43 protein-coding genes are annotated in these 57,671 nt (G+C 60.4%); 10 read left to right on the top strand and 33 right to left on the bottom strand.

Translation table 11 applies throughout. The features are described 5' to 3' along the window. The first annotated feature begins 81 nt into the window (after positions 1–81). Both GN300_RS17630 and GN300_RS17625 read left to right on the top strand, forming a co-directional pair. Positions 82–1,422 (top strand): S1 family peptidase, encoded by a 1,341-nt coding sequence (locus GN300_RS17630; protein WP_042452237.1) that lies wholly within the window; start codon positions 82–84, stop codon positions 1,420–1,422. A 225-nt stretch (positions 1,423–1,647) separates the two neighbouring features. Further along, positions 1,648–2,958, top strand: a complete 1,311-nt coding sequence (locus GN300_RS17625; protein WP_054187117.1) for a S1 family peptidase — start codon at positions 1,648–1,650, stop codon at positions 2,956–2,958. A 79-nt stretch (positions 2,959–3,037) separates the two neighbouring features. Here GN300_RS17625 and GN300_RS17620 read toward each other — a convergent pair whose 3' ends face one another. After that, positions 3,038–3,688 carry a glycine zipper family protein gene (locus GN300_RS17620; RefSeq protein WP_003943407.1) on the bottom strand — a complete coding sequence of 217 codons (651 nt, stop codon included), beginning with the start codon at positions 3,686–3,688 and terminating at the stop codon, positions 3,038–3,040. A gap of 359 nt (positions 3,689–4,047) precedes the next feature. Between GN300_RS17620 and GN300_RS17615 the strand changes: the two genes are divergently transcribed. Continuing rightward, positions 4,048–7,203, top strand: coding sequence for a (Fe-S)-binding protein (locus GN300_RS17615; RefSeq protein ID WP_063314856.1), 3,156 nt, complete (start codon positions 4,048–4,050; stop codon positions 7,201–7,203). A gap of 173 nt (positions 7,204–7,376) precedes the next feature. Here the strand turns inward: GN300_RS17615 and GN300_RS17610 are convergent, their stop codons facing one another. Both GN300_RS17610 and GN300_RS17605 read right to left on the bottom strand, forming a co-directional pair. Beyond that, the gene (locus tag GN300_RS17610; protein ID WP_003943690.1) at positions 7,377–7,832 is read right to left on the bottom strand and encodes a hypothetical protein; all 456 of its coding nucleotides are present in this window, start codon (positions 7,830–7,832) and stop codon (positions 7,377–7,379) included. A 45-nt stretch (positions 7,833–7,877) separates the two neighbouring features. Next, positions 7,878–9,056, bottom strand: coding sequence for a DUF6745 domain-containing protein (locus GN300_RS17605; RefSeq protein WP_063314857.1), 1,179 nt, complete (start codon positions 9,054–9,056; stop codon positions 7,878–7,880). A gap of 245 nt (positions 9,057–9,301) precedes the next feature. On the opposite strand from GN300_RS17605, the gene GN300_RS17600 reads away from it, so the two are divergent. Then, positions 9,302–10,234: a hypothetical protein gene (locus GN300_RS17600; RefSeq protein WP_063314858.1), complete on the top strand. Its 933-nt coding sequence runs from the start codon at positions 9,302–9,304 to the stop codon at positions 10,232–10,234. Here the strand turns inward: GN300_RS17600 and GN300_RS17595 are convergent. After that, complete coding sequence (locus GN300_RS17595) at positions 10,224–12,164, bottom strand: prolyl oligopeptidase family serine peptidase (protein ID WP_063314859.1); 1,941 nt, start codon at positions 12,162–12,164, stop codon at positions 10,224–10,226. The genes GN300_RS17600 and GN300_RS17595 overlap by 11 nt on opposite strands. Positions 12,165–12,240: 76 nt before the next feature. Between GN300_RS17595 and GN300_RS17590 the strand changes: the two genes are divergently transcribed. The 3 genes from GN300_RS17590 (at position 12,241) to GN300_RS17580 (ending at position 16,958) form a co-directional block, all read left to right on the top strand. Continuing rightward, on the top strand, positions 12,241–13,494 hold the full coding sequence (locus GN300_RS17590; RefSeq protein WP_003943683.1) for a pyridoxal phosphate-dependent aminotransferase: 1,254 nt from the start codon (positions 12,241–12,243) through the stop codon (positions 13,492–13,494). 509 nt (positions 13,495–14,003) lie between these two features. Next, entirely contained in the window at positions 14,004–15,266 is a 1,263-nt protein-coding gene (locus GN300_RS17585; protein WP_003943628.1) for a YibE/F family protein, read from the top strand. Between the two features lie 384 nt (positions 15,267–15,650). Continuing rightward, positions 15,651–16,958: a lipopolysaccharide biosynthesis protein gene (locus GN300_RS17580; protein ID WP_230691577.1), complete on the top strand. Its 1,308-nt coding sequence runs from the start codon at positions 15,651–15,653 to the stop codon at positions 16,956–16,958. Here the strand turns inward: GN300_RS17580 and GN300_RS17575 are convergent. The 6 genes from GN300_RS17575 to GN300_RS17555 all read right to left on the bottom strand — a co-directional run bounded on the left by GN300_RS17575 (position 16,940) and on the right by GN300_RS17555 (position 24,455). Next, complete coding sequence (locus tag GN300_RS17575) at positions 16,940–17,788, bottom strand: glycoside hydrolase family 16 protein (protein WP_233405665.1); 849 nt, start codon at positions 17,786–17,788, stop codon at positions 16,940–16,942. The two genes, GN300_RS17580 and GN300_RS17575, sit on opposite strands and share 19 nt — an antisense overlap. 103 nt (positions 17,789–17,891) lie before the next feature. Beyond that, a complete protein-coding gene (locus tag GN300_RS30005; RefSeq protein ID WP_082893210.1) occupies positions 17,892–18,575 on the bottom strand; it encodes a glycoside hydrolase family 16 protein in 684 nt (227 codons plus the stop codon). Positions 18,576–18,782: 207 nt separating this feature from the next. Further along, positions 18,783–19,001 (bottom strand): hypothetical protein, encoded by a 219-nt coding sequence (locus GN300_RS17570; RefSeq protein ID WP_007726658.1) that lies wholly within the window; start codon positions 18,999–19,001, stop codon positions 18,783–18,785. Further along, a complete protein-coding gene (locus tag GN300_RS17565) occupies positions 18,998–21,250 on the bottom strand; it encodes a hypothetical protein (protein ID WP_063314861.1) in 2,253 nt (750 codons plus the stop codon). The genes GN300_RS17570 and GN300_RS17565 overlap by 4 nt, the downstream gene beginning before the upstream one ends. Next, complete coding sequence (locus GN300_RS17560; protein WP_047269050.1) at positions 21,247–23,262, bottom strand: glycosyltransferase family 2 protein; 2,016 nt, start codon at positions 23,260–23,262, stop codon at positions 21,247–21,249. Before GN300_RS17560 ends, GN300_RS17565 begins: the two co-directional genes overlap by 4 nt. 2 nt (positions 23,263–23,264) lie before the next feature. Then, on the bottom strand, positions 23,265–24,455 hold the full coding sequence (locus tag GN300_RS17555; RefSeq protein WP_063314862.1) for a glycosyltransferase family 4 protein: 1,191 nt from the start codon (positions 24,453–24,455) through the stop codon (positions 23,265–23,267). Between the two features lie 234 nt (positions 24,456–24,689). Here GN300_RS17555 and GN300_RS17550 point away from each other — a divergent pair, with 234 nt between their 5' ends. Together GN300_RS17550 and GN300_RS17545 are read left to right on the top strand one after the other, a co-directional pair. Next, positions 24,690–25,850, top strand: a complete 1,161-nt coding sequence (locus GN300_RS17550) for a hypothetical protein (protein WP_007726654.1) — start codon at positions 24,690–24,692, stop codon at positions 25,848–25,850. Further along, on the top strand, positions 25,847–26,533 hold the full coding sequence (locus GN300_RS17545) for a DUF998 domain-containing protein (RefSeq protein ID WP_058038970.1): 687 nt from the start codon (positions 25,847–25,849) through the stop codon (positions 26,531–26,533). Before GN300_RS17550 ends, GN300_RS17545 begins: the two co-directional genes overlap by 4 nt. 18 nt (positions 26,534–26,551) lie before the next feature. On the opposite strand, the gene GN300_RS17540 is transcribed toward GN300_RS17545, so the two are convergent. From GN300_RS17540 to GN300_RS17530, 3 genes are all read right to left on the bottom strand, one after another. Next, the gene (locus tag GN300_RS17540; protein WP_054826884.1) at positions 26,552–27,385 is read right to left on the bottom strand and encodes a glycosyltransferase family 2 protein; all 834 of its coding nucleotides are present in this window, start codon (positions 27,383–27,385) and stop codon (positions 26,552–26,554) included. Positions 27,386–27,827: 442 nt separating this feature from the next. Further along, on the bottom strand, positions 27,828–29,504 hold the full coding sequence (locus GN300_RS17535; protein ID WP_233405664.1) for an Hsp70 family protein: 1,677 nt from the start codon (positions 29,502–29,504) through the stop codon (positions 27,828–27,830). A gap of 149 nt (positions 29,505–29,653) precedes the next feature. Then, positions 29,654–30,973, bottom strand: coding sequence for a UDP-glucose/GDP-mannose dehydrogenase family protein (locus tag GN300_RS17530; protein WP_063314864.1), 1,320 nt, complete (start codon positions 30,971–30,973; stop codon positions 29,654–29,656). 108 nt (positions 30,974–31,081) lie between these two features. Between GN300_RS17530 and GN300_RS17525 the strand changes: the two genes are divergently transcribed. Continuing rightward, positions 31,082–31,606 carry a protein tyrosine phosphatase gene (locus GN300_RS17525; RefSeq protein WP_063315138.1) on the top strand — a complete coding sequence of 175 codons (525 nt, stop codon included), beginning with the start codon at positions 31,082–31,084 and terminating at the stop codon, positions 31,604–31,606. Here the strand turns inward: GN300_RS17525 and GN300_RS17520 are convergent. The 20 genes from GN300_RS17520 to GN300_RS17425 all read right to left on the bottom strand — a co-directional run bounded on the left by GN300_RS17520 (position 31,578) and on the right by GN300_RS17425 (position 57,288). Next, on the bottom strand, positions 31,578–33,002 hold the full coding sequence (locus tag GN300_RS17520; protein WP_054187547.1) for a polysaccharide biosynthesis tyrosine autokinase: 1,425 nt from the start codon (positions 33,000–33,002) through the stop codon (positions 31,578–31,580). The genes GN300_RS17525 and GN300_RS17520 overlap by 29 nt on opposite strands. A gap of 129 nt (positions 33,003–33,131) precedes the next feature. Beyond that, positions 33,132–34,457: a UDP-glucose/GDP-mannose dehydrogenase family protein gene (locus GN300_RS17515; protein ID WP_063314865.1), complete on the bottom strand. Its 1,326-nt coding sequence runs from the start codon at positions 34,455–34,457 to the stop codon at positions 33,132–33,134. 55 nt (positions 34,458–34,512) lie between these two features. Next, on the bottom strand, positions 34,513–35,481 hold the full coding sequence (locus tag GN300_RS17510) for a GDP-L-fucose synthase (RefSeq protein ID WP_063315139.1): 969 nt from the start codon (positions 35,479–35,481) through the stop codon (positions 34,513–34,515). Beyond that, entirely contained in the window at positions 35,478–36,509 is a 1,032-nt protein-coding gene (gmd, locus tag GN300_RS17505) for a GDP-mannose 4,6-dehydratase (RefSeq protein ID WP_003943655.1), read from the bottom strand. Before gmd ends, GN300_RS17510 begins: the two co-directional genes overlap by 4 nt. 97 nt (positions 36,510–36,606) lie before the next feature. Beyond that, positions 36,607–37,401 carry a WecB/TagA/CpsF family glycosyltransferase gene (locus GN300_RS17500; RefSeq protein ID WP_063314866.1) on the bottom strand — a complete coding sequence of 265 codons (795 nt, stop codon included), beginning with the start codon at positions 37,399–37,401 and terminating at the stop codon, positions 36,607–36,609. Positions 37,402–37,406: 5 nt separating this feature from the next. Continuing rightward, a complete protein-coding gene (locus GN300_RS17495) occupies positions 37,407–38,573 on the bottom strand; it encodes a glycosyltransferase family 4 protein (protein ID WP_054187550.1) in 1,167 nt (388 codons plus the stop codon). Continuing rightward, positions 38,570–39,466, bottom strand: a complete 897-nt coding sequence (locus tag GN300_RS17490; RefSeq protein ID WP_063314867.1) for a glycosyltransferase family 2 protein — start codon at positions 39,464–39,466, stop codon at positions 38,570–38,572. Before GN300_RS17490 ends, GN300_RS17495 begins: the two co-directional genes overlap by 4 nt. Beyond that, positions 39,463–40,674, bottom strand: coding sequence for a hypothetical protein (locus GN300_RS17485; RefSeq protein WP_063314868.1), 1,212 nt, complete (start codon positions 40,672–40,674; stop codon positions 39,463–39,465). Before GN300_RS17485 ends, GN300_RS17490 begins: the two co-directional genes overlap by 4 nt. Next, positions 40,671–41,882, bottom strand: a complete 1,212-nt coding sequence (locus GN300_RS17480) for a glycosyltransferase family 4 protein (RefSeq protein ID WP_058038962.1) — start codon at positions 41,880–41,882, stop codon at positions 40,671–40,673. The genes GN300_RS17485 and GN300_RS17480 overlap by 4 nt, the downstream gene beginning before the upstream one ends. A 1-nt stretch (position 41,883) precedes the next feature. Beyond that, entirely contained in the window at positions 41,884–43,209 is a 1,326-nt protein-coding gene (locus GN300_RS17475; RefSeq protein ID WP_063314869.1) for an O-antigen ligase, read from the bottom strand. Beyond that, positions 43,196–44,719, bottom strand: a complete 1,524-nt coding sequence (locus tag GN300_RS17470) for a sugar transferase (RefSeq protein WP_047269061.1) — start codon at positions 44,717–44,719, stop codon at positions 43,196–43,198. Before GN300_RS17470 ends, GN300_RS17475 begins: the two co-directional genes overlap by 14 nt. Before the next feature lie 1,087 nt (positions 44,720–45,806). Then, positions 45,807–47,252, bottom strand: a complete 1,446-nt coding sequence (locus GN300_RS17465) for a polysaccharide biosynthesis tyrosine autokinase (RefSeq protein ID WP_063314870.1) — start codon at positions 47,250–47,252, stop codon at positions 45,807–45,809. 712 nt (positions 47,253–47,964) lie between these two features. Beyond that, positions 47,965–49,317: a UDP-glucose/GDP-mannose dehydrogenase family protein gene (locus GN300_RS17460; RefSeq protein ID WP_063314872.1), complete on the bottom strand. Its 1,353-nt coding sequence runs from the start codon at positions 49,315–49,317 to the stop codon at positions 47,965–47,967. Between the two features lie 99 nt (positions 49,318–49,416). Then, complete coding sequence (locus GN300_RS17455; RefSeq protein ID WP_063314873.1) at positions 49,417–50,859, bottom strand: lipopolysaccharide biosynthesis protein; 1,443 nt, start codon at positions 50,857–50,859, stop codon at positions 49,417–49,419. Between the two features lie 9 nt (positions 50,860–50,868). Further along, positions 50,869–51,612 (bottom strand): polysaccharide pyruvyl transferase family protein, encoded by a 744-nt coding sequence (locus tag GN300_RS17450; protein WP_197487693.1) that lies wholly within the window; start codon positions 51,610–51,612, stop codon positions 50,869–50,871. Positions 51,613–51,649: 37 nt separating this feature from the next. Beyond that, complete coding sequence (locus GN300_RS17445) at positions 51,650–52,741, bottom strand: glycosyltransferase (protein WP_064689393.1); 1,092 nt, start codon at positions 52,739–52,741, stop codon at positions 51,650–51,652. Then, entirely contained in the window at positions 52,738–53,634 is an 897-nt protein-coding gene (locus GN300_RS17440) for a glycosyltransferase family 2 protein (RefSeq protein ID WP_063314876.1), read from the bottom strand. The genes GN300_RS17445 and GN300_RS17440 overlap by 4 nt, the downstream gene beginning before the upstream one ends. Then, positions 53,631–54,386, bottom strand: coding sequence for a WecB/TagA/CpsF family glycosyltransferase (locus GN300_RS17435; protein WP_063314877.1), 756 nt, complete (start codon positions 54,384–54,386; stop codon positions 53,631–53,633). Before GN300_RS17435 ends, GN300_RS17440 begins: the two co-directional genes overlap by 4 nt. Continuing rightward, the gene (locus tag GN300_RS17430; protein WP_156511689.1) at positions 54,387–55,784 is read right to left on the bottom strand and encodes an O-antigen ligase; all 1,398 of its coding nucleotides are present in this window, start codon (positions 55,782–55,784) and stop codon (positions 54,387–54,389) included. Beyond that, on the bottom strand, positions 55,768–57,288 hold the full coding sequence (locus tag GN300_RS17425) for a sugar transferase (protein ID WP_007726602.1): 1,521 nt from the start codon (positions 57,286–57,288) through the stop codon (positions 55,768–55,770). Before GN300_RS17425 ends, GN300_RS17430 begins: the two co-directional genes overlap by 17 nt. Between the last annotated feature and the right edge of the window lie 383 nt (positions 57,289–57,671).

Genomic DNA, 57,671 nt, shown 5'->3' with positions numbered 1-57,671 from the left:
GCACATATTCCTCGTCGAAACTTTTCCCCTATGGTGGGTGCGGTACCTACCGGCTCGGTGCCGGGGACTTGAAGGGATTTCATGCGTAACTCGTTGGCGATCCGCACCGCTGTGGTCGGCGCCTCGGCACTACTGCTCGCAGCTCCATTCACCACGACGGCATCGGCAGAGCCCGCCTCCGACACGCATGTCGAACAGCTCGGGGCAGATCAGCTTCCGGCTGAGCTGGTCGAGGCGATCACACGCGATCTGAAGATCTCCCCACAGGAGTATCTGGACCGCGCTGCCAAAGCTCAGGAACTCGGTGCATACGCCCAGGAATTCAAGTCCGAGCGCCCTGGCGACTACGCCGGCTCGTGGATGGGACTCGACGGTCAACCCGTCGTAGCCGTCACCACCACCGAAGCTGCACGCATCGCGGCCGACGACGGTTACCGCACGCACGTCGCCCCCGTCTCCGCCGACACCCTCGAGAAGACGCTGGCCGACGTCAACGGATGGATTGCCGGGCTGCCCAAGGAAATCTCACGCGCGGTCAATTCGGCGACTATCGACGTCCTGAACAACCAGGTCGTCATCGACGTCGCGAACAGCCCCGTCGGGCAGGCGCTCAATCTTCCGACCCTGCTCGAGAACACCAAGATCGTTCTCAGCCCGGACGGTGGCGGATCGGTTGATCCCGGAGCACTCGGCGGCGACACCTACATCACGTCGACAGGCCCCATTCGCGAGACACCGACCGAGAACATCTCGGTCTGCTCGTTCGGGTTCAACGCCGTCGACGATCAGAACAATGCTCTCAATATCAGTGCCGGACACTGCAATCCGGCCGAGGGTTCGAAGTCGCCCGTCTACCTGCCGAATCACGCGAACGTCGACGACAGTCAGTTGATCGGAGCATTCTCACAGTCTTCCGTCGGCAACAACGCCGGCGATCTCGATTACTCGGTCATCAAGTTCGACCAGTCCGGCATCGACGCGGGCCTCGACCGTGCTGCCGTCCGCGGTGCCAACGGGACCACCCTCGCGATCACCGGAACAGCACGTCCCGTGATCGGCGCTCCCATCTGCAAGTCCGGCCAGACGTCGTCCTTCACCTGTGGTGTCGTGGCAGCCGATCGCGTCGAAACTCAACTGGTCATGGCGGACGGTGATTCACGAACCGTTCGCGGATTCGCCGGCACCGCGTGCACCCTCGCCGGGGACAGTGGCGGCGCCATCGTCTCCGGAACCTTGGCTCTGGGCATCACCAGCGGCTCCAACAGCAGCGGAGCACCCAGTTGCAACGAAGCGAACCTGGTACTGGCGACCTCCGGTGGAACCTCGAATCTGGGTATTCCGGTCGGAGACATCCTCGACGCGGCAGATCGCGCTTCCGGTGGCGGTGTCGGTGCCGGAATCCGCGTCCGCACTGCAGGTTGACCAACCACTGATTCACACACTGTGCCCGCCGATCCGTTTCGCGATCGGCGGGCACAGTGCTGTTGTCGGTCGGGGTCAGCGCTGTCTGCTCATGTAACGGGTGGGAATAGCGCGTTCGAACCCATATAGTCATGGTCGACTGTGATCGGCTCACCACAAGTCCGTGAGCCGTATCCGTGTGCTCCCAGGGGGGTGGTACGCGGTCAACGAAGTGGAAAGGCCCACATGCGAAGCTCCATCGCACGTCGCGCCGCAGTGTTCGGTTCGGCCGCGCTGCTGCTCCTCGGACCGATTACCGCGGTCGCGAACGCAGAACCGAACGAATCCGGGGTATCCGATCAGGCAGCCCATCTGCCCGTCGAACTCGCCGAAGCCCTACAGCACGACTTGGCGCTGACGCCCGACCAGTTCGTCTCGCGTTCCGAACTCGCGCAGAAGCTCGCGGAGTTCGCCGCCATCGCGCGCGTCCAGTTTCCCGACTCTTTTGCCGGAGTGTGGCTCGACGACCTCGGCAAGGGCATCGTCGCTCTCGCTGACGGTCGCGACAAGGATGCTGCCCGCGAGGCCGCCGAGAAGGCCGGTTTCGAGGTCAAGGACGTCGCGCAGAGCGAGCAGGCTCTGCAAGGTCAACTCTCGGCACTCAACACCTGGCTCGATTCGCAGCCTGCCGAGGTCGCAGACCTCGTGCGTGGCATCGCCGTCGACGTCGTCGGCAACGGAGTCGCCCTCACCGCCGATCCTGCCGCCGGCATCGAATTGCCAGAGTTCCTGAAGCGGACCGTCGTCCATACCGCTGCTCCGCTACTGGTTCCCCCGATCGTCGCGGACCTCATCCCCGCAACCGGATCCGCAACCGGCGACGCTGCACTGGGCGGAGACGCCTTCGGCGCAACCTCCGGTAACACTGGACTGCGTTGTTCATTCGGCTTCAACGGCACCGACGGTTCAGGACGCACAGTCAACATCAGCGCCGGTCACTGCGATCCCAACCGTGCCGCTGCCGGCACCTCGAACTCCAGCCAGGTCTTCCCGATGGTGAACAACCAGACCGGGCCCCGCGTCGGGTACTTCGCCAAGAGCAGCTTCGACGGGCGCGACTACTCGATCATCAACATCGACGACAACGCGAAGTACCGCTTCGAGAACAACAGCGTGCGGGTCCCGTTCAACCGCTCGGTCAACATCACCGGTACCGCCGATCCTGTCGTGGGCGCCCCGGTCTGCAAGGCAGGATCGACCACAGGCTTCAGCTGCGGCGTCGTCACCGGCGTCAACCGCGTCGCAAAGGTTTTGGATCACACCCTCGACAACGGCTTCACCACCAACATCTGCGTCCTGCAGGGTGACAGCGGTGGCCCGATCGTCTCCGGAACGTTGGCAGTGGGCATCACGAGTGCGTCCAACGTCGCCACCTCTCCCCTGTGCGAGATCGCTCAGGCAGAGACACTGTTCGGGCAAGAAGCCCCGACCCAGTACGCGACGCCGATCAACGACATCCTCGCCGCCAACCCAGGCCTGAAGGTTCGCGACTACTGATCACACGCATTCCTCGAGACAGCAAAACGGGCGCCACACCTTCTGAAGGTGTGGCGCCCGTTTCGGCGTTCGTGACGTTCTACTGGAAGAGAGTTGTTCCAGCCGGAGCGTTCAGAACCTTGATCAGGTCCAAGCCCGCGACGACGGCGGTTCCGCCGCCGGCGAGGATGGTACCGGCGACTCCACCGATACCGGCCCCTGTGACCATGCCGGGCAGGCAGCCGACGACCAGGCCGGGCAGACCCACGATACAACCGATGACCGCCCCGACGATCGTGCCGGTGAGGCTACCGATCTGCGTGGCAAGCCCGAGCTGTGACTGGAACTTCTCGATTGCCTTCTGATCCTCGTCAGGCGAAGCAACCGGGGTGAACTCGGCAGCGACCGGCTTCGGCTTGGAGCTGGCCGGGTCCAGGTTAGGCTTGAGGGTGAGGGTCTTGCCGTCCTCACTGACGGTCTCGTCGAACGGGAACTGAACGTCGCCGAGGTTGAACGCGAGCGGAAGGCTCACGAGAGTTGCGCCCTGGCTGTTCTGCAAGTCGACGTGAGTTCCGTCGCCCGAGACCCGGAATGCTCCGGCGTCGATGGTGGTGACAACGGCCTGGTCGACGACCTCGGCGGTGTACGAAACGTCGGGTGACGTCTCCGGAGCTGCGTAAGAAGTACCTGCAGCGATGCCCGTAGCGGCAATGGTCATCGCTGCGACGGCCGCAGCTTTTCGAATGAACATTTTTGATCCTCCCCGGGATCGGGCGGGCGTCAGTCGATGACTCACACCACCCGTTTCCCCTGTGCGTGACGGGCGTAACGATAACAGCCGGTCGGTTGTTCTCACCTGCTCGGAACCCGACTTAGGGCTGCCTGACAGATGGACACCTGACGGGCACCGCCTAACGTGACGACCAGACATGTCTGCGTCTGGCCCAGCCCGTCCGACGCAGAAGATCGATCTCTCCAGGCCACGAGCGGTTACCAGCCGGTACCTACAGGCTGGTAATGCTAGTTACTGGCGGGTAACATAACGCAGGTTAGTATCAGTGGGCTGTCCCGAGGTGGCCGACGCGTCGCCCTGAAACGAAAGGCCGCGACATGAATGCCCTGACGATTACGTTGGGCACGATTGGTGCTCTGCTGAGCTTGGTGTGTTGGTACATCTTCCTCTCAGGCGCGCTGAGGATGTTCAACACCGTGCGCATCGGCCAGTCGGCACCCGATCGATGGCGCCCGTTCTTCCCTCGCTTCAAGCAGATGATCATCGAGTTCATCGCGCACACGCGCATGAACAAGTTCCGCAGCGTCGGCTGGGCCCACTGGCTCGTCATGGTCGGCTTCCTCGGTGGGTTCCTGCTGTGGTTCGAGGCCTACGGCCAGACGTTCAACCCCGAATTCCACTGGCCCATCTTCGGTAACACGTGGGCGTGGCACCTGTGGGACGAGATCCTCGGCCTGGGCACCGTCATCGGTATCACCACGCTGATCGTGATCCGTCAGCTCAACCACCCGCGTCTGCCCGCGCGCCTGTCCCGTTTCGGCGGCTCCAACTTCAAGGCTGCCTACGTCATCGAAGGCATCGTCCTGCTCGAGGGCCTGGGCATGATCATGGTCAAGGCAGGCAAGATCGCGACCTACGGTCACGCCAACCCGTGGACCGACTTCTTCACCATGCAGGTCGCGAAACTGCTTCCCGCCAGCCCCGTCATGATCTCGGTGTTCGCATTCGTGAAGCTGATGACCGGCATGATCTGGCTCGCGATCGTGGGCCGCAACATCACCTGGGGCGTCGCGTGGCACCGCTTCTCGGCGTTCTTCAACATCTACTTCAAGCGTGAAGACGACGGCACCGTCGCGCTCGGCGCAGCAAAGCCCATGATGTCCAAGGGCAAAGTCCTGACGATGGAGAACGTCGACCCCGACACCGACACTCTCGGCGCCGGAAACATCGAAGACTTCTCCTGGAAGGGCTGGCTGGACTTCACCACCTGCACCGAGTGCGGGCGTTGCCAGTCCCAGTGCCCTGCTTGGAACACCGGAAAGCCGCTCTCGCCCAAGCTGCTCATCATGTCGCTGCGTGACCACGGCTACGCCAAGGCCCCGTACCTGCTCGCTGGTGGACGCAAGGACATGGGCGGCGACGAGATCGGTCTCGTCGACAGCGAAGGCAATGTCAAGGAAGCCGCACTCGCAGCCATCCCCGAGGCCGCACGTCTCGAGGCCGACCGCAAGCTCGTCGGTGAAACCGTCGAAGGTGAGATGGCCCCGGTCATCGACGCCGAAACCTTGTGGAGCTGCACCAACTGCGGTGCCTGCGTCGAACAGTGCCCCGTCGACATCGAACACGTCGACCACATCATCGACATGCGTCGCTACCAGGTCCTGATCGAATCGGAGTTCCCCTCCGAGCTCGCCGGCCTGTTCAAGAACCTCGAGAACAAGGGCAACCCCTGGGGTCAGAACTCCAAGGACCGTCTCAACTGGATCAACGAGATGGACTTCGAGATCCCTGTCTTCGGCAAGGACGCCGACAGCTTCGAGGACTACGAGTACCTCTTCTGGGTCGGCTGCGCCGGCGCCTACGAAGACCGTGCCAAGAAGACCACCAAGGCTGTCGCCGAACTCCTCGCCACCGCGGGAGTGAAGTTCATGGTCCTCGGCGCCGACGAAACCTGCACCGGCGACTCCGCACGTCGTGCCGGCAACGAGTTCTTGTTCCAGCAGCTCGCGATGCAGAACATCGAGATGCTCAATTCGGTCTTCGACGGTATCGAGCAGAAGAAGCGCAAGATCGTCGTCACCTGTGCGCACTGCTTCAACGCCCTCGGCAACGAGTACCCGGAGGTGGGCGGCGACTACGAGGTCGTGCACCACACTCAGCTGCTCAACCGTCTGGTGCGCCAGAAGAAGCTGATCCCGGTTGCGTCCGTGAGCGAAGACGTCACCTACCACGACCCGTGCTTCCTCGGACGCCACAACAAGGTTTACGACGCTCCCCGTGAACTCATGGAAGCCTCAGGCTCCAAGCTCGTCGAAATGCCGCGTCACGGCGAACGTTCCATGTGCTGTGGTGCCGGTGGTGCTCGCATGTGGATGGAAGAGAACATCGGCAAGCGCATCAACGTCGACCGCGTCGACGAAGCGCTCTCCACCAACCCCAAGAAGATCGCCACGGGTTGCCCGTTCTGCCGCGTCATGCTCACCGACGGCGTCACTGCCCGCCAGGAGCAAGGCCAGGGCGAAGGCGTCGAGGTCGTCGACGTCGCGCAGCTGATGCTGAACTCCGTCACTCGTCTCGATCCCGCCCAGCTCGGCGAGAACATCAAGGTGATCCCACGCGAGAAGGCACCGGTCGCTGCTGAGGCAAAGGCCGAGACCGTCGAGCAGGATCGGGTCGCCGAAGTCGAGGAAGCTGCCGCGACTCCGGAAGCCAAGGCTGCACCGGCAGGCAAGGGTCTGGCCATGAAGGGCCTCGCCAAAGCACCAGGTGCAAAAGCTCCCGGTGCCAAGGCACCCGGCAAGGGGCTCGGAATGGCCGGCGGGGCAAAGGCTCCCGGCGCCAAGAAAGCGGCTCCCGCCGCAAGCGCGGAAGCTCCCGCTGACGAAGCTGCTGCACCGGCAGCACCTGTCGCAAAGCCCAAGGGTCTCGGCTTGGCAGGCGGGGCCAAGGCTCCCGGCGGCAAGGGACTGCAGATGAAGGGCGCCGCCAAGGCACCCGGAGCAAAGGCCGCTGCCGCGCCGGCAGCGGAAGCTCCGGCTGCTGAGGCTGCTGCACCCGAAGCTGCTGCACCCGTCGCCAAGCCGAAGGGTCTGGGCCTGGCGTCCGGCGCCAAGGCACCCGGCGGCAAGGGACTGCAGATGAAGGGTGGGGCCAAGGCTCCTGGTGCAAAGGCTGCTCCTGCTTCTGAAGCACCTGCTGCTGCTCCGGCAGAGGCTCCGGCTGCACCGGCAGAGGCTCCGGCCGCCGAGGCGGAAGCCCCGAAGGCTCCGCCTGCTGCCAAGGCCGGCGGACTCGGATTCAAGTCGGGCGCAAAGGCTCCCGGTGCCCGGAAGGCAGCTCCCGCTGCGGCCCCGGCGCCGGCTGCAGAGGCCCCGGCTCCCGAGGCCGAACCTGTGAAGGCAGAACCCGCTGAAGCGCCTGCTGAGGCGTCCGCACCCGCGGAAGCTCCGGCGCCTGCTGCCGCGCCGCCCGCCCCCAAGGCAGGCGGACTCGGATTCAAGGCCGGCGCGAAGGCTCCTGGCCGCAAGAAGTAAGCGCACCACACGCGAATGCCCTCACCGTCACGGTGAGGGCATTCGTGTTTGTGCGGGAGCCTTTGCCGACCGAGCACCCTTTCCCTCGACCCGACACACCGTCCAGCACACGGAAACCGGTGCTCGCCCTGTGCAAGTGGTGCTCACTCCCCCGCCAACTCGAGGCCGGCGTGTCAATCGGCGACAAGCATCACCGCACCGCGCGCACGCCCGACGCCCCTTTCCTGCTGCCGGCCGATGACGTATCGTCCCGGAGCGATGCCGGTCGCGCCGTGCTCCGGGTGGATGAGGTACGCGGTCACTCGGGTGTCGAGCATGCCGAGTGCAAGGCCCCGAGCATCTTTCACCGGCGTCGACCACGTGCACTCCCCTTCGTCTGCAACCAGACTGTGGGGGTTCCCTCCCGCCGCACTTCGCAGCAGTTCCACGCCGGAGAGCGGCACTCTCACAGAGCGTGTCCATGGCAGAGGCGCCACGATATTTGCGAGCAGCGAAAACGGGATCACGATGAGATCGCCTTGCGCCTGAAGTCCGTCGATCACAGGAATGGACACTTCCTGGTCCAGGTAGTCGAAGACATCGAGGCCGGTGAGGCTGGTGAGAGCGGACAAGGTCATGTTCGAGTTCATAAGTATCACCCAAGGTTTGAGGATTGAGGGTAGAGGGTTCGAGATTCAGGTTCGACGAACGAGACGGGAATAGTCGGTACCGGTGATGCCGTAAGTCCATCCGGCGGCATCCAACGCGGAGGTAAACCATCCGGGTACGTGAAGGCCGTATCGACGCCGATGCCCGTCGCGTTCGAGAGAACCGTTGACCGCGAGGAGAATCCGTCCACTTCGACCCCAGCCCTCCGGCGACGCGTAGAGCTGCAGCAGGCAACCGGCGTTACCGGGATCGTCGGTTTGGTCGACCAGTGTCAGGCCCGCCAGCTCGATGTAGGAATCCCACCCGATCCGCTCGATTGCACATCGACGGATCTCTACATTGCGCTCGTGTGCGATGCGTTCGGCGGTGGGGTCGAGCACTACCCAGTCTGGAACGATCGCTCCGTGTAGAACGAACGCCTGTGTACCGTCTACGAATTCGATTGCGGGGGAATCAGAATGATGCAAGCGCCGTGCTCCCTGCGCGCTGCCCGGAATCGGTTCGGCATGTAAGGCGGTGGGTCGTTCCGCCATGATGCACACGTCGTCGAACGCCCACCACCACCCGGTCGAGTCGGCCAGTGCGGTCTGCACGTCGAGGAGTTCACGGTCTTCCGAGCGGAAAGTCGCAAGACCGAATCGATGACATGTGTCGTAGTACGCGATTCGATGTGCGTCCTGCTGCCCGTACCAGGTCACTTCCCCGGCCACCGGAGTCGACATCGTTCGTATCGCAGCTGCGACGCCGTCGAACAGCGTGGTGTGCAACGATTCCCAAATGGACGCCCTGATCAAGCGCTCCCCCTGCCGGCGTTCCATCTGCCAGCCAGTTCTCCGACATTCGATTCGCGCGTCCATGCGTCGGCGCGATGCCGCAAACATGCTCGCGATATACCCGGAAGCGCAGTCGAGGCCGGTGCCGTCCAATGACATCTTGGTCGACAGTCCTTCGGTGACGATCAGGTCCGAACCAGCAGACGGCGACGGGACCCAGACGAACTCCGGTTTCGGGAGCCCGGAGCGCCGATACAGTTGCGCGACAGAGGCTTCTGCGGTGGTTCGATCAGCAGGACGAGTACACAATCCGCGTTCGAGCCATACGTCGCGGATCTTTTCCAGGGCCAGACTGTCTTCATCGAAGAGATTGAAGTTCTCGGGCAATGTCGCTCGATGTGATGCCGACGAGCGAATCGGTGCGGCGCTCACGCGACGGTGGCGGTGTCCGCCTTTCCTGTAGTCATAGTTGAACAGCCTGGCACGCGAACGCTGCGGACGCAAGGGTTTCCTAGAGCGCGACACCGGGAACCTGCCACCGTTTCCCCATACCGAACACCCTCTCCAGCGACGCGAAACCGGTTCGAACTGTGGACAAGTGGTGTTCACTCACGGCTATCCACACCCCCGGGGTCACGGCTTCCTTTCCAGCGCCGGGCACAGCAAGATCGATCGACATGGGGGAACAGACACATATCATCCGCAGGCCGGACCAACTGTCGATCGGTCGCACCGATGCCGAGATCCGACAGGCCTGCGCTAGTGGAACCTGGGCCAGAATCCATCGTGGTGCGTACGTGGACAGCGGCCACCTGTCCCGCCTCGACGCATACGGACGACATCGATTGCGGGCAGAGGCCGTGGCCTGCGCCGCTTCACCCGGTGCCACTGTCAGCCACGTCTCGGCTGCGGTTCTGCACGGTTTCGAACTCTGGAACACTCCGCTCGAGGTCGTTCACCTGTCCCGGAACCGGCGAGGTGGTGGCCGAAAGTCCGCTCGACGTCACGTGCACTCGACATGGCTGGCGGACAACGAGATCACCGAAGTCGATGGGCTGCGCGTCACGACTCCGGCACGAACTGTTGCGGATCTCGCGAGGACACTCACTTTCGAACAGGCTCTCGTCGTGGGCAATTCAGCGTTGCACCGTTCAAGGTTGCCCAAGGACGCGGTTGCAGCATCGCTGGCACTCAGCCCGAACGATCCGCGCCATCGACATGCGCTCCACGCGCTCACCGCGATGGACTCCCGTATCGAAAGCGTCGGTGAATCACGGAGCCTCGCATTGTTCCTGCACGAACACTTACCGCTCCCCGAACCCCAGGTCGACATCCACGACCCTCGAGGGTTCGCCGGCCGCGTCGACTTCCTGTGGCGTGAGCAGCGCACCATCGGAGAGTTCGACGGCCGCGTCAAGTACGGCCGACTGGTGCCCGCCGGTCGCAGCCCCGAGGACACGCTCTGGAACGAGAAGCTCCGCGAAGACCGACTCCGTGACGCAGGGTGGGAGGTCGCGAGGTGGACGTGGGCCGACCTGTCGACCCCGTCACTGGTGGCAAGTCGGATCCTGGCGGCCTTCGCGCGCAGCCACGGGGCCGTCAGCTACTGATCACAGGCTTCCACAGCTCGATCGTCGGAATGCCGGGTGGAGTGAATCCGAGCACCTGCCCGTAGAAAGACAGCTCGGCGTTGCGCGAGCTGATGATGGTCGACTGCTTGCGGAATCCGTGAGATTCACCCTCGTAGGCCAGGTACGCGTGCGGAATGCCCTTGGCCACCAGAGCATCCCGGAATCGCTCCGCCTGCGAGGGTGGCACGATCGGATCGTCGAGACCCTGGAGAAGCAACACCGGGCAGTTCAACCCGTCGACGTTGTTGAGTGGAGCACGTTCCGCGTACAGGTCGGCAGATTCCGGCAGCGGGCCGATCAAACCGTCGACGTAACGCGATTCGAAATCGTGAGTTTCCTGCACGAACAGGTCCAGTTCGGCCACGCCGAAATAGGAAGCACCACAAGCGAACACGTCGGACGTCGTCAGTGCGGCCAGAACGGTCCAACCACCGGCGGATCCGCCTTCGATGGCAAGGCGGGCCGGATCGGCAAGCCCCTGCTCGGCCAACCCGTTGACGGCGGTGACGACGTCCTGCACGTCGACGACACCCCACTGACCACGCAATCGATTACGGTACTCACGTCCGTAACCGGTCGACCCGCCGTAGTTCACGTCGACGACGCCGATTCCGCGGCTGGTGAAGAAGGCGTAGACGAGGTTGAGGGCCGGTGCGACGTGCGCCGTCGGCCCACCGTGAACAAACGCGACATACGGCGGTCGTTCATCGTCGAGCCCTTTGTATCGCGGACTGCGCGGCGGATACGCAACGGCGTGAACTTCTCGCCCGTGTCCGTGAGCCACGACGGCTCGCGCTTCCGGAAGGTAGGCAGACTCGGGCAATTCTTCGACCGACGAACGGATTTCGGTGAGTTCGCCGGTACCGAGGTCCAGTTCACGTAGCGCGCCCGCCAGTTTCGCGCCTCCCGAGATGAGCAGTAACCGATCGTTGCGAACTTGCATGAGGCCGATGCTGGTGACACCCGGGGTCGCGATGTCGCGCAGTTCCCCCGACGCCGGGTCGAGTACCGCCAGCGTGTCGGTTCCGACGGTGCGTGCGGTGAGAAGGTGCCCGTTGCCGAGTTCGACGAACCAGCGCCCACCGAAGCGCCACTGCGGGCCACCGAAATCCGCGTTCACCGGGCAAATCGGGCTGATCTTGCCGCCGACGCGATAGATGTTCCACCAGCCGCTGCGATCGCTGATTGCGTAGAGTTCGTCGTCGGTGATCCACTCCGGCTGCAGGACGGACTCTTCAAGTCCGCCGATCAGCACGGAATACGCCTGAGCGACGCCGTCGACGAGTGGAGCTACCCTCAGTTCGGTACCGTCCCAGGGCATTTGCGGATGGTTCCATGCGATCCAGGCGATCTTGGTTCCACTCGGCGAAAGCCTCGGTGACGAGAGGAAGTCCGAGCCGCCGACGATCGAGCGGATGTTGCCGGAACCGTCCAGCGGAATCGCGCAGATATCGCGAGTGATCACCCCGTCCTCCGCGTGCGCTTCCCGAACCGCCCACACCTCGCCGTTCACGATCTGCAGGTCTGCGTATCGCAATGCGGCCGGCGACGCCGGTTCGGGCGTCAGAGCCCGTGGAGTGACTCCTTCGAGGATGTACACCCGTTGATCGGAGAATTCACTGAAGACCAGTTTTCCGGACTCGGTGACCGTCCAGGCGCCACCGCCGTACTCGTGAACCCTGGTTCGCGCGTTCCACGGCGCGGGGAGGATGTCGACGGGTTGGTTGTCGAGACCAGATCGACGGATCGAGGTCCGACCACCCTCGGTCGGACGAAGTTCAGCCCACCAGATCTCGTCACCGACGTATCGTCCACCCTCGACAGGATGCCCACCTGCAGCCAGATCAGCTGCTCCGATCGGAGAAGTCCACGATCCGTACGGGGCTGCAATCTGCTCGCTGGGGGTCATCGCTCGACAATAGCCAACGGGGCGTGCGACACGGTCCCCGACAATGCACTTGCACAGTGGTGGAATCATGTAACTCGTGAGCACACCAGAACCCGTCCGCCACCGTCAGCCGCAGCGCGAGCTGGAGCAGTCGTCGAAGCTCCAGAACGTCCTGTACGAAATCCGTGGACCGGTGCACGCGCATGCCGCCCGGTTGGAGGCGGAAGGACACCGGATCCTCAAGCTCAACATCGGCAACCCGGCACCGTTCGGATTCGACGCCCCCGATGTGATCATGCGGGACATGATCGCCGCCCTGCCCTATGCACAGGGCTATTCGGAGTCGAAGGGCATTCTGTCGGCGCGGCGCGCAATCGTGACGCGTTACGAGCTGGTTCCCGGCTTCCCCGAGCTCGACGTCGACGACATCTACCTCGGCAACGGTGTTTCCGAGCTGATCACGATGACCATGCAGGCCCTCCTCAACAACGGCGACGAGGTTCTGATCCCAGCACCGGACTACCCCCTGTGGACTGCGATGACGAGCTTGTCCGGAGGGACGCCCGTCCACTATCTCTGCGACGAGGCCAACGACTGGAATCCCGATATCGCCGATATCGAATCCAAGATCACCGACAAGACCAAGGCTCTCCTCGTCATCAACCCGAACAACCCCACGGGTGCGGTGTACTCGATGGAGGTTCTGCAGCAGTTGGTCGATCTGGCACGCAAGCATCAGCTTCTGCTGCTCGCCGACGAGATCTACGACAAGATCCTCTACGACGACGCCAAGCACATCTCGCTGGCAACACTTGCCCCTGATCTGCTGTGCCTGACGTTCAACGGCCTCTCGAAGGCCTACCGCGTCGCCGGCTACCGCTCCGGCTGGGTGGCGATCACGGGCCCGAAGGATCACGCGGCCGGCTTCCTCGAGGGACTCGATCTCTTGGCGTCGACCCGTCTGTGCCCCAACGTCCCCGGACAGCACGCCATTCAGGTCGCCCTCGGCGGTCACCAGAGCATCGAAGACCTGATCCTGCCCGGCGGCCGCCTGCTCGAGCAGCGCGACGTCGCTTGGGAGCGATTGAACATGATTCCGGGCGTTTCGTGTGTGAAGCCTCGCGGCGCGCTCTACGCGTTCCCTCGTCTGGATCCGAACGTCTACGAGATCCACGACGACGAGAAATTGGTTCAGGACCTGCTTCTCCAGGAGAAGATCCTGATGGTTCAAGGCACCGGGTTCAATTGGCCGAATCACGATCACCTTCGGATCGTCACCCTTCCGTGGGCCCGAGATCTCGCCGTGGCCATCGAGCGATTCGGCAACTTCCTCACCAGTTACAAACAGTAGATTCTCACGCTGAATCCGGCTGAAATCGAGTAAACAATTCGTTGTACAAATGCCCCGTAAACGTAAAACTGCGGGGCATTTGTGCGACCTTGGTCACATTTTTCGCAAACCATGCGGTTTGATTGACTCTTTAACTATTTAGTGACCTGCCCCGATGTGAAAACGGTCCAACCGGTACGTGATTCGTTGTGAAATTGGTAGTTGGACAACGCGCCAAATCGGTTTGAAATTGGGTACATTAGTTAGCAGCACTTCGGTGCCGCGAGCACCTGGTATCCCTCCCCCCCCTGTGGATACCAGGTTGGTGGCGGGGACAACCCCCCCTGTTCCCCGCCACCCAGCTCGACCAATCCCAGTTTCACAACCCCTCATCGGTAGCACCGGTTTTCGCCGACTCTGCCTTGAAGCGACACTGCCTTTCACCGACACTGCCGTCAGAAGCTGACCATTCGCTTCGGAGCCGATAACATTGCACCGGTGCAAATCCCCAGTCCGACACTCAGTTTCCGATGAGTCACGGCCACGGCCACGGTGGCCCCATTCAGATCGGCCCCACCGCATCACGCGTCGTCATCGGGTTGCTCGTCGTCATCGGCATGGTCGTCGTCGCGGCAGCTGTCGCACTGTGGCCGGACAAGAACACCATTCCCGTCCCACTCCCCTTCCAGAATGCCGACGGCAGCTCGGTGGAAACCGAGGCGGGCACCGTCACGATGCAGGATCTCGGTGACTGCGGAAGTTCCTCTGCCGGAAGGGTATTCGTCGGTGCCCCGCAACCGCCGCCTACCTCCGCCTACCAGTGCCAGCGAAGTATCGTCGATATCGAATCCGGGCCGAATGCCGGAACGAAGACATTGCTCGAGGTCATTCCGGGCGCCGGTCAGCCGGACCTTCGCGTGGGTGACCACATTCGCCTGGTGCGTCAGACCGACCCGAACGGAAACACGCAGTACTCCTTCGAAGACTATTCGCGTGGGCTCCCGCTGGCGTTGATCGTCATCGCGTTCGCCGTCGTCATCATCGCAGTCGCACGGTGGAGAGGGCTGCGCGCACTCGTCGGCCTGGTGATCGCCTTCGGCGTAGTCGTCGGGTTTCTCCTACCCGCTCTGCTCGACGGCAAGCCTGCGATACCGGTTGCGCTGGTCGCCGGGGCGGTGATCTTGTACGCGGTTCTCTATCTGGCGCACGGGGTCTCACTCAAGACCAGTTCTGCTTTGCTCGGCACCCTTGCCGCCATGGTGCTCGCCGCGGTTCTCTCCTACCTCTGCATTGAACTGACACACCTCACCGGTTTGTCTGAAGAGCAGAACACCAATGTTCAGACCTATATCGAGCACATAGACATCACCGGCCTGCTGCTGGCGGGCTTCATCATCGGCTCGCTCGGCGTTCTCAACGACGTCACCATCACCCAGGCATCCTCGGCATTCGAGTTGGCCGAACTCGACAAGCATGCGTCCCGTCGAAAAGTCTTCGGCGGTGCGATGCGGGTCGGACGTGATCACATCGCCAGCACGGTCTACACCTTGGTTCTCGCGTACGCGGGTGGGGCGCTGCCACTGCTACTGCTCTTCAGCGTCAGCGGGCGCCCTCTTCAGGACGTCCTGGTCGGTGACGCCGTCGCAATCGAGATCGTAAGGTCCGCTGTCGGCGGAATAGCCCTGGCGCTTTCGGTTCCACTCACCACTGCCATCGCCGTGATTCTCGCCCGTCCGCCCGGTAGCGCGGTCAAGGCCGGCCCCACGTCAGGTGGCCGACACTCCAAGCGTTGACACCAGCTGTTCAGCGAAGCAGACGGGAAAGTATGCTCCCACGACGCTTGAACCTGACGCAGTCACAGAGGGCGCAGTCGGTTCCCGCACGATGATGGCTGTGTGCCACCTCTGCATGACCGCATGCACATACTTCGCCCTCGCCATTAGCCACGGCGCCATCGTACTGGACTGCACAAACCCGACCAGTCGGTCGCATCAGGCAAATCGCTCGCACATGGAAGTTCACAATTTATTCGCGCTATCACCCGCCTTGAAGTGCAACGATTCTCAATAGAGCAATTTTGACCGACCCGTCGACATGCACAAGTTAACTACTGGCAAGTAGCATCGGAAGATCGACTTCCGAAAGTGGACATGACGCACTCATCACCGGTCACAACCGTGGCATCACCAGAAACGCCAGCTACAGACAAGCGCAAGTTCGAGTACGACTCGATCGCCGTGCTGATCTCGGGCGCCGTCACGGCAGTACTCGGGCTGGTGTTCTGGGCAGTCACAGCTCGGATGTATCCGGTCGACGTTGTCGGCCGGGCATCTGCGGTGATCAATTCGGCGGTGGTACTGTCCACTCTGTCTACGTTGAGCCTCGGATCGATGTACGAGCGATTCCTACCTTTGGCAGGAAGCCGTGCCGGCGCACTGGTGGCGCGCGGATATCTCCTCGTAGCGCTCCTCGCGACAATCCTCGCCACCGCACTGTTGATGTTCGGTCCACGTGAAAAACTGTTCTCCTCGGGGTGGGCCATGCTCTCGTATGTAGGGCTCGTCGTTACCCTCGCGCTGTTCGCCCTCGAAGACCAGACCACCAACGGTCTTCGAGTTGCGAGGTGGTCAGCCGCGAAGAACATCGTTCATGCCATCGCCAAACTAGCTCTTGTCGCGTCACTGGCATTCACAGCGCATGAACTTGCTGTCGTCGGAGCCTGGGGTGGGTCGGCGGCGATCGCGGCCCTGGTCCTCGGTGTTGCGATACGTCGGAAACTGCGCACGCGAGGTGAGTCCGCGGCCCAACCGGCACTTCCCCCTGCACGTGAACTGTGGTCGTACTTCGGCCACTCGTACGGCCTCATGACGCTCGGTTCCCTTGCCCCGCTTGCAGTGCCGCTCGTTGTCATTTCACTTCTCGGCGCGGAGGAGAATGCATACTTCGCGATAACCTGGGCATTGGTGAGCGCCCTGTTCGTACTCTTCTACATGCTCATGGGCCCATTCGTCTCAGAGGCGAGCGCCTTTCCGACGCAGATACAGTCACTGACCCGTCGATTCATCGCACTACTGTCCGGACTCGCCGTTCTCGGTGCAATCTTTCTCGCACTCGTGGCACCGGTTGCGCTGGGATCCGTCGGCGATCACTATCGGACAGAAGGCACGACCCTACTTCGCTTGTCTGCGATCATCATTCCGATATCCGCACTCGTCGTTCTACACAACGCACTCGCCAGGGTGTACCAAAGAATGGGCTCGGCTGTTGTTGCGCAAGTACTCAACACCATCGTGGTCATCGCCGGATCAATTGTCCTGACACCTCACGTCGGCATAGCCGGTGTCGGCTGGTCCTACCTCGCGGCCGAAATTCTCTCCGCAGCAATTGTTTCGGTTCCACTGGTCGGAATGTTGCGACGCGCCGCACGTACTCCGACTCAAATCGAATCCAACGAATCGACGGTCGATCACCAGCCGGGGGCATAGACGCTCACCCAATCGATTTCGACGTTCGAGACCGCAGGCGTACCCGCAGATGGACAGGACCCCACTCCCCACGCCACTTTCCGCGCGCAGGCCCCGGACTCGGTTTGCAGTCCGAGCCACATCGGCGTCGCCGGAACCTTGGTTGCAGATTCGAACGTAGTCCACACGCGACCGTTGAGAGTGCCGCGAACAATTCCTGGCCCCCACTCCACTCCCACCGTATTCCAGTTGCTGAAGTCGCCTGTGATGTCTGCTTGCCCCTGACCGAATCCATCTGTCGGTGTATTCCAGTGTACGAACGCCGACATCGACTTCCGGTTTCCGTCAACAGTTTCCGCAATGTCGATCTCGGGGGGCCATATTTCATTCTTCGGCCACAACAGAAGATGGAAGCTGATCTCGTCGGACTTGTCTGCCCTAAATCTCATTTCCCATTTGCCATACTGCTGCGCGCGGGTGAAGTTGGAAACCCCACCCGTGAGCCATCGACCATCTACTTGTTGCGCACGAAGCTGCAACTTGCCACCGTCGAGGCGAACCATCGACGGATCCCACCAGCTCGCCGAATTGCCACCTGGTGCACCATAGTAAGGACCCCAGTCCCCGCCCAGCGAACACCGGTCGAAGTTGTCGATGAAGATCTGGCGCCACTTCGGCCAGGTCGAAATATTCCCGACCGGAGCAGGTTTGGTACCGGACCTCGCTACCGAAGAACACAGCGGAGCTGCGCTCACAGTTGCCTGCGGCACTATTCCCACAAGAACAGACAGAAGAAGAAGATTGAGCCAACCGAAGAACCGCTTCGAAACACGCTGCCGTGGATTTACCATCATGCCACCGTCTAGTCGCAGTGAATGTTCATCTGCTACCAGAGCATAACGCACCAATTGGGACTAAAGGTATAAATTTTCAGCGACAATTAATCCACAGCTACTACCGACGTGGAGTCAGTTCGATCAGTTCGAGATCAGTACTTCGCGCAGACTCGACAGCTGCCAGAGCCGCGAAATCGGGCGAGTAGACGCTGACCCAATCGATATCGATGTCAGCGATTGCCGGCGACCCCGAAACCGGGCAATCCCCCGTTCCCCACTCCCTCTGCTTGTCACATGCCCCGGCTTGCGCCTGAATCCCCAACCACATGGAAGTCGATGGAACAAAAGATGATTCGAATTCAGCCCACTCACTATCGTCGACAAGGTATCGAACAATTCCCGGGCCCCACTCCACACCGACGGTATGCCATTCGTCGAATCGACCAGTTGTGTCCGCTTGTGCGAAGTGATGCTCACCTTCGTCGGACCAATGAATGAAAGATGACATCGACTCACGTCGACCCGACACACTTTCCGCGATGTCGATCTCTGGCGGCCATACCTCGTCTCGCGGCCACAGCAACACATGATAGCTGATCTCGTCCGATACCCCCGCCCGCAGACGAACCATCCATTTCCCATAAGTTTGCGACACTGCACTGTTAGAAACACCGCCAGTGACCCACTGGTCGCCATCCTGCTGCGCACGCAGGCGCAAAACCCCCTCGGTGACACTGACTTGCTCAGGCTCCCACCAACTGTGAGGATCACCCCCAGGTTGGCCGCTGTACGCCCCCCACATTTCTCCCAGCTCGCAGCGATCGAAGTTGTCCACGAATACTTGCGTCCACCCGCGCAGATCCCCTGTCGGCGCATTCGTGGTGCCTGGCGCGCTCGGTCCTTCTTCACATGCGTCGGTTGGCACGTCACCCGTGACCGAACACCCCACTGACAAGCACAAAGCGACAACTCCCCCGAGGGCCGTTATTTTGTTGAACAACAATGTGTTTCACTCCTGACTCGAGATCAGCGCGATCTGGTCGAATCGTAAGAACACCACGGCGACTGCACACAGGACCAGGACGACCCCGAGAACGGTAAGAGCTCTCGCAGCCTTCCCACGGCCGATGGTGCCAAGGTCCGGCACCTGCCGTTCCCGCGTCACCGTAATCAGAGTGAGCACAACGAACAACAATCCGAAGATGCATGCTCCCAACAGATTTGTCATCGCTGTTCCAGGTCGATCTCGGGGGCACCAGCGCGACGCAGCACGGTGACATCGGCATTCTCGACGACGATCTCGAAATTGCCGGACGCGAGCATATCGGCGATGGCATCGTCGAACATTCCCGCAGGGTATCCGTATTGAAGGGATATCTGGGAGGAAGCCTGCTGCGCAACGAATACGTAGTCCGGATCTCGATCAGCGACACATGTATCGAAGTTGTCCAGGCAATCGATCGAATCAACTTGAGAAACCGTCACTCCGGTGAGAATTCGCGGGGAGACCAGTTGCGCGGACGGTCCCCACGCCATGATCGTGACACCGTCCGGTACTGACGCGAGGAGTGCATCACCAATCCGGATCTGATAAGGCGACGAGTGCTCGAATGAGGTGTTCAACCCTCGAGTAGCGGTGAGAATGACGGAGAGAACGAGAATCGACAGCGACGCCATGACAACACGCGGTATACGCCCGCCACGCCGTCGTCTCGAATTCATCAGAACGTTCCGAAGCGCAGCGGCACTACGCACAATTGTCACGGCGCCAAGTGGAGCCAGGATCGGAGCTGCCATGACAAAACACCGAATGACCACTTCGCCGCCGTAACTCTGTACTGCCACTAATCCGAAGGGAACCACACACAGCACTCCCGACATCAACCACGTCTTTCGTCCACGTGTCAGAACCCAGCCGAGGAACCCGAGCAATCCCATGAAACCTGTAGCTGCGAGCCGCAGATATTGCATTGCTTGGTAGGTCGGCCCGGAGCCGATGCGTTTGCTGACACCGCCTTGCACCGCGCCGCTCACCTGCCCGACATCCGACAGCAACGCCTGAAGGTGGCCTTTCCAGTAGTCGACTGCGCCGTAGCTGAACCAGACGAGAAAGAGCGCGCCGGCGGCCACCCACAACAACCGATAGCGAGTCGATCCCGTCAGCGTGAACATCAACAGTGCACCGACCATCACCATCGGCGTCAACTGGTGTGTCACAACCATCGCCGCCAGAATCACAACCAGAATCGCCTCTACGGCGAGGGTCTGCGCCGAACTCTGTCCAGGCACACGCCCCGGAGTGCGACGAGATGCGCCGACAGTTCTCGCCACCAACCCTCCCTCGACCACGGGGAGTGGAGCACGACGCAGTTGCCACAAGAGCACTGCAATCACGCTGGTGTAGAACATCATTGCGGTTGGTTGTGGCGCAAAGTAGTCCTGTTGGTACCAGTTGAAAAGCAAATAGACAAACACGCCCAGCCATGCCACACGTCGACTCCGTGATATCGACAACCCGATCGAGTAGATCGGCAACGCGATCATCGCGTTGAAGAACACGGGTGCCCAGATGAAAATGGCGGTGAAATCGGTAATCCCGTAGGCGGTACTCATTTGGGCGCTCCCGGAGAAGAATCCAGCCCAACTGAAGCGCGCGTCGGAGGGTGGTGGAAGTTCTCCGAAATGGACGAGTATCTCGATGAGACCACGATGTACGTAAGCTGTGGGGATTGATGTCACCCCGTCTGCAAGGCTTACCAGCAAAGTCGTGAATGTGATCAAAGTCAGTGCTGCGACAGTCAGCACTACTGCGTCGAGTCTGCGCGAAGTCAGTGCGATCCCGGCTACGAGTGAGACCAGGAAAAGCGCAACGTAGTACGCCCACCCGATTTCTGGAATGATTCCTGCCGCGCCTGCGGCAGCGGTGTCCAGAGTTCGAACTGCCACCGCGAAGAAGAGCACTGCAACCGTGATCGTCACACCGGCGAGCATTCGCCGACGCCCTACCCGCGGCGGTCCGATCTCTCGATAGGGCATAACCTTCCACGCCACCGCACAGGAGAGGAGGGACAGCCCGCACAGCACTGTCTGAATCAAGGTCGGATGAAATGCGCCGATAACGAACTGAGACTGCGCAACAATGATGTTGACCGAGAGTGAGAGGCTTATCCCCACTGCCGTCGTGATCACTGGATCCGGAATGCGAACCATGAGTGCAATAGGCACACCAGGAACCAGAACCGTCGTCGCGACCCCGATCAACACGCGCAGTGAGAATGGAACTCCCTCCCCTCCATCGCGGCGAACAAGCAACGCGAGAATCAGCGCGGTACAGGTCAATACAGCGATTGCGATGAGGACGACATGATCGAGTCCCAGTTGTGCGGTGCGAGTGGTTCCGCCGTCATCGAGGTCACCTCGATGACGACCTCGCTTCGTTTCCGCGTCCCCCTTAGTCGACGCCTGTCCGACGATCATCGGGACAACTGATCCGCCTGCGCCCGCCTACGACGCAGGCGTAGCTTGCTGGAAGCGTACAGATAGGGGCCGGCCAGATACCCGGCCAGTTCCACTCGCTTGAGATCGCCGGGCATCGTTGTACTTCTGTCACCGAAACGCGCAGTGTCGGGAACGAGAAGCATGCGCACACCTCGGGGCACGACCTTCAACAAACCCAGAGCAGTCCGGTCGCCGCCCGAAATGATCTTGACCAAAACCGCGGACATTCCCGTTCCGTAGCCGTACATCTGGTCCCGCAACTCCGCGACACTCGCGCGGTGATGGTGTCCTACTGTTGCCTCGGGGGCGTAAACCAGCGTCGCTCCAGCAAGAACTACCCGCCGAAACAGGTCGAGGTCTTCGCCTCCGAGCGTCGGTGTTCCGGGTCCGAGTGCCTCGTCGAACCCGCCGAGACGTCGGATGCTTTCGGTGCGGAAGGCCATGTTGTTGCCGCTACCGAGTTCGCCTGCCGTGTAGGGGAAAAGCGGTGAAGTCCCCCGCTGACCCAATCCGATCGAAGCAATTTTCGGCGTCTCCATCGCCCACAAGGTCGTGGTATCGCCCTTGTCGAATATGCCCACTTCCTCGAACCACCGTTGTTCGGCGGTGTCGATGCCAATTCCCACAACGCGACCGGTCACCGCAGCAACCTCGTGGGAGGCGTCGAGCACGAAGACGTCCAAAATCTTCTCGATCCACAATGGGTCGGGCTCCGCGTCGTCGTCGGTGAAGGCCACGATTCGCCCGTTCGCGTGGTGAAGTCCGAGATTACGCGCGGCAGAAGCACCTTTGACTGGTTGTCTCAGTATCACGCAACGCTCGTCGTCCATCGCCGACAGGACCTGGTCCACGCGATCGGTATCAGGTTTGTTGTCGACCACCAGAATTTGCAGATTGTGGTGGCTCTGACCCAACAGAGCGTCCAGTGTCCGAGCGAGCGAATCACGGCCGACGGTGGCCACGACCACAGACACCAGTTCATCGGCGTTTATGTCGTCGCAGTCGTCAACCAGGTGCTCTCCACCGAATACGGTTCTCGCCGAAAGGAACCCGAGCAAGGTGGCAAGGAACCCGAAAATCAGAGCTGCCGCGCGGGCTGGCGCGAAGCGATCGCCTCGAATCGAATCCTTGGCTGCGGTGAAGATTCCACTGCTCAAGACACCGACGACGTACGCCCGTTCGTTGGACAACCCGTCCGCGCTCCCCACCGCTTGGGTGAGAATTCGCTTGGACCGACCTTCGTAGAAACAACGTCGACGAAAATAGCGAAACTGCTGGCGGTCGGCAGGAACAAAATGATCGACTGCGAAATCACAGACTCGCAGTATCTTGGCAGTGCGATCCCGCTGGCGGATCTTGATTCCCATCAGCGTCTCCTCACAACCGACCGGCAACGTGCCGACCCGCCCGAGTTCGCTCGAGAACCCGCCGATGGACTCGAGCGCGGTGCGCCGAACCGCCATACATGCGCCGATCGGATTGCGAATCTGTTCTCCGTCTGGTGGGAGGCCGCGGTAGTCGCAGCCGACGACCCAGCCGTATTCCTCCGGAAACCACCGAGCCTTAGACCCCTCGTACCGTGCGTGCACTGCCCCTCCGACTGCCGCAATCGTGGGATCTGCACTCATCGTTGCTCGGATCGCGTCGATCCCGCCAGTTCGGAGGATCGCATCGTCGTCGAGAAATGCCACCAGATGACCGTTGCCTGCACTGATTCCGCAGTTTCTCGCGCCGGACAAGCCCTGCTCGGCAGTGTTGGGCACCACCCGGACCCCCGTTGGTACGTGTGCACGAACATGAGCAAGCATGGACTCGTTGTGATCGATGACAACAACGACCTCGTCGCCTGGGCCGTTTGCCTGGACAGTGGCGGCATCAACCGCAGCGAGCAGCATCTCGAGCCGACTCATGCTGTACGCGCAGATCACCACGGATACCGAACATGTTGTCTTGTCGAGGAATTCGACCTTCGAAACCGGCGACGAAGACATGATCACCCCTGCCCGTTCGAATCGAACCTCGATATTCGCCTCCGCCGTCCTGCGTCACGGAGCAGAGCTCTGTACGTCGTGGCGAACGAATCTGCTCGTCGCTCGATGGACAGGTCGTCTCTGGACCGGCCCAACGCCTCGGCGGCGATTCGGGTGCATAGTGCGGGATCGCCGAGAAGCCGTTGTGCGGCAACGGTCAAAGAATCGACGTCCCCTGTCCGGAAGACCACGCCGGTGCTGTTGTCGTGAACGAAGTCGCGCAATCCTCCACTGTCACTGGCTATCACCGGGACTCCGGAGGCTTGAGCTTCCAACGCGATCAGCCCGAAAGGCTCGTCGCGAGACGGGCACGCGAGGACGTCGACGGCACGCAGAATCGACGGAATGTCATTTCTGGGCGACAGGAACCGATGGGCGCCCGGCATCGATGCCCGCGCCAAGGTGTGCAACGCGTCGACAAATGCAGCGTCATTCTTGGCCGGTGCGCCGACAACAGCCAGATGTACGTCAACTCCCGATCGACGCAACGACCCCAGTGCCTCGATCAACTCGCCGATGCCCTTCTCTCTGTCCAACCTCCCCACCACCGCCACGAGCAATGCTCGGGGATCTGCTGACAGCTCGGCGCGAATCGATGGATCGGCCACTCCCGGACTAAATCGAACAGAGTCGACACCTTGATGGACGACCCGGGCCTTCCTCCGTGCCAGCGGGCCCAACTGCTCGAATACAGCCTCGCTCACGGCGACTGCTGCGTTTGCGGTGGACACCGCACTACTCATCACCAGCCGCCCACCACCTGGGGGCACGATGTCGTGCAACTCGAGCAACGACGGCCTTCCTGCTAGTCGCGCGGCGAGCACGACGTCCACGTGAGTCATCAAGTCGTTCGAATGGACGACATCGAAGGAACGAACCTTCCCGATCAAAGCCTTGACCGCGCGCATACTTTTCGGGACTTGCGAGAAAAAGTCATACTTGGAGTTGAAGCCTTCCCCGCTTGTCGGACGCAATCCAACTCGTTTGGGAATTTCCAGCGGAACATATTCAAGGTTCGATTCTGTCCACCAGCGCCGGGTCGGGGTATCTCCGGACGGGCCTGCCAGCGACAATTGAATACCTTCCGAGGCAAGAACGAGAGCTAGATTTCGGAAGCTGTGATCGGTTCCGCCGACATTCTCCGAAAGCGTCACTCCAAGCACTTTGATAACCTCGCTACGCGTCACTGAATTAGCATACCAAGAAAGAATCACGCGCCATGAGGACACAATTTCCGAAATGTCGCATATCTCCCCACTTTCTACTATTAGAAAGGCCTCACCGTGCGGAATGAGATTCAGCCCACGCGCTACAAAGTTACCGATCTCGACGTTGCCATGGTTGAAAACTGGACATTAGTCGCAATGGGGCCAATCGACCATGGAGGTGTGGAAGGAGTTCGCGCTGCGCTCCGCACGATCGCGTCCGCGGGCCCACACGCGCGAGTCGGACTGATCCCGAGCAGTCGAACTCGGAATTGGGTGTTCGAACCGGACTCACTGCAGCGCGGCGTGCACGAAATCCCTGCTGTTCACACACAAGACCTACCTGCCACCCTCGCCGCTGCGGTCCGCCTGGCCGACGTGTCGCTGCCTATTGCGGTGACGGTCTGCGGCCGATACCTGATCGTGCGACTTGCACACGGAGTGGGAGACGGCCAGACCACAGTCAATCTCACGCGCGCGCTCGCTGACCCTGCGACGCGTACCGGCAAAGTCCCACAATGGTGCACTGCGCTACAACCGACACGATTCCCTCTGACGGCTGCCTCCTGGAATCTTTATGCGTCGAGCCCCGGCAAGCTTCTCCGCAGCGTGACCGCAGGGAGACCGAAAGAGGTTTCTTCACAACCAATTACAGCGAAGTGGCAACCTTCCCATCACGTCGGATTCGCAACATCGTCACCCACTGCGCTTGGCGATCTCGCGGCTTGGAGGAAAGCAAACGCCGTTCCCGCGTCGTTGTCGTCGATCTTCTTCGCCTCCATAGTGCGCGCACTTCGAGAGGAAGGTATCAAGGTGGACAACACCGTGAAGGTCCTGTTCGACGCCAGGCGGTACCTCCCCGAGAACCACCGGACGCTCTCCAACTTCGCGGCAGGCCTGGACTTGTCATTCGACGATGCGGGCTCACCTGCATCCGTCGGGGACGGTATCTCCGCTGCGGCCGATTCGGGTCGACCGCTGCTCAATCTCGCCGCCACTTCAGTAAAGTCCCGACTCGGTCGCATTACGCGCAGGCCGGTGGGAGACGCTGTGACGAGCGCTCCGGCACACCCTCGTGCGCGCATCGCTTACAGCGATATGTCAGGCGCTCCGCAGTTCAAGAATTTTCCATTGACCGGCACCCCGAAAGAATCTGTCTATATCGCGACCTTGTTACCTGAAAGTCCCGAACATATCGTGATTGCAGTCGGACGACTGGGAACCTTGAACAATGTCTCGTTTTCGTTTCACGACAATGTATTCGACGCCGAAAGAATCGGATCCGCATTCGAGAATGCATGCAAAAATCCACTGAAGTTCTTCAGAGAAGGAATCGCTGAATGATCCACTCGGACTACAACGAAGAATTCGTCGCAAACAAAGGAAACGGCAAATCCTCGCACATTATCGAGCTGTTCGCCAGATACGCGTGGATTTCGACACTCCTGTTTTTTGTGTGTGAATTCTTGACCGCGTGGAGCTGGCGAGGAAACTACTCGCGCCGCAATCAATTCGTAAGCGAACTAGGTGTTCGTGTCTGCGACAGTCGTGCGGGCGTGTGCAGTTGGTACTGGTTGATGAACATTTCTTTCGTGACCACTGCACTGGGAATATCTGTCGGCACACTATTGTGGTGGAAGTCGCGAGTCGTATCGCCTACAGAAGGCTCCTTTCTACTCGTGTCGGCAAGCGGTTTGATCCTGATCGCCGTGTCGTCCCTCGACCGCGGATCGATCCTCCATGGAATCGGTGCAAACATGTATTTCGTCTTGGCCAACACCGCCGTGATCATGATCGCGACCTCGTCCCGGACGCTCCGCAGACCGTCCCCAGCAAAATGGGTCGCCCTCGCAGCCGGAGTACTCGGACTGAGCGCCTACTTCATCCACACAGTCGGCGGTCTCGGCATGCTCGGGATGGGCACGATCCAAAGGTTCACGGTGTACCCCTCACTGATCGGCCTGATCGCGCTGGCGACGGTCCTGGGCTCCGAACCGGCAACCAGACGCGAACAGGAACCGATTTAATGTGCGCTCCAACCTGCTTCAGCTAACGATCGACTCAGGCAACGTCAATTTTTGCGGGTCGAGAGGGATGGAACGACGCGAGGTGGCGCCCCTGCGCGCGCTGCGTCGGCGGCGCCACTCCATCCCGATTATACGCAGCACGCGCATTCCGTCAGAGAAGGCATTGAGGTTGCTGACACCGTGAATTCGATCGGCCTCGAAGCTTCCGACTTCCGCAATTCCCAATCCGGCGGCAGCTACACGAACATTGATCAACGTCTCGATCTCGAATCCGTCACCCCACTGAGCTGCAGCAATGCCTGTATCCGGGAGCTGCATGACGTCGAGTGCATTGCGCCAGAACGCGTTGTACCCATAGCAAAGGTCTGTGAAATGCGTACGAAAGAGGATATTCACCAGGGAATTCAGGCCGTAGTTGCCTAGCCGCCGCAACTTTGTGATGTCCGAACTTCCACCCCCTGCGATAAATCGCGAACCCTTGGCGAAGTCGGCCCCATCCACGAGTGCCTGCACGAAGAGCGGAATCTCGCCGGGGTTGGTGGACCCGTCGGCATCGATCATGACAATTATGTCGCCGGTCGCCGCCTCGAACCCGCACGCCAGGGCGTTTCCTTTTCCTTTGCGCGTTTGTGTGATCACCGTGGCGTCGGGCCACAACATCGTGGCGACCTCGACGGTGTCGTCAACCGAATTTCCATCGACGAACACGATCTCGTCGATTCCCTTCGGCATCTGAGCAGCCACGTGAGGCAGATTCTTCGCCTCGTTCATCGCCGGCACGATCACCGTGACACGGGGGCGCATCGTCGCCGAACGCATACGCTCGTCTGCCGCAGGGGCGTCGTTGTCCATGATGTGCTTCCTTCGGTCGTGTGCCTCACAGTGATGCTCAATCGATACAGATTCATCGAATCGCTACCAATCAGCAAATCGAAACCTACACGAATCTGCGCCGAATGCACGGGATAGTCATCCGTCTGAGCGCAAACCATGACCTCGTTTGTATAAGCCAAATCGTCGCAAGATACTGTTCGCAAGGCGAATAATTACAGCTCAAAGGGGGAATTGCCTGAATTTTTGGGCGAAAAGAGACCAACAACCCGGTTATTGGAACACGAAAGCAAAGAAATTCGGCACCAAAGTAAAGTAGCCAGAAATTTGCTCATCCAGCCTTCGGGAACCCTGTGAAGTCGATCACCGGACCTGCTTTGCGAAGGCCGCGCCGCCCGTCAGGAACAGCCCAACCGGCCCCAGAGTCCACGAATCGGCGACTCAGGGTCCAGGAATCAACTGCTCAGAGTCCGGGAATCGGTGGGAGAACCGGCAACAGAATCGGCGGAAGCCCCGGGATGTAGATCGCCGGCGGTGGCGGCGCGGGCGCGGGCGCGGGAGGCACGTAAGTGTCCTGCACGACTGGCGGAGCCTCGACGACCGGAGGGGCTTCCTCCGTCGTCGTCGGGGGCGGGGTCGTTGTGGTCGTAGGCGGCGGGGTAGTCGTGGTCGTCGGTGCCGTCGTGGTCACCTCGGTTGCCACGGGTCCGGCGTCCTCGGAATCGAAGACCTTTCCTCCGTAGCCCAATCCCAGCCCCACGATCACGATCGCCGCGATCACACCGGCGCCGAGGCCCGCGAACCGTAGCGGGTTTCTCGGCTCTTTGGATGTCGATTCAACGGGTTGTGTCCCGGCGAGCCAGGACGGGTGTGCGGTTCCTGCCCCGGGTCCCTCGCCTTCGTACATCGCCGAGTACGCCTGGGCGTCAACCATCACGGCCTCGGTGTCTGCGTCACGTTCTGTGCCGAATCCGTCCGTGGCCGGGTCGCTGTCGGCGACCACGAGATCTGCGGCCGGATCGAATCGTTGCTCGTGTCGGTTCGGTCGCGGCTGAGGCAGTTCCGCCGCGTAAGGGCTCGGCACCTGTTCCTGCGGAACGGACTTCGTACCGGAAGCGGCTTCGGACAAGGCATTCGGCCGCTCCGATTCCGCGAGCGTTGCGACCCCTCCGTGGCTGAACGCCTGAACCGGAACGGGTACCTCCGCCGGGGTGTGGATCGGATACGGCGCAAAGATCGGCGCTACAGCCGGAACTTGAACCGGGGCAGATACCGCGCGCGCCGATGGCGTCATCGACGACTCCGCGATCAGCGCAGCGCCTTGAGCAGTCACGAGTTCCGGCTGCTCGGGCGCGATGAGGGGGCACTCCAGCCACGCGGCGAGGGTCGCCCGCACGATCGGAATGCGTGCACCGCCACCGATCAGGAGAATCGCGTCGGGGTTACGGCCGGACGTTGCGATGACCTCTCGTATCTCGCGTGCGAAGGCCTCCACCGACGTGACGACCAACGAATCGAAAACTTCCCGCGACAGCAGGAGAAGCCCGCCGGGGCCGGGCAGGCACACCGCACTTCGTGAGGACAGCTGTTCCTTCGCGAGTCGGCATCGCGCCTGCAGTTCGGCATCGCCGCCCGGGTCGGCCGGCGTAGCTATACGGCGACGCACGGTCTGATCCGAGTAGACGAGCTCGTCGAAGTGATCTCCACTGACCCGCGTCGACCGGGCGGTGACGACGGTAGACCGCATCTGCCTGTCCACGATGCTGATCGTCGATCCAGAACTACCGATGTCGACGACGACGAGTGTGCTCTGGTCGGTCAACGCACCGGACTCCTCGAGCATTCGAAGCGTCGCGACTACTTCGGGAACCAGCTCGAAGTTGTCGATGCCTTTCTGTTCGAACGCTGCTTGGAGTGCTCCGGCCTGTGCTTGATCCCGGTAGGCGACGACCGTATTGCTGCCGAGGTCGGCATTCTCGGTCAAGGCCACGCCGGTTGCCTCCGCTGCGACTTCCTCCGGAATCTCGCGGCCTCGATCGACCGCTCTGGATCGGAACACCGGACCACTGTGGTCGGGCGTCCCCGGGCGCGCCAAACGCACAGCGCTGGCTCCCACCGTCACACCCAAAACCAAGTTCATGATCCACCTTCGTCGACCGTCGACGGGTTCCGTCACCAGACCCCGTCATTCCCCGGCCGGAAGTCTACCCACTGGGCATGGTCTGCGAGGTTCGCGCATCTCACCTAAGGCCTTCTCGCAGCTATTTTTTCGCTACCTGGACGTTCGACCTACCGCCCCAATCCGCGATAGTTCCAACCGGCGGCGCGCCACAGGTCCGGATCGAGGCAATTTCTGGCGTCAACGATCACCCGCCGCCGAACGAGCGGTTCCAAATCGCCGGGCACGAGTGAGGCGAACTCGTCCCATTCAGTGGCGATCAAGACCACATCAGCATTCCTGCAAGCTTCTGACGTGGAGGTTGCGTAGTGAAGGGTGGGAAACAGTCGGCGAGAATTATCCATTGCCTTCGGATCGAAAACGGTGACCGCCGCCCCGTGCAACTGCATCATTCCTGCAACGTTGAGCGCAGGCGAATCGCGCACATCGTCGGATTCGGGTTTGAACGCGGCTCCCAGCACCGACACGTTAGCTCCCAGCAAACTGCCATCGCAGGCTGCCGTCACCAGTTCCACAGCTTTTGTCCGTCGTCGCATGTTTATGCTGTCGACCTCGCGGAGGAAGTACAGCGCCTGGTCGACACCCAACTCCCCGGCGCGTGCCATGAACGCCCGAATGTCCTTCGGCAGGCAACCACCGCCGAACCCCAAGCCCGCATTGAGGAATCGCCTACCGATCCGAGCGTCGTACCCGAGAGCGTCGGCCAACATCGTGACGTCGGCCCCGGTCGCCTCGCACACCTCCGCAATCGCATTGATGAAGGACACCTTGGTCGCGAGAAACGCATTCGCAGATCCTTTGACCAACTCGGACGTCGCCAGATCGGTCACGAGGAAGGGCACCCCTGCGTCCAGTATCTCGGCATACACCTCGCGAAGAAGGCCTTCGGCGTTTCCCGGCCGGTCACGATCGATCCCCAGAACCAACCGGTCAGGGCTCAAGGTGTCCGCGATCGCGTGTCCTTCACGCAGGAACTCCGGATTCCAGGCCACCTCTACCGAGCCACCCGCCGGCGCAGTCGCTCGGAGTCGCTCGCCGAGAGCCGCTGCCGTGCCTACCGGCACCGTCGACTTCCCGACTATCAGCGAAGGCTTTCGCAACAACGGCGCCAACATGTCGATCACCGAATGAACATGACTCAGATCTGCGGCGTACTCCCCCTTCTTCTGGGGCGTCCCCACACCGACGAAATGGATGTCCGCAAAATCCGCGGCATCGGAGTAGGAAGTCGTGAACTGCAGCCGACCCGACGCCAGATTCTTCTCCAGCATGTCGGTCAGACCCGGCTCGAAGAACGGGACCTCCCCACGAGACAACTTGTCGACCTTGGACTGGTCGATGTCGACTCCCAGCACGTCGTGGCCAAGTTCGGCCATACACACTGCGTGGGTCGCCCCCAGGTATCCCGTTCCGAACACGGTCATCTTCATGTGTTGTTGGTATGCGTCCGAACTTTCCGAAACGCGTACGCCAGGTGGGCGCGAAACCAACATCGGGCGTACGACGAGTGCGTCGCGTGTGCAACCTATGCTTCTGCCATGCACGTTCTCTTCGTTTGTACGGGAAACATCTGCCGATCACCCACGGGCGAACGCCTTGCACGTGCTTATGCCGCCGAAGCCGGGGTCACCGGATTCACCGCGTCGAGTGCCGGAACCCGGGCGATGGTCGGACACCCGATCGAGGAGACTGCTGCGAGGGTTCTCGCGGGGCTCGGCGGCGACCCCACGGAGTTTCAAGCCCGACGCATGACAACAGCGCTGGCCTCGGACGCCGACCTCATTCTCACGATGACCGAAAGTCAGCGAGACAAAGTCCTGGCGATGGCTCCGGCGCGGCTCAAGCGCACGTTCACACTTCGAGAAGCCGCACGGTTGGGCTCGCTCGCAGATGCAGGAACTGTCGAGGACCTCGCCGCCGCCAGACCCCGATTTCGTGCCACCGAACCCGAGGACGTCATGGATCCGATGGGTAAGGAAGAGAACGTGTTTCACGAGATCGGACTTGAGATCGCCGATCTCCTCGGCCCGCTGCTCAGCCGACTTCGCTTCGGTGAGCGTTGAGCGCGGGCACCGCGGTCAACTGCGGTAGCGACTTGTCCGACTCGTAGTAGTAGCTGTACTCGTACGCATTGCGTCCGCGAGACGGCGTCATCGTGATGACAGTGCCCAGGACGTGCGCACCCACACTCTGTAGGTTTCCGACCGCGCGCGCCAGTTGATCGCGTTTCGTGGAGCCGTGTCGGGCGATCACCAGGGCACCGTCCGACATCGCGGCCAGGACCGCGGCATCCGTGACGGGTAGCAACGGCGAGGCGTCGATGATGACGTAGTCGTATCGCGCCCGCAGTTCCTCGAGAACATGTTTGGCCGTGTCCGTGCCGAGTAGTTCGCTCGGGTTCGGCGGGATCGGTCCGGAGGCGAGCACTGTCAGCCCGTCGAACTCGGTCGGCTGAAGCACATCGTCCAGCGTCGCTTGACCGGAGAGCACCGAACTGACGCCGACACTTCCGAGCAATCCCAAATACTTCGATACTCGCGGCTTCCGGAGGTCGCCTTCCATCAGGCACACTGATTTGCCGGCCTCCGCCAAGACGAGAGCGATGTTCACGGCCGTGGTCGTCTTACCTTCGGAGGGAAGCGAACTCGTGACGACGATGACACGCGGTGGATGGTCCACCTCGAGGAACTGAAGGTTGGTGCGCAACTCACGGAAGGCTTCGGCACTCACGGAACTTCCGTCACTGAAAGCGATCGCGTGATTGACTTCGACGTCCTTGTCGAACGGGATCGTGCCCACCATCGCCGAACCCGCGATCTCTTCTACAGTTCGACGATCTTTCACCGTGTTGTCGAGTCGATCACGAATCAACGCAAGCGCGATCCCCACAACCAGTCCCGCCACTGCGCCGAGCGCGAGGTTGCGCGAAGTCTTGGGTGACACCGGAACAGTCGGCTGTTGAGCCTGCTGTTCGACGACCACACGTGCAGGCGGTGTTCCGCCGTTCTCGGGTGTCTCCAGTTCCTTTGCCAATGCCACGAATTCGGATGAGAGAGTGTTCGCGATCTCGCGTGCGAGTTCCGGTGACGCGTCCTTGACTGCGAGGTCGATCAACACAGTGTCGGGCGCCGACGTCGCAGTGACCTTGGAGGCCAACTCGTCAGCCGACATCCCGCCGACCACCCTCGGTCCCAGTTCGTCGATCGTCCGCTGTGCGAGTGTTCGGCCGGTCAGGAGTTTTGTATAGGACAGAACTCGCTGCTGTGAAAGTTGACTGCCCTGCAGTGCCTCGTTGACCGAGGTACCCGCCGACGTCGAAACGAACAGCCTCGTCGAGGCCTGGTAAACGGGCGTCGAAAGAAGAGAAGCGCCAAGGGCTCCGAGGATTCCGAGCAAGGTTACAGCAGCGACGATTCGCCATCTGGCTTGCAATATCTTCAGGTAGTCGACAATTTCCATCTTGATGTCTCCTTCGGCTCACGCATGTCCACTGCGGGTCTGAGCGGTCTTTGCCGGTCGGACCGCGAGGGCGAACCGGGCTTTCTCATTTCGATATAGATCAGCTGCGACGGACGAGACGTCCTGTGCTCACGGGCGTCCCAGTCCGCGGTAGTTCCAACCTGCGCCTCGCCAGTCGTCGGGGGAAAGGCAATTGCGCCCGTCGACGATCACTTTGTTGCGAACCACCGAATCGAGATCGGACGGCTGCAACTTCAAGAATTCGAGCCACTCGGTCAATACCAGGACGACATCGGCATCTTCGCAGGCCTCCAATGCACTTGCCGAGTAGGTCAGCGTCGGGAACAGCGCGCGCGAATTGTCCATGGCCTTTGGGTCGTACACGTTCACTGCAGCACCTTGGAGCTGAATCTGACCCGCGACGTTGAGCGCCGGCGAATCACGAACGTCGTCCGAGTCCGGTTTGAACGCGGCACCCAGAACTGCGACTCTCGCACCGAGAAGCGATCCGCATGCCTCCCGCGCCAGTTCGACCATGCGTGTACGTCGGCGCATATTGATGTTGTCGACTTCGCGCAGGAACGTCAGTGCTTGGTCGGCACCGAGTTCACCGGCGCGAGCCATGAAGGCGCGGATGTCCTTCGGCAAACACCCTCCGCCGAAACCAATTCCCGCGTTGAGGAATCGACGTCCGATCCGAACGTCGTGCCCGATCGCGTCGGCGAGCACTGTGACGTCGGCGCCCGCGGCCTCGCACACTTCGGAGATGGCGTTGATGAACGAGATCTTGGTGGCCAGGAAAGCGTTCGCTGACGCTTTCACCAACTCCGCCGTCGCAAGGTCCGTGACGAGAAACGGAATCTCCTCATCGAGGAGCTCTGCATAAACTTCGCGCGCAACAGATTCCGCTCGACCGCGGACATTTCGATCGACTCCGAGCACAAGTCGGTCCGGGTGCAACGTGTCCTGGACGGCAAATCCTTCACGGAGAAACTCGGGATTCCACGCGACTTCGACGCCGTCACCGATCGGTGCCAGTTCCCGCGCGCGTTTGCCGAGCCGTTCCGCGGTGCCCACCGGTACCGTGGACTTGCCGAAGATGACCGAGGGCTTGGTGAGCAGCGGCGCCAAAGTCTCGATCACGGCATCCACGTAGACCATGTCCGCGGCGAACTCACCCTTCTTCTGCGGCGTACCGACCCCGAGGAAGAACACGTCCGCAAATTCTGCGGCTTCCTCGTACGACGACGTGAACTTCAGTCGCCCTCGATCGATGTTGTTTCGTAGGACCTCGCCCAACCCTGGCTCGTAGAACGGAACTTCACCTGCTGCCAGTTTCTCCAGCTTTGCCGCATCGACATCCACTCCGAGGACCTCGTGACCGAGTTCGGCCATACAGGCCGCGTGTGTCGCGCCCAGGTATCCCGTGCCGAATACTGCTATGCGAGTGCTCATGTTGCTCGATCTGCTTTCTCGAGAGTGTGCGAAGTGTGTTGATGGGAAAAGTGATTCAGGTACGTACGGCACCGATGTTGTCGCGGTACCACGAGATCGTCGACGCGATTCCTTCGCGCAATCCGATTGTCGGCCGCCATCCGAGTTCCCGAATCATGCTCACGTCCAGCAGTTTCTGCATCGTTCCGTCAGGCTTCGAGGTGTCCCACTGCGTCTCGCCGGTGTATCCGACCTCGTCGGCGACCATCGAGGCGATCTCGCGAATTGTGTGGTCCTCGCCGGTTCCCACGTTGACATGCGATGCACCGTCGTAGTTGTCGAGCAGATGCAGACACGCCGACGCCAAGTCGTCGACATGCAGGAATTCACGTCGCGGATTGCCACTCCCCCAGTTGACAACCGACTGGACTGCCGACGACTGCGCCTCGTCGTAACGCCGAACGAGGGCGGGAAGTACGTGCGATCCGTGCGGCGAAAAATTGTCTCCCGGGCCGTACAGGTTGGTGGGCATAGCTGAGATCCAGGGGCGACCATGCTGCCGCCTGGCAGCTTGAACGTGGAGTATTCCCGCGATCTTTGCTATTGCATAGGCGTCGTTGGTCGGCTCGAGATGCCCGGTGAGCAGGTATTCCTCCTTGATCGGTTGCGGTGCCAATTTCGGGTAGATGCACGATGATCCGAGGAACAGGAGACGCTCGACGCCGTGTGCGAGGGCAGCGTCGAGCACGTTCACCTGGATGCGCAGATTCTCCGACAGGAAGTCGACGAGGAAAGTGCTATTCGCCGCAATCCCCCCAACTTTTGCTGCTGCGAGGATCACGTTGGTCGGCTTTTCGCGGGCGAAGAAATCGAAAGCAGCTTCCCGGTCACGTAGATCGAGTTCGGCCGACGTCTTTCCGAGCAACCTGGTGAAGCCCGCAGATTCCAGGTGTCGCCACACCGAAGAGCCGACCAGACCTCGGTGGCCGGCCACGTAGAACGGTGCGCCTCGATCGAGTGGTCGCGCTGCGAATGAATCACTCATCGCGTCGCCGACCAGTCGGGAAGTGCCGGAGTGTCGATCCACGGTCGCCCTTCGTGTTCGAGCGCTTCGATGTCTGCCTCGACCATGATCCGGGCCAGTTCGGGTGTGTGCACGCCGGCCTTCCAACCGAGTTTGCGCTCGGCATGACTCGGATCCCCGATCAGTGCGTCCACCTCGGTCGGCCGAAGATACCGTTCGTCGAATCGAACGTGGTTTTCCCAGTTCAGACCTGCATGTTCGAACGCGACGGTCAGGAAGTCGCGCACCGAGTAGTTGCCACCGGTGGCGAGCACAAAATCCTCAGGCTCGTCGACCTGCAGCATGCGCCACATTCCCTCCACGTACTCCGGCGCATATCCCCAGTCGCGAATCGCATCGAGATTGCCCATGTACAGATGATCCTCGATACCTGCCTGGATGCGTGCGACCGCGCGCGTGATCTTCCGCGTCACGAATGTCTCACCACGCCTAGGGGATTCGTGATTGAACAGAATTCCGTTCACAGCGAAGATCCCGTATGCCTCACGATAGTTCTTGGTGATCCAGTACGAGTACACCTTCGCCGCACCGTAGGGCGAGCGTGGATAGAACGGTGTCTCCTCGTTCTGCGGCGGTGGTGTGGCACCGAACATCTCAGAGCTCGACGCCTGGTAGAACCGGCAGTCGAGTCCGGCCATCCGAACCGCCTCCAGTAGTCGGATCGACCCGACACCTGTCGTGTTCCCCGTGTGTTCGGGTTCGTCGAAGCTGACTCTGACGTGAGACTGCGCAGCGAGGTTGTACACCTCGTCCGGATTGATCTGCGCGAGTAGTGTCACCAGGCGCGCTCCGTCACTGAGGTCACCGTAGTGAAGAAAAAGTCGAGCATCCGCATCGTGCGGGTCAACGTAGATGTGGTTGATCCTCGAAGTGTTGAACGTCGAGGATCGACGGATCAGTCCGTGAACCTCGTAGCCTTTGGAGAGCAGCAACTCGGCAAGGTAAGAGCCGTCCTGCCCCGTGATTCCGGTAATCAGTGCGCGTTTCATCCTGCGTTCCTTCCGTTGCGGGACAGCCCGCCTGATAGTTGCGAAACCACGGTTGTGGTCCGTAGTCCTCCGAATCGCTCGGCAGTCTTGATCTCGCTCATGCGCGTCCCCCCAAACGGCCGAAGACTTTTCGTATGTCACGTGATGCCAGCCGTATGAATGTCGAGTTACCGAACAGGTAGCGCCGCCACAGACGTTTGGGTTCGGATACAAGTCGATACAACCACTCGAAACCCGAGTTCTGGACGAAAGATGGTGCCTCCGAAACAGTTCCGGCCAAGAAGTCGAAGGCCGCGCCGACACCGACGGCCACGTAGTCGGTTCGATCCGCTATCGCCTTCGTGACAAAGTCCTGCTTCGGCGCACCCAGACCGACCCACACGATGTCCGGTGACGTCGGATCGACCTTCGTGATGATGTCGTCGACGAACTCCTTGCTGAACGCGGCAAACGGCGGGGCATATGTGCCGGCCACCTTGATTCCCGGGTATAACTCCTCGACTCGATCCGTCAAGAGACTCAACGTCTCTTCTGTCGTGCCGACAAAATGGTGACGAAGGCTGTCGCGGCGTCCCTTGTCCAGGGTGGCCTCGAAGAACGACGGACCCCGGACTGGTCGAACACCGACGTGATCGGCGGTGCCGCCGATCAGGCGCATCACCCAGCTGACCGGGGTTCCGTCTGCGAAGTTCACACCGGGACCCTTCAAAACCGCGGAGTAGTCGCGATCACTGTGCGCCGCCGACACGCAGTAGGAATTCGACAACCTCACGGAGACTCCGGTTCCGGCTCCCTCTCGTCTGTCGTTGACCACCCAATCGGTAGCTCTCTCGAGATTGGTCGCGGCAAACGGAATGCCACCCACCTCGATGACCTCGAACGGACTGCTCATCTGTCTCACCACTTTTCCGAGTTCGTTTGTCGACGTTCATTGCACTGGCCGTAGCTGCGCGACAAGACCGATGTCAACCGGGACCGAGTCCAATCACGTTGCGGTTCAAAGAGAGAAAGCTCGGTCTCGACAATCGATCGAGCGATACGAGAGGCGAGAGTCGACGCCGGAGCAACCGGGATCGTCACGGCGTTCCTACCTGCCAGTGTCGGCACACCGCCGAGATCCAAACAGACCACCGGCAGGCCCACCGCAGCCGCTTCGGCCGCCACCCAGCCGCCCGAATCGTGCATGCTCGGGAAGAGCAGAGCGGAGGAGGCCCCCATCTCGCCCACCACTTCCGATCTGTCGCGCCATCCGCGAAGCGTGATCTGACCGCGCCGATACGGAAGCGACTTCTCGATCCGCCCGCGGGCGGGTCCCTCCCCGACAAAGGTCATGGACCACTCGGTACCCAGCTGCTCGAGCGCATCCAGAATCAGGTCGATTCCTTTGTATTGCAACAGTCTTCCTACGAACAAGAGTCTTCGTTTCGGTCTGGGTACCGCTTGCTTCTCGATTCCGTCGTAGCCCAGAACACAATTGGGTTGGACGACGACGTTGCGTGCCCGCGGTGCGCCACGTCCGCTGTCGGAGTTCATCGCGATGAAAGTGTCAACTCGTCCGGACATGAAGATGTGTGTCAGTGACCGAACGGCTTTCGTCGAGCAGGTTCGAACTACCGTGGATGCCAGATACCGCATACCGATGCGCTTGGCGAGCCGCATCGGCGGGTAGGTGTTGCCCCCAGCAGGCCCCCATACCAGTCGTACTCCGCCGGCTCCACCGAACAGCACCGGTGGGGGCAGCCAGTCGGAGGCGAAAGTTGCATGGTGCAGGACGTCGAAGTTTGCCGCTTCACGCCGAACGAACAGTGAAGTGTGCCAGAGCCATCGGAGGTATCGACCGTACGATCCGGCTTCTTCCGCGGGCAAAGTCGCTATTCGCACGACACGAACTTCGCAACCGAGCTGTTCACACTCTGATTCCAATGCGGGAGCCTCACCGGAGCGAGTCACCACCGTGATCGACTCACACAGTTCGGAAGCTGCCGAGAGAAGCGCCCAACCCGCACCGGACTCACTCCCCTGATTCGGATCGCAGGCGTATGCCGTCATCAACAACCGTGTCATCGCGCTACCACCAGCCTCTGTGCGCGCGGCGTCCGAGAATCGCTGCGGCTGAATCGCTCTGAGAACCAACCGATGTTGCGTGCACCGTTGTCGAGAACCACGCGCTTGATCCGTGGACTGATCAAGGCAACGGGGATCAACGTCGCCGACGCGAGGACGAGCAGAGCGCGTTTGGCACTCTGAGCCGCCAACAGTGGCAGCTCGAGCTGTCCCTGACAGACCGCGAGGATTCGTCCGTTGTTGACATACCGGGCGAAGAGCCAGGAATCCCGACGCCGATCCTCGCCTACGGGTTCGTACGCAAGCGCCTCGTCGCACCACACCAACCGGACACCGCCGGCGCTCATCCTGAGCGTGAACTCGGTGTCCTCGCCGCCAGGTAGATCCCAGTCGTCACTGAAGTTCAAGCCGTTCAAAGCCTTCAGGTCCAACAACAGATTTCCAGCGCCTGCAGACGCAACCGGGGTGCCGGTCGAATGGCGAACGCGAGTGTGCAATGGAAGTTCCGAGGCAGGCAGACCCACCGGAATCACAGGACCGGCCACAGCACCTGCGTCGAAATCTGCTGCGCAGGTGAGGAGATTCGACAGCCAGTCGACATCGACGTACTCGTCGTCGTCGACGAAGACGATGTAACGACGATCTCGTGCACGGGCGAGATCGACGAGCGCACGTCGCGCCGGAGATACCCCGCCGAATCCGAGATGCAGTCGTTCGATCCCGTCGGCAACATACGTCGGCGTGGTGGATTCCGGATCGTTGTCGCCTACTACGACCTGGGCGGAGGCACCGGAAGCCTGGATCGATGCCCGGACGCTGTCGATGCAGACAGCCAGTTCCGATTCACGACGGAAGGTCAGAATCGCCACTACGACGCCGTTGGGATTCTTCATGAGAGGTCAACTTTCGGTCGGGCGTCACGGTTCATCGAAACCAGAAGTGCGACGCTCGCGCTGGCGCACGCCGACACGGCCAATGCTCCTGCGACGTATACGGCGCTGTCGGTCAGTCCCGCCCCGAGAACGATCAGAAACTGTAGAGGCAACAGCATGGCGCGAAATGTGTTGAGGTTTGCGGTCTTGTCCACGACGCGGATCGAGGTACCGACGCCCAGAAGAATCCCGTTGAACGCCACCGCCAACCCGCACAGCAGAATGACCGGTATCAAGTTCGGAAAGTGCGACCCGACCAGATGATCCATCAATCGCACTCCCGAGAGTCGAATCTCGAGCGTGAGACAGATCAGCGAAACGCAGATGATCGAAACCCAGAAGATCTGCAAGCCCACTCGGCGGCCGAGTGCCATGCACTCGCTCGGGCTCATCGCTTCGACACCACTGCCGAACTTACGCATCAGAATTGGCGAGATGCCCGCGAACATCAAGGACAGCGGACCGAGCAGTGTCTGGGCAGTTCTGATCTCACCGATCATCGAGATCGACGCCACCACAGTGAGTATCAAGAACATCGCCTGCTGCGCAGCTGATCCCATCAATATCTCGATCGCAAACGGCACGGATCTATATCGGTGAGTGCGCGAGTACCTGATCGACGGTACCGGCGGTACCAGACGCATGGATGCGTGACCGAGAGCGAGCGCGACGAAGACACCGACCGTATAGGTCACGAGTGCAAGTGTCAGATTCTCGACCAGGAAAGCTGCAATAAGGACGAACGAGAGTTTCACGATCTGTATCGACACAGAGATCCAACTCGCACCGTCGTGCATCAGCATCGTGCGTATCACGTCCAACACCACGAAACCAGCTGCAGCCAAGGCGTATACCGTGAGATTCATCGAGTCCGAGCCGGCGATCACGAACAGTGCCCACACCGATGTCACCGATACCGCCGCCAGCACGATCGTGGGCGCCAACGCCGGTCCACGCTCGTCAGACCCCGCCCCTCGCGACAGCCAGACGTCGACGCCGATCGCTCTCCCCAGTGCCAGTGCCAACAGACCCGCCGATTGAATCACGGCAACCTGGCCGACTTCGATCGGACCACCGAGTCGTGCCACCGAGGTGAGAACGACAAAAGTCAGGACGCTCGAAAGCCCTTGATCGGCCATGAATGTCACATGCCGAGTGCGATCTTTCACGATCTCACCTCGTCGATGAGCTCACGCATCGACGTCGCCGCTTTGCGCGATGTGAAGCGATTCGAGTAGTGACGATAAGCGGATCTGCGTATCGCCGATCGATCGTCCGCTCCGAAGATTCGATCGAGGGCCTCGCGTATCGACGACTCTTCCAAGGTATTGAGAGGCGTTCCGCCCGGTCCGACGATGTCCGCGAGTGCACCGTTGGTTGCGTAGATGACTGGGGTGCCAACCGACATCGATTCGATCGCAACGCGTCCGAACGGTTCTGCCCATTGAGACGGCACCACGGACGCCGCACTGTCTCGAAGTATCTCGATCACATCTTCGTGCGAAGTGAATCCGGCCAGCGTGACGTTGTCGAGAGCTGCGCTTATGCTGGAGATCTCGCCGTACTGCGGTCCGTCACCGAGAACTGTGAGCGAGGGACTTCCAGCGCCCTGCGGCCAGTTGCGCACCAAATCCAGGACGCCCTTCTCCGGTGTCAGTCGGCTGACGCACACAACCGAATCAGTGCTCCGAAACTCGGGTTCATTTTCTTCGAATCCGAAGTTCGGACGAACCACGACGCGGCCAGAACCGATCAGTCGTCCTTCGACCAGACGTGCTGTCATCGCGCTCGTTGCGACGAACCTGTGCTGCTTCCACCCCAAGACGCTCAGCTTGACCGCCGTAGCGCTCAGGTAGCAGACAAGGCTCTGCAGTCGGCTGTTTCCGTAGCATCCGTTGCGGACACAACTCGTGAAGTATTTGGTGGAACCGCATTCGGTGCACGTGCCATCTGCGCGCAACTTGGCTGACGGTGTGGCCAGGCGATAGTTCCGAACCGCCTGCAACGTAGGAATTGCGGCGGCTCTTGCGGCCACGAGCAACGAAGCCGAGAACGCCGGCCAGAGATTGTTCACGTAGATGACGTCGGGGCGCTCCGAACGGATGATGCGCAACGCATCGACGAGTACGCGAGGACTGAAAACAGCGGTGACTGCCGCCCACGGTCCCCGGGAGATCTTGGAATTCTCGGTGGTGCACTGAACCGTCTCGTATCCGATCGATTTCAGGAGCTTGGATTCGTTGGCGAAGCTCTGCTCCTCACCACCCGGATTCCGATAGATCGCATGGAACATCAAGGCTTTCGGCGGCGTGAATCCACCGGCGGACGTCGGGTTCACTTCGGGCTTCGAACGCGCTACATCGAACGACTTGTACATCTCAGTGACCTCCTCTTCGCTCCGGAGCGAACCTGTACGCGTCGTTCTTGTCGGCACGAACCCCACGGATCGACAACTCGGCGTTGCCCGCACTGTGAGAGCGGTGGGTCGAGGGTCCGTACGGCGCCAGGAAGACCCATGCGATCAGCCACATGGCGCCGAAGAAGAGCGTCGACTCCGTCAAGTCCATCGAGAAGACGAGAACCATGATCGCGACGACGGCGATGTACTCCGTTCTGCTGCGGGCTCGCCCGAGCGCCGTGCTCAGAAGCAGGTAATAGCCGGCCAACAGCAGCAGGAATCCGATCCAACCGATCTGCAGCCGAATGTCGAGCATTCCGTTGTGTGCGCTGGTCGCCGGAAAGGACAGCTTTGACCGAATCATCTGCCCCACTGCACTGTCCGGCGCCCACACCGAGCCGAATCCCCATCCGAGCAGAGGCCGCTGTTCGGCGTAGTAGTCGGATACCGTCCAGAGATGTAACCGGCCGGTCAGCGTGACATCTCGCGAGAGTAGCGCCGCGACATCGGGTCCGAGCACCTTCATCGCGCCGGACACCCCGAGGTACAGGCCGATGATCACAGTCGAGGCGAGGTGAGCGTTCGGTGTCCGTCGAAAGCACCTCAGAGCAAGCATTGTCGCCAGCGCAATCCCCGCAGCGACGAGACCGGTCTGGCTCCGGGCCTCGAACAACACGATGCCGGCGACAGCCAGCGCCGCCACCCACGGAATACGCTTGCCGTCGGGAAGCATGAGCATGACACCGACAAGTACAACTTCGATGGCAGCCATTCGTCCCAAAGTGTTCTTGTGCGTGAAGATTCCGCGATAAGCAACGGCGCGGGTGTCCACGTCGATGCCAGTCGAAGGATCGAGGAACACGACCATCAGCGACAGCACGAGAAGTACCAGCAAGGTGAGGGCAACAGTCCGCACTCGCACCGCGAAGGTCAACTCACGGGCGACGATGATTCCCGTGATCGCCAGGCACACGACGACGATGCCGGCGACGGCGGAGTTCCGGGGCAGTGTCGACCAGTGCCAACTGGTTGCCGGGACGCCGGCCGAGATCATAAGCGTGAAGACAGGCCACGTCGTATTGCGTGAGTATCGCCGGTCGAGGAAGTAGACCAACGCAATTGTCGCCGAAAGAACGGCCGAACCGTGTACGAGCAACGATCCGAGCGCTGTCCTCTGCGTGTACGCCTGAAAGGCTCCGCTCGCGCCGATGACCGCGATCACCAATGTCGTTCGCAAGATCAGCGGATTGTTCGGTGCCTCATTTTCGCAAGGCGCCGGTACCGCCTTCTTGTCAGTAGGCGCCATCACTTCCCACCACCGCCTTGAGCGTCTTCGCGACGATCATGACGTCACCCATCATCGACCAGTTGTCGACGTAGGAAAGGTCCAGGCGGACAGTGTCTTCCCACGAAAGATCAGAACGTCCACTGACCTGCCACAGGCCGGTGACACCGGGCTTGACCAGTAGCCGACGACTGACCGCGTCGTCGTACATCTCGACCTCGCGCCGAAGCGGTGGCCGCGGTCCTACAACACTCATCTCTCGCCGGAGGACATTGACGAACTGGGGCAACTCGTCGATCGAGTATCGGCGCATGAATCGACCTACCGTCGTCACACGCGGATCGTCTCGCATCTTGAAAAGCACTCCGGCGCCTTCGTTCTCCTTCATCAGTGCCGTGACCTGTGAATCCGCATTCTGGACCATCGAGCGGAACTTGAGCATGGGGAACGGCTGACCGTCCAACCCCATCCGCTCCGACTTGTACAGAACCGGACCCTTGCTCGTGAGCTTGACGGCGATCGCAGCCGCCAGAAGCACCGGACTGATCACGGCCAGCACGAGCGCCGCGAAAGCAACGTCGAAGGTCGTCTTCGAGAACTTCTGTGCGCCGTGATAGCGCGGACGCTCGACATGAATCAGCGGAAATCCTGCGACCGGGCGCATCGAGAGCCTCGGCCCGGACACATCCAGAATCCCCGGTGCGACAACAAGGTCCACATGATCGCGCTCGAGATCCCAGGCCAGCTTGCGCAGCCCTTCCGGTCCGAGTCGCTCCGACGCCGTCACCGCCACCGTGTCGGCACCGACCTGTTCGAGTGCGTCGGTGACACTGTGCTCGTCTCCGAGCACCGGAATGTCCCGACCGTTCACTGTGACAACTTCGCCCACGTCTCCTCCGTAGCCGGGTACGCAGACTCCGACAACTCGGTATCCATGGGCATCGTCGCGCTCGAGGTTGCGTGCAAGATCGACAACCGCCCCTCGCACACCGACCACAAGTACGGCAGTTCGAAATTCACCTCGGGCTCGCTCACGAGCAATCACCCGTCGCCAGATCCAACGACTCGCGATCAAGGCGGTCAATCCCATCGGAAACGCCACGGCAAGGTACAGGCGCGCGATCTCCAGGTGAAGGAGAAGGCTGGCGATCGCAATCAGTCCGAACAGGCGGAGCGTTCCGACAGCGATCAATCGGTACTCTTCAGGGCCGCTTCCGATCACACGAGGAGATCTGGTCCGAAATACCCTCAGTACGGCAAACCAGCCGATAATCAGGGCGAAAGACAGTGCGGTGTAGCTGAAATGGCCGAATGCTTCACCGTCGACGACATCCGCGTCGCTACCGAATCGCCACCATTGAGCCAGAAACACAACTGCCGCAACGATGATCGTGTCGGTGATCGCCAGACGACGAAGATACGCAGATTGCCATTTCCTGCGTGCGGAAACTCCACCGGCCCTCTCCGGCGTTACTCGTCGGTGTTGTTGTGGCCGCTCTTTCGTGGGCGCGGCCATCTCGAGAACCGTCATGTGTTCAGAAACCTTTCCCCATGCACAGAATTCGGCCTGAAGATGTTCACCGGCCGAGGTCCATCGGACCGCCTTGCCGATTCCCGAAACTTCGACAGCGAAGCAACTGCTCCGCATTGCTGCGTTCAGTGCGTATGGTCGCATTACGTGCGCCTTGCAGTTAACCCGGCGACTATTGTCAGGCCTCGGCCCAACTGTCTATTATTGCGGCATTGCCGCAGCTCACACCCCATGATTGAAGCAGAGTCCACTAACAACCCAAACACAGGACGATCGGCGATTTCTCCTCGCCCGCTGACGTCGCCGGCCTCGATATTGCCAGGACTCACATCTTGGCAACTCTTCGGCTAGCTGGTCAGTACCAGTGAGGAGTTTGCCACATTCCGGACAGCGTGGCAATAGCGCTTTCCGAAGTTTTTCCCGACGTCAGCATTGACGTCAGTTATTCACCCTCCGACAAGAAGGAGTGAACATTGCTCACCATTACCATTGCGTACCTATAGTTTTCATCGCCTAGCCCATTTGGGCTCCGCGTTTGGACGGAAACCGGCACACAGTTGGTAATCGCTCCGCAAATCGAACCATCGCGGGTCCGGCGGCGCTGCAATTCTGAACAATCGTCCGAGCTTCGCCGATGAGAGCGTCATGCGACAGTTGAAGACGAACTATTCAGCAAATTGGGCCAGACCCACCATAGGTTGATGCAAGTCGAAAATGATTGCAGTACAGAACTATTCGCAAATTGGGCCGAGCGCCGGCCCGAAACTGCAGTGCACGGAGCCTGCTGCCGCATGTTACTGGCCCGATGATCATCGGCACTTATGGGAAGGAGAGCACGTCGACTGACGTTCGTAAACTGCTGAATCCCAATCGATCCAGCTCACCCAGACCGAATCAGACGTTGACAGGCCGGGTACTCACCGCATCCATTGGCAGGTTCCGAAACATCGAATCGGTTGGATGTAACGCGGCTCGGCGCGATTCCGCCGAGACCAGCGGATGCGCCGTGACGAGAACGGGCCCCCGAGCATTGCTCGGGGGCCCGTCAGCGCGGACGCGGGTACTACAAGGTCAGTACTTGACCCATTCAGTTGACTGTCGACGGTGCCCGCACTTCGTTGAGTGCCCTGCCACCGACTGAACTTCCCACAGCCACATCAGCCACGACAGGATCGGAGTCGTAGTAGTACTTGTACTCGTAAACGCCGCGACCGTTCAGCGGAGTCATCGTGATGACAGCGCCGAGAATCGTCGCACCTACGCTGTGGAGGTTGCCCACCGCCCTGCTCAACTGTTCCCTCTTCGTTGAACCATGACGAGCAATAACGAGAGCGCCGTCAGCCAGAGCAGACAGAACTGCAGCATCCGTAACCGGAAGCAGCGGCGAGGCGTCGATGATGACGTAGTCGAACATTCGTCGCAGATCGGCAAAGACTGCATGAGCAGTGTCGGTCCCCAGCAATTCGCTCGGGTTCGGAGGAATCGGGCCCGAGGCAAGAACCGTCAGGTCCGCATTGTTCGTCACTTGAAGCACATCGTCCAGGTCTGCTTGCCCGGCCAGGACCGAACTCAGGCCCACACTTCCGATCAGTCCGAGGTACTTCGAAACACGCGGCTTGCGAAGGTCGCCTTCAACGAGACATACCTTCTTGCCCGCCTCGGCCAGCACGAGTGCAATGTTGACGGCGGTCGTAGTCTTGCCCTCCGAGGGAAGAGAACTCGTGACGACGATGACGCTCGGGGGGCGATCCACGGCCAAGAACTGCAGATTGGTTCGCAGTTCACGATATGCCTCGGCGCTGGCGGAGTTGCCCTCGTGGAAGTTGATCGCCTGATGAACTTCACGTTCCTTGTCGAACGGAATGGTTCCCACCATCGCAGCACCAACGATGTCTTCGACTGTCTTGCGTTCTTTGACAGTGTTGTCCAAGCGGTCACGCAACACAGCCAGACCGATCCCCAGCAGTAGACCGATCACTGCTCCGAGAGCGACGTTCCTCGTGGTTTTCGGAGATACAGGTTCTACCGGGGTTTGGGCTCGCTGCTCGACAACTACGCGCGCAGGCGCAGTGCCGCCGTTAACGGGCGTGCTCAAATCCTTGACCATGAAGACAAATTCGTCCGAGAGCGCATTGGCGATATCGCGGGCCAGCTCAGGCGACGTATCTTGCACGCTCAGGTCGAGAAGTACCGTATCCGGTGCCGATGTGGCCGTCACCTTCGATGAAAGCTCCGCGGCAGAAAGGCCACCGAGGCGATCTGGCCCCACCGCATCGATTGTTCGCTGGGCGAGCGTCTCCCCGGTGAGGAGTCTCGCGTACGAAGTGACCAACTGTTGCGAGAGCTGATTGCCTTGGAATGCCTCGTTCACAGTCGTTCCGGTCGAAGTAGACACGAACAGGCGAGTAGACGCCTTGTACACCGGCGTGGCAATCAACGAGGCACCTAATGCACCCAAGATCACGACCACAGTAACGACAGCGACGATCTTCCACCGTGCCTGCAAAGTCTTCAGGTAGTCCCGTACATCCATCGTCGAATCTCCTTCGGCTCGAATACGTATCGCGCATCCGAGCAGTAATCACCGGCTGTCGGTCGAGCCACTACCCCCGCTCTTGTCTGAACAGGACAGCCATCCGTATTGACGTTCTTCCACGTATCGCGGCAACAAGCTGGCGGAGTAAAGACACAACGATCCCATTGAACGGAAGACAATGCAGGGTGAGAACAACTCACTCCTCGCCCTCACCGGCCCGGTCTGTCAGGTCTTGAACTGCGGCTGATCCCGTGAATCCAAGGGAGCGAACACCACGAAGGGCTGAACTGAACATTACTGTCTCATCACACTTTTCACCACTCCAACCACCGTATACACCCCGCGACTTCGCATCTCGTCGCACCGATGAACGACGTAGGCCACTCATCACGCGCTACGCTTGGGACCTAAGTCCGACAACGAATATCAACGATGAATCCACAACATCCGAGAGGAACGTCCGAGACATGACGCTTATCTCATCCGATCAGTGCGTCGAATCGACAATCGGCGAGTGAATCGTCGACCACCGCGGCGCGGTGGGTTGCAAACGGTGGACTCGCCGGTAGTTGCCGTTCGACACCACACGAATGCCGATGCGTTACCGGATATCCGATCGGAATCTCCGGTGACGACTGGACAATCAACCAACAGACCTTGGTCCCGACTTTCCAAACAGAGTTGAGGTTCGAGCCGAGTGAACTGAGCCCTAGGGTCGTCCGAGCCCTCGGTAGGTCCACCCAGCATCTCGCCAGATTGCCGGTTCGAGACAATTCCGCCCGTCGATGACAACCTTCTTTCGAACAATGTCGTCGAGATCCGAAGGCAGCAACTTCCGAAACTCCGCCCATTCCGTCAAGATCAGGACGACATCTGCACCCGCGCAAGCTTCCTCCGTGTTCGCCGAATAGGTCAACGTCGGAAACAACGATCGAGAATTTCCCATCGCCTTCGGGTCGTACACGCTGACAGCCGCGCCTTGAAGTTGAATCTGGCCGGCGACATTCAAGGCCGGTGAGTCTCGAACATCGTCGGAGTCCGGCTTGAAAGCAGCTCCCAGCACAGCTACTCGGGCTCCCAACAACGATCCACATGCCTCGCGCGCCAACTCGACCATCCGTGTCCGGCGACGCATGTTGATGTTGTCTACCTCGCGCAAGAATGTGAGAGCTTGATCTGCACCCAATTCGCCTGCACGCGCCATGAATGCGCGAATGTCCTTGGGTAGGCAACCGCCGCCGAAACCGATTCCGGCGTTGAGAAATTTTCGACCGATTCTCTCGTCGTGCCCGATCGCGTCCGCCAGTATCGTCACGTCAGCACCCGATGCTTCACATACTTCCGAGATCGCATTGATGAACGAGATCTTGGTTGCCAGAAATGCATTGGCTGACGCTTTCACCAACTCCGACGTTGCAAGATCCGTGACGACAAATGGCGTACCCTCGTCAAGGATCTTCCCGTAGACCTCGCGAGCGACAGATTCGGCACGCCCCGGGTGCTTGCGGTCCACGCCCAGTACCAACCTGTCCGGGTGCAGGGTGTCCTTGACTGCAAACCCTTCTCGGAGAAATTCCGGGTTCCAAGCGACCTCGACGTCCTGGCCGGCCGGTGACAATTCTCGTGCTCGGACACCAAGCCTTTCCGCGGTGCCGACCGGCACCGTGGATTTTCCGAAGATCACGGCAGGCCGCGTCAGCAGCGGTGCGAGACTGTCGACGACGGAATCGACGAAACGCATGTCCGCTGCGAATTCCCCCTTCTTCTGGGGAGTACCCACACCGAGAAAATGAATGTCCGCAAATTCCGCGGCCTCTTCGTACGACGATGTGAATCGGAGACGACCTGCCGCGATATTGCGCCGCAGTACCTCCTCGAGGCCGGGTTCGTAGAAGGGAACTTCGCCGGCTTCGAGCATGGCAAGCTTGCTCGGGTCGACGTCGACGCCAAGGACTTCGTGGCCCAACTCGGCCATGCACGCCGCATGGGTCGCCCCGAGATAACCGGTACCGAATACGGTCATCCGGCGCGAAATCGATTCAGTCGGGCGGAGCTCAGTCATTGAAAACCTTTCGGTCGAAGTTCATGTGGACGAGGTCGTCGGGGCGTCCACTCCCGTGTGGCCGAGTACTCCGTTTTCGGAGGTCGTTGAACGGCACTGTCAACCGACCACCTTTCTGCACGTGTCCACCAGCGCATTCAAGTCCGAACGCACCGACTTGGTAGTCAGGGCAACAACTCCCACGAAGACGACGCAGACCATTCCCGCAAGTGCGAGCGCTACGAAATTCGGAACCTGTTGAAAAAGGATTAGAGAAAGTGAAGCAACGCCGAACATCGCAGCGAATAGCACCATCGGCCGCACAGCGCTTCGGACCAAGGGACCCGTCCCGATTCCGATCCGTGGAATGGCGACAAACGAGTAGATCAACCAGACTGCAACAAAGCCGACGCTGCTCCCGATCGCCGTGCCCAAGCTTCCGAATATCGCACCGACACAGACTGCAACGATCATCAATCCACGTCCCAAAAGGCTATACCGAAGGTGCATATCGACTCGGCCAGTGGAAAGGAACACCCAGTAGTAGATGTATGACAAAGCTTGAAATGCACCACCTACGGCGAGGATCCGGAAGATCGGCGCCGCAGCATCCCAACCACTTCCGAGCACGAGATCCATCAACGGGTTCGCCACGGCTGCCGCGTAGGCAAACGCACCGAGCATGACGTAACACAGTACGGTCTGAGCTCGGACCAGATACGCCATATAGAGAGCAGGATCGGTAATTCGCGAAAGCACCGGCAACGCAACACGTGTCATCGGCGTGGCCAATTGCGCGATCGGTATCTTGAAGAGCTGATATGCCCGATCGTAAACACCGACTTCAGTACTGCCGTGAAGCTTTCCGAGTGCCACGGAATCTGCGTTCGCACTCGAGTAGGTGACCAGTTGCGTCAGCATGGTGTTGGTGCCGAACGACAGCAGGGACCGCATGTCTGCACGACGTGTCGGGAGATTCGGAATCCATCGAAGAAGCATCGCCGAACTGCCCAGGAGTACCGCAGAGACGATGATTTGCTGAGCAACGAGTGACCAAACTCCGTAGTGCAACAGGGCAAGCGGAATCGTTACGGCCAACGCGATCCCCTGTGCGGCAATTTCGGTCACCGTCAGTTTCACGAATTTCAAATTCCGGGTCAGATCCGCTCGCAACTGTACGGTGAGCCCGTTCAGCACGAAGATCACCGACACCGCCCTGACAATGTCAGAAAGCCCGTCGACGTCGTAGAACCGGTCGAACAATGGCGCTGCGGCGAAGACCAGGACCGTCAGCAGCAATCCGATTGCCGTGTTGATCCAGAAGAGATTCGAACGCTGATTCTCCGATATCTCCGACGCTTGTACGGAGGCAAGAGAAAGCCCGAAATCGCCGATCACCGTTGCAGCTCCGACCACCGCCATGACCATCGCCATCTTGCCGAAGTCGTCCGGGCTCAGAACCCTCGCAAGTACGGCGATTGAGGTGAACTGAATGAGGAACTTGACCCATTGTCCCCCCAACGTGATTGCGGAGCCGCGCGCAGCAGTTGTACCCAATCCCACTGCGTGCGCCTACTTTCCGAAGAGATCGTGGGGAAACGCTTCGCGAAGCGGTCCGTCATTCCACCCCAGGCCAGGCGCGCCACCCATTGAAATAGCAGCCTTCACAGTTGGTGCGGTGGACAATTCGCGGCCGGTGCCGAGGTAATAGTCCGCATACTTGAATTCCGCTTCCGAACCTGAGGGAATCAAACGCGCTGGAATGCCCAGCGCGTCGGCAACGATCACGGCATGAAGCGAACTGCCGACGACGAGTCGACTGCTCGCAATAGTTCGGAGGCAAGTCTGCAAATCCTCGGTTGGGTCGAGAACCGACGGCGTGTCGAACCACCGCGGCAGGTCGTTCAGATTCGGAACGACAACGACGTCGCGCGAAGGGTTCTTCGTGAGTTCGACAAGTTCAGGAAAGACGGAAGGAACGAGCAATCCCGGGTCGCCGTACGTGGGCGGAGTGTGAATTCCGCGTATTTCCAGGAACTCACGCGAAAGCGGTCCACGAACTGCCCGGACGTCGAGCGCATCGAAGCGATACTCGTCAGGAGTTATCTTGCCGTTGACCCCCGTTCCCCAGATGCAGTCTCCAGTTCTCGCCATGTGCATGATGGAACCGACCGCCAGCAGCCGCTGGTTGCGCTTGCTGCGCGCTCGTCTGGCACTCTGCTTCGACATCCATGCGACCACGACCGGACCTAGAAGGTCGCCGAAGTTGTTGATTCGTCTCCCGATCCGCAACTTTCGCGAAATACCTGGGATCACGACTTGGTTCCTGGGATTCCAGTTGACAACCTCGACCTCAGACATTCGCGACCCTAGTCGAGGGAACATGAGGAATCGTCTCGTCGAGCACCGTGCGGACAGCAAGCGTCCACTCCCTCGTCGCGCGGATGTCATGATTGCGAGCGGTTTCTGCAACGACAGCGCGGTCCGCCTCGCTTGCGCGGACTGCACAATCAGCGAGCATCTTCGTGTCTCCGGTATCGGCTAGGCTGTCGGTGGAAAGCATTTCGAGGAGAACGTCCGATGTGAAGGCGGCCACGGGCAATCCCACTGTGAGTGCCATCAAGATGGTTCCGGATGCAGTGACATCCCGGTACGGCGCCACCAACACAGATGAGGACTCCATGTATCGGCGTACGTCCACATCCGACATATGTGTAGACGGTTCGGCCAGAATATCGATGTTCTCGGATCGACGGAGAAGGTCGTTCTCCCCAGATGTCAGCCTTCCGATTGCACACTGCAGCCTGATGTTCAGATGCGCCAGATCCTCCGCCAGCTTAGGCAACACGTCGAATCCCTTGTCTGCGCGAGCACTCCCGAGATAGAGGGCTGCCGACGAACTATCTCGAGGAAGGCGCATCGCTCCTTCCGTAGACTCCGACCACGCAAGGTAGGCGGGGTGCGCGGCGACCAGGACGTTCGGATACTCTCCGACTCCCGCAAGGAGCGAAGAGTCGTGAACTAACAAGCCGCTCGCGCCCGAACGAATGGAACGGATGATCGGGTGATCGTCCGCATCGTCCCGACTCTTAACGGGATTGTGCACAACTACGAGCGTCCGGCATCCCGAAAGCTGAAGTCCACGAATGATTCGTCGTTCCAATTCGGAATTCATCCAGCAGACCACGACGAGTGGCCGTCGAACGATTGCGTAGACGACAAATGTCGCAAGCCCCGCCAGGTACTGCACCAGCACCCAGATGTTGCGAGAGCCTGCTGCAGGCGGAGGGAGCAGACCGACGGATCTGACCCGATCGTGAGTGATCCCCTGACCGCGCCGGCCGAAGCGAAGCACCGACTCATGCGTATCCGCAATCACTCGGGCGACTTCCACCCCGTAGGGATTGAAGGGGTTGGGATCCCACACCACGATTTGCCTACTCACGACGCCACCCGCTGACGAAGTCGCTTCCCGAACTCGACCGCACCGTAGAGCGAGACGATCAGTGCCGCTGGATGAACACGGGCCTTCGAAAGCCCGGATGCTGCGTACACGATTCCCCGTCCGTCTCCGGCAGCCAGTGCAGATCTCAGTATTTGAGTGGCGATGAAGTCGCCCCTCGCCGTCTTCCCCAACGACGACGCGTGCTTGTCGTAGAACGGGACGCTTCGCCTCCAATTCCGCACAGTCGAAATTGAACTATTGCTGGCCTGCTGGACGTGAACGAGAGGCTCGTCTACATACGACACCTTCTCGCCTACTTCTTCTTCGAGACGAACCACGAGGTCCCAATCCTGATGCTTGGAGAGTGATTCGTCCCAGGCGACGTGCTGGGCGAGTCGACGAGTCAGCATGATCGAACTCGACTGCACGTATCCGTGCCCGTGCCGCAACCCAGGCCGCAAGACTAGGTAGTCGCCCATCGACGAGCCCTCACCGTACCGAGTGATCGGAAGAGTACGCACTGTGTTTCCTGAGTGGAAGTAGGTTGCGGTGTAGGAGAACTCTGTTGATTGTCGAGTCATACTGGCGAGCTGCTGCTCGATCTTGGTTGCTTCCCACCAGTCGTCGTCGTCGAGAAACGCGACGAAGCGTCCGGACGCCGCTGCGACTCCCATGTTTCTTCCCACTGCTGCACCGCGACCGCCCCCTGTGGTCAGCACGATGTCCGCTTCGGTTGCAGTGCCACCCTCGTCCATGGCGGTATCCAGCACGACGATGATTTCGATATCGCGGTGCGTCTGGTGCCGAACACTCTCGATCGTGCGAACCAGTTCACTCCGCCCCAGCGACGGAATTACGACGGTGACCAGTTGATCGTTTACTCCATCGGTCACAGAATTCCTCGTCTCTCGAACTGAAACTCGACAGTCACACGCATCAGCTTGAAAGGCTCCACCAGATACCTCGACGCAAGCCTCTTCGGGTCCGAAGCCAGCCTCCACAGCCATTCGATACCCAACTTGCCTGTCCACCGAGGAGCCAGGCGCTGCTGTCCGGACAGTTGATCTATGGCCCCGCCTACAGTTGCAAAAACGGCGGCGGGCAATGCATCCCAGTGATCGAGCAAGAACTCTTCTTGGATCGGCATACCCAATCCGATCAATACGAGATCTGGTCGAAATGTGCGCAGGGACTCGAAGCCTTCGGAAATCAGCGCTTCCTTGCCCGCGTATCCGCTCCACCCTCGAACTTCGCCATGCTCGGCCATTCTTGAAATCGCATCCACAGCAGATGAATTGGAACTCGGGCTGGCACCGATGACCGCGATACGAATCCCATCGTCGATGTCACCGACCAGCGGAATCCAGTCCGTCGAACCACAGCGTTGCGACACGCTCAGCGACGGTTGTTGTCTCCGAAATCTGCGAATTGCCAAAGCCGCCAGTATCGGCATTCCGTCGATCAGAGTCAGATCCGAACTGGAATAGAGACTGCGAAACTTTTCATTCGTGAGGTGGAGGTACGTGCTGTGCAGATTATGGTTCAGCAAGACCTTCTTTTCACCCTGATTGTTCCTGATCCATTCGATGACATCATCGGGCGCACAGGGTTTCACGCGTATTCCCCACAGATCGATGGTATCCATTCAACTAACCCGCCCATAGTTATTCTTGCCCGACATAGTCAAAGAATCCTGCGTACTCAGAACAACGGCGACGACCATCCAGAACATCATCGCCACCGACCCGCTACTGAAATGCGAATGAAAGGAAGAAATGACGAGAATCCCGACGAGGGCGATCCCGATTGTGCGAAAACTGGTGACGCCCGGTAGGTCCGAGGTCGTCCATACCTTGCTGACGGCGTAGACGAGAAGTGCCACCTCCAGCACGGCCAACACGACACCACTGGCAACAGCCGTTCTCATCCACTCGGATTCAGGAGACGGCCATCGCAACGTCGAAGGTGCCGTCCCTGCGGAAATGCGGTTGTAGACATTCGCCCCGTGCCCGAACAGCGGACTGTCCAGGACGGCCGGGACAGTCTCGTTGTTCCATATCCCGACGCGGTATCTGATGGTCTCTGGAATCCAGCGAGGGAGACCATCTTTGGACGGGCTGCTCAGTTGCGAGGTCAGTCGATCGCCAACTTGCTCGTCGAACAGCAAGAATGCCGCGCCCCCGATACTGACCAGAGAGAGAAGGCCGATGAAACGAATCTTGACCTGCACTGCCGTGTAGAGCATCGTCACGATCGCGACCAAGATCGGCGCAAACGTGAATGTCGACACTTGAGCGACGAAGAGGATGCCAATGCCGAGAACCAAAGGCTTGGGGATCAGCTGCGAACCCGATTTCTCTACAATCAGATAACAGCCGATGGCGATCGCGATGGCTAGGTATCCACCCAGTGCCGTCCAGTGGCCAAGGGTGCTCGTGGCGCGCAATGGCCATCCGAGATCAAGCCTGCCCTGCAATCCTGGTGCAATGGTGAATCTCACCAGAAGTTCGCTGACCTGACGGCCGCCGAGCATCTGGGAGATTCCCAGCACTGCAACCGGAATCGCTGCAATGAACACGCCCTGGAGCACACGGAGACCGTCGTTTGCGCTCGTCACGACCAGTCGGCACGCGAAGTACACAGCAAGCACACCGACCAGGTTCAGGATCGTCGACAGCGAAAAGGCGGCGTCCGAATAGGTTACGTCGAAATACTCGACCAACGCGATGGCCGTCACGTACAGCAGGAGGAATGCATCCAACGCCCGCAAGCGAAACCGAACCATGCGTCCCCGCGGCGATGCCAGACATGCAATGACCAGAGCCAGTGCTGCGACTGGCAGTGATGCATTGACCGTCGAGGGCAGGCCAGGCAGAGAAACTCCGGTAAGAGCCGCGGCAGCACCGGCAACGATGCCTACCCAGGAGGCGCTCGACATCTTCCGGCTGTGATCGTTCGTCGATTCGCTCGGAGCGCGAAGCGCCGACGCGCCAGTCATTTCGTTGCGGGCATCGGTAAGCGGGAAACTAGTAGGCGCCGTCACTGGCCAATACCGCTTTCAACGTTTTGCCGACGATCAAGACATCCCCCATAAGCGACCAGTTGTCGACGTACGAGAGATCCAGTCGTACAGTCTCTTCCCAGGAAAGATCCGAGCGTCCGCTGACCTGCCACAGCCCTGTGATTCCCGGCTTGACGAGGAGTCGGCGACTGACTGTTCCGTCGTAGGCCTCGACCTCGCGGCGAAGCGGAGGCCTGGGGCCGACCACGCTCATCTCGCGCCGAAGAACATTGACGAACTGTGGCAGCTCGTCAATCGAGTAACGGCGCAAGAAGCGCCCGACCGGTGTAACGCGCGGGTCGTCGCGCATCTTGAAGAGCACACCGGCGCCGTCGTTCTGGGCCATCAACGACTCCACCTGTGAGTCTGCGTTCTGGACCATCGAACGGAACTTGAGCATCGGGAATGGTTTGCCGTCCAGTCCCATTCGCTCCGCTCGATACAACACCGGGCCCGGGCTCGAGAGCTTGACCGCCAGAGCCGCGGCCAGGAGAACAGGTGCAATTGCTGCCAGTAACAATGACGCGAAAATTACGTCGAACGAAGATTTCGCAAAGCGTTGCGCACCATGATATTTCGGGCGCTCGACGCGTATCAAAGGCTGACCGGCCACCGGCCGCATCGACAGGCGCGGCCCCGACACGTCGACGATACTTGGCGCAACGACCAGATCTACGTCCCGCGATTCCAGATCCCAGGCAAGCGCACGGATTCCATCCGAGCCGAGATGTTCGGTTGCCGTCACGGCAACGGTGTCTGCGCCGACCAGTTCCAGCGCTTCGACCACCGATGTCTCACCACCGAGGAGCGGTATGTCACGCCCGTCGACTGCGATGGACTCGTCCGCGCGCCGAAGGAACCCCGGCACACACACTCCCACCACGCGGAAACCGTCTGCGCTACCCCGCTCGAAGTTTCGTGCAAGTTCAGCGCCGGCATCCTTGCTGCCCACCACCAGTACCGATGTGAGGCACTCCCCGCGAGTACGCCTTCGCACGATCACCCCACGCCAGAGCCAACGGCTCACCAGTAGCGCGAGAAGGCCGACAGGGAACGCGAATGCGAGGTAGAGCCGGGCGATATCGAGACGAAGCAGAAGGCTTACTATCGCAATGACGCCGAACAATCTCATCGCGGACACCAGGATTCGCCGATACTCCTCAGGACCGCTTCCGATCACACTCGCAGATCTGGTCCTGAATATCTGCAACGTCGCCAGCCACGCGATCACCACGCCGATCGACAAACCGGTGTAGCTGAACTGCCCGAGCTCACGAGCGTCGACGGCGGTCGGCGCGGCGCCGAATCGAAGCCACTGCGCAGCCGAAACCGCCGCTACGACAATCAGCGAATCCGTCACTGCCAGAGCACGTATGTATCGATGCTGCCACGCAGCACGCGAGGAAAACTCCGCACGGGAGTCCGGCACGATGCGCGGACGCCGATACCCGAGCGACGGCGCCATGGACATGTCCAATGCCGACATCTGACCAACCTTCCCGTTTGCGAGCCGCCAGGCCCCGACCGTTCTTCGGAATTTCCCGTTTGCACCCGAACGCTTCAGGCACAGCTAAAGATGGAGAAGAGCAAATGTTCCGCTTAGGTATCGGCAACATTGCAACTCGATAATCCGGAGGCATTGCACGTGCCGCGTGAGTACTATGAGAACATCTCCAAGGCCGGAGTTCAATTCGAATAATGTTGCAGGTCAAGACTCTAACCGGCAATTTTTCTTCCCAGCACACACCCAAAGGATGTTGGACGATCGTTCACGTTCAATCGCCGCAATGTCACGGTGCCATTTACGCTGTAGTTACCATTTAGTAGCTATAGTTCAGCTATTGAGTAAATCCGCGGAAACGTCGAGGG

The organism is Rhodococcus sp. Ni2 (assembly GCF_021352185.1).
Taxonomy (GTDB): Bacteria; Actinomycetota; Actinomycetes; order Mycobacteriales; family Mycobacteriaceae; genus Rhodococcus_F; species Rhodococcus_F qingshengii.
This window is presented reverse-complemented; position numbering and strand designations above follow the sequence as displayed.

Coding starts and splice junctions, on each gene's coding strand:
- GN300_RS17630 (WP_042452237.1), top strand. CDS start 82: ATGCGTAACTCGTTGGCGATCCGCACCGCTGTGGTCGGCGCCTCGGCA.
- GN300_RS17625 (WP_054187117.1), top strand. CDS start 1,648: ATGCGAAGCTCCATCGCACGTCGCGCCGCAGTGTTCGGTTCGGCCGCG.
- GN300_RS17620 (WP_003943407.1), bottom strand. CDS start 3,688: ATGTTCATTCGAAAAGCTGCGGCCGTCGCAGCGATGACCATTGCCGCT.
- GN300_RS17615 (WP_063314856.1), top strand. CDS start 4,048: ATGAATGCCCTGACGATTACGTTGGGCACGATTGGTGCTCTGCTGAGC.
- GN300_RS17610 (WP_003943690.1), bottom strand. CDS start 7,832: ATGAACTCGAACATGACCTTGTCCGCTCTCACCAGCCTCACCGGCCTC.
- GN300_RS17600 (WP_063314858.1), top strand. CDS start 9,302: ATGGGGGAACAGACACATATCATCCGCAGGCCGGACCAACTGTCGATC.
- GN300_RS17595 (WP_063314859.1), bottom strand. CDS start 12,164: ATGACCCCCAGCGAGCAGATTGCAGCCCCGTACGGATCGTGGACTTCT.
- GN300_RS17585 (WP_003943628.1), top strand. CDS start 14,004: ATGAGTCACGGCCACGGCCACGGTGGCCCCATTCAGATCGGCCCCACC.
- GN300_RS17575 (WP_233405665.1), bottom strand. CDS start 17,788: ATGGTAAATCCACGGCAGCGTGTTTCGAAGCGGTTCTTCGGTTGGCTC.
- GN300_RS30005 (WP_082893210.1), bottom strand. CDS start 18,575: ATGTGGGGGGCGTACAGCGGCCAACCTGGGGGTGATCCTCACAGTTGG.
- GN300_RS17570 (WP_007726658.1), bottom strand. CDS start 19,001: ATGACAAATCTGTTGGGAGCATGCATCTTCGGATTGTTGTTCGTTGTG.
- GN300_RS17565 (WP_063314861.1), bottom strand. CDS start 21,250: ATGATCGTCGGACAGGCGTCGACTAAGGGGGACGCGGAAACGAAGCGA.
- GN300_RS17560 (WP_047269050.1), bottom strand. CDS start 23,262: ATGTCTTCGTCGCCGGTTTCGAAGGTCGAATTCCTCGACAAGACAACA.
- GN300_RS17545 (WP_058038970.1), top strand. CDS start 25,847: ATGATCCACTCGGACTACAACGAAGAATTCGTCGCAAACAAAGGAAAC.
- GN300_RS17540 (WP_054826884.1), bottom strand. CDS start 27,385: ATGGACAACGACGCCCCTGCGGCAGACGAGCGTATGCGTTCGGCGACG.
- GN300_RS17535 (WP_233405664.1), bottom strand. CDS start 29,504: ATGAACTTGGTTTTGGGTGTGACGGTGGGAGCCAGCGCTGTGCGTTTG.
- GN300_RS17530 (WP_063314864.1), bottom strand. CDS start 30,973: ATGAAGATGACCGTGTTCGGAACGGGATACCTGGGGGCGACCCACGCA.
- GN300_RS17525 (WP_063315138.1), top strand. CDS start 31,082: ATGCACGTTCTCTTCGTTTGTACGGGAAACATCTGCCGATCACCCACG.
- GN300_RS17520 (WP_054187547.1), bottom strand. CDS start 33,002: ATGGAAATTGTCGACTACCTGAAGATATTGCAAGCCAGATGGCGAATC.
- GN300_RS17515 (WP_063314865.1), bottom strand. CDS start 34,457: ATGAGCACTCGCATAGCAGTATTCGGCACGGGATACCTGGGCGCGACA.
- GN300_RS17510 (WP_063315139.1), bottom strand. CDS start 35,481: ATGAGTGATTCATTCGCAGCGCGACCACTCGATCGAGGCGCACCGTTC.
- gmd (WP_003943655.1), bottom strand. CDS start 36,509: ATGAAACGCGCACTGATTACCGGAATCACGGGGCAGGACGGCTCTTAC.
- GN300_RS17500 (WP_063314866.1), bottom strand. CDS start 37,401: ATGAGCAGTCCGTTCGAGGTCATCGAGGTGGGTGGCATTCCGTTTGCC.
- GN300_RS17495 (WP_054187550.1), bottom strand. CDS start 38,573: ATGACACGGTTGTTGATGACGGCATACGCCTGCGATCCGAATCAGGGG.
- GN300_RS17490 (WP_063314867.1), bottom strand. CDS start 39,466: ATGAAGAATCCCAACGGCGTCGTAGTGGCGATTCTGACCTTCCGTCGT.
- GN300_RS17480 (WP_058038962.1), bottom strand. CDS start 41,882: ATGTACAAGTCGTTCGATGTAGCGCGTTCGAAGCCCGAAGTGAACCCG.
- GN300_RS17475 (WP_063314869.1), bottom strand. CDS start 43,209: ATGGCGCCTACTGACAAGAAGGCGGTACCGGCGCCTTGCGAAAATGAG.
- GN300_RS17470 (WP_047269061.1), bottom strand. CDS start 44,719: ATGACGGTTCTCGAGATGGCCGCGCCCACGAAAGAGCGGCCACAACAA.
- GN300_RS17465 (WP_063314870.1), bottom strand. CDS start 47,252: ATGGATGTACGGGACTACCTGAAGACTTTGCAGGCACGGTGGAAGATC.
- GN300_RS17460 (WP_063314872.1), bottom strand. CDS start 49,317: ATGACTGAGCTCCGCCCGACTGAATCGATTTCGCGCCGGATGACCGTA.
- GN300_RS17435 (WP_063314877.1), bottom strand. CDS start 54,386: ATGGATACCATCGATCTGTGGGGAATACGCGTGAAACCCTGTGCGCCC.
- GN300_RS17425 (WP_007726602.1), bottom strand. CDS start 57,288: ATGTCGGCATTGGACATGTCCATGGCGCCGTCGCTCGGGTATCGGCGT.